Below are 57,671 nucleotides of genomic sequence, written 5' to 3'. Positions count from 1 at the left end.
TAGATATTTAAAATTCGTGGGTTCGAATCCCACTATCCGAAAGGATATGGCGGAGTGGTCAAACGCACTGGATTTCGGTTCCAGTAATTATGGTAAGCCTTACGGCATGTCGGTTCGAGTCCGACCTCTCGACTTGAGTAAAAGTCATCAGGAAGCTCATCACCTTGTAAAACTGATGAACCAAAAGTGTTGAATGTTTAATGAGTTTTTAAATAAACACTTATAAACGTACTTTGAAATAATAACCATTACATAAACAGTGTATTGAACTTTAGTATGTCAGTTATAGTATTAATTAGTATAACCCATGTAGTAAACAACAATACAAAAGCTATGAAATCTTATTATTTCCGTAGGCTTATAAGCATTAACATTCAATACTTTTTACAAAAACAAACAAATTTCTCCATGGTGAGAAAACAACGTATAAATAATTAAAAACAAAAAGATTATGAAAAGAATAACAATTAATCAAGGAAAAGTAGGATTAGTATTTAAAAAAGGAGATTACATAAAAGTAATCAAAGCGGGTACACATTGGTTAGGATTTAATCAAACAGTAACAGTATATGATTTAACAAAAGATTTTTATACATCATTAGCTTTAGAAGTATTGTTACAAGACACAACTTTAGCAGAAATGTTAGAAGTTGTTGAAGTACAAGACAACGAGTTAGTTTTTATGTACGAAAACAACAACTTTCAAAGAGTTTTAAATGCGGGAAGACACGTTTTCTGGAAAGGATTTATTACTAGAACCTTTCAAAAAATAGATATAAGCAAGATTGAGATTACTGAAAAAGTAGATACATCTTTATTCAATAATTATGAAGTGAGCAAATATGTTAGAACTTTTGAAGTTGCTGCCTACGAAAAAGCTGTATTGTTAGTGAATGATACCTATCAAAAAACATTGGTAGGAGGGACGTATAGGTTTTGGAAAAATGAAACAACTATTAAAATAGCGAAAGTAGATACCAGACAATTGCAATTAGAAGTTGCAGGTCAGGAATTGTTAACCAAAGACAAAGCAAATGTTAGAGTTAACTTTTATACACAATATAAAGTAACTGATATTGAAAAAGCATTGTTAGCTAATAAAGATTATGAAAAACAATTGTATGTAAATATGCAATTAGCATTGAGAAAATATGTAGGACACTACACATTAGATGAATTATTAGCCAATAAAGAAGATGTTTCTACAGCAGTTTTTGAAGAAACAAAGGAGAGTGCTGAAAAATTAGGTGTAATAATTCAAGGTTGCGGAATTAGAGATGTTATTTTACCAGGAGAAATGAAAGAAATCATGAATCAGGTATTGGTAGCACAAAAGAAAGCCCAAGCAAATATTATTACCAGAAGAGAAGAAACAGCATCTACAAGAAGCTTATTAAATACTGCTAAATTAATGGAAGACAACGAAATGTTGTTTAAATTAAAAGAAATGGAGTATGTGGAGAAAATAGCCGATAAAATTGGAGAAATTACAGTTACTGGAAACGGAAATGTAATTAAACAGTTGAGGGAAATATTTGTAAATAAATAAGTCATTAGTTTCTAATGGCTTATTTATTATAAAGAATTTATTAGTTTTTGTGAGAGTCAATCATCCTTTCTGAGCAAAATATTTAAAACCACTTTGCTTTAATGGTCTTATATTTAGTTCTTCCGATGGGAATACGTGTTCCGTTTTTCAACTCAGCTATATATTTACTTCCAGATTCTACAATAATACCTTTTATTTCAGATACCTTAACTAAGTATGATTTATGAACACGTTCAAAGGAAGATGATAGCAGTTGTTCTAGCTTTTCGAGTGATTTATCATGTAGCTTTTTTTTACCATTTTTTAAAAAGAGTTCTGTATAAACACCAGCTCCTTTAATATAAAGTACATCTTCAGCTGATATAAGCTGCACTTTGTTTCGTTTTTTTACCGCTAAAAACTTTATCGTATTTGTTGTTGCTTTTTCTTTTGTATTAATCCGGTTTAAAGCTTGTTCTAACCGATCTCTATTAAAGGGTTTGGGTACAAAATCTAAAACTCCATATTCAAAAGCAGTAATTGCCTGATCTTTATAGGCAGAAATAATAATTGTATGAAATGATTCAGAAACTACAGTAGTAAGCAGATCAAAGCCACTGTCACCGTTAAGGTTTAAATCTAGAAGAACAAGATCCAACGGATTATTTTCAATAAATCGTAATGAATCATGAAGTGTGTTAGTACATTTTAACGAGTGTAAAGTATCACCAAAAATATCACGAGTCATTCGTTCGATTCTTTTGGCAATTCGTGATTCATCTTCAACAATTAAAATGTTCATTTTCTTAAGAATATATTTTTATAGTATTTTTCCAACCATGATTTACAGGTTCTGAAGTAAATTCCCATTGTTCTTGATAACTCTCAGTAAGTCGGGCTTTAATATATTTAATCCCAGTACCTTCTTTTTTAGTATTCATTTCTCGTTTCACAGGAGTAGCAAAGGTTAAAAATGTATAGCATTTATAATCACTTTTCGATTCAAAAATGAGTTTAAACTGAATACTGTTATTTTCTAGAGGCAAGCTATGTGTAATACCATTCTCCAATAATGTATGAAAAACCCCAGGCGGTATTTTTTGCTCAATATCAATACCTTCCTCTTGCCAAGTATAGTTTATCTCCTTTCGATATTCCATAATCTCAAGATGTGAACGACAAAGTGCTATTTCTTGGTTGATAGGAATTAATTTCTTGTTTTCTATCTGATTAAAAATATCAAATTCATTAGCTAAAGCTTCTATAAATAAAACACCTTTTTTAGGACTTTCTTCTATCCAATCTATCAATGAGGTCAGTGTATTCATTAGAAAATGAGGCTGAATATTTTTTTTCAACAATTCAAGTCGTAAACGTGTAGATTGCACCAAAGAGTTTTCATAAGCCAATCGTTGTTCTTTGATTCTGAGAGAAAGTAAATAAAACATCCCTAGAAGAATAAGGCTGAAACCTGCAAAAAGACTTTTATTAAAAGGAGCAATAAAAGCTATGGGAAGTGATAATAGAAAGGTTAACATTACGAGACGCGCACCTTTCATCTTTTTATAAACTCCAAACATTACTATTCCAAATGAAAAGAACCACATACTAAAAATCATGTTATTGGCTGTCAATTCGTAGACATACCTCGATAGGAAAAAGAATAATAGAATAAGAGTATAAATGGTCAGCAGTAATTTTCGTCTTGGGAAAGGAAACTGCATAGAAAAGTAGAGTGGAATTAAAAAAGAAATACTAAGCATAAGAAAGCTTATAATCCGTAAACGTGTAACATGCATACTGTAATGGATAGGCACATAAGCTTTCATAAACTCTGCTAATATCAAAGTAAAAAAGAGGAAGCAACTAATACTAAAAATTAGTGTTGCATATTCCTTTTTATCGCCCAAAAAAAGAAATAGAAAATATATTGATGCGATAAGAAATGCTCCTGCAAAAATGTGCATATAAGAAGTTTCAACGAGTCGATTAGTTAATAGGTCATCATAATAATCAATATTCATTTCCCATATGCCAGCATGATTCCTAAAATAATGAAGGCTTACGCGAATAGCTAATAGATGCTCTCCCTGTTGTGTTAGATGTGTAGGGATGCTATGAGTAGTCCACAAATTTCCTTCAGGCCCTAAAACTGCTTCTTGTCCTGGATTCCCATTTTTACCAATCAAAACTCCATCCCAAAAAACTTCATACTCTCCATATACATGCAATTGAATACCATATGGATGTAATAATTCAGGAGCTTTTAAAATATCGATAGGAGTTCTAAGCCAGAAAACTCGATCATCTTCTATTAAAGGATTTCCTGTCTTCCAATCTTCATCATTCCAATTTTTTGTAGCCCATTCTTGTTGATCTCCTACTTTAAATACTGTTTTATGTTTTTTGAAAGCAGGCTTTTGAGCGCAAGAGTTCGCTAAAAACAACAAGCATATTAAAAGTAAATTATACCAAGGTCTAAAGTTCATTTATATTGAATTACAGACGCAAGATAATCATTATAAGATGTCTTCTTAGAGCTGTTTATTAAACTATAGAGCAGTTCATATAATTTAGATACCATAAGTGAGAAAAAAAAGTATTCTTTGTATGAAACAAAGCCATTTTGATAGTTATAAAAAACATTTGAAGTTAAATATACTTAACGAACAACGTATGAAAACTAAAAATTTAAAATTAGTAAAAGCCTTAACTTTTTTGACTTTATTACTAGGAAGTATTGTTTATTGTCAAGAAAGTAAAACTTCATTATATACAATTGCTTACGGAGCAAAAGGAATTTGCTTAAGCAATGCTGAGGGAACCTCAAAAATTAGACTTACTAACGGTAATCATGGTTATCCAGCTTGGTCTCCAGATGGAAAACACATAGCTTGGTATGCATACCATGATGGAAAAAAAACGTGGTCAATTCATACCATAAATAGTGACGGTACAGATAGTAAGAGATTAACTCATGTAAAAAATAAATGGGATAATATGCCAACATGGTCACCAGATGGAACAAAAATTGTTTTTGCCAGAGAATATAAAGATTCGGCTAAAGTTTGGCACCCAGAAATATGGATTATGAATTCGGATGGTAGCGAACAAACTCAAATAAAATCACTAAGTGGTGGAGGTCCTTGTTTTATGCCTGATGGCAGACTCCTTTTTCACTCGGAATTTAAAGATAAAGAAAGTGAGATAAGTATCACTGATATTGAAGGTAAAAACATTATTCATTTAACAGATGATGAAGCAGAAGACTGGGATCCAAAGATTTCACCAGATGGCAAAAAAATAGCTTATTCATCTAAAAGAGATGGAAACCATGAAATTTATGTGATGAATATAGATGGTTCTAATCAAAAACGATTGACAAATAACAATGTTGATGATAATGGTCCAACTTGGTCCCCTGATGGTTCCCAATTAGTTTTTCATTCAAATAGGGGAGAGCATGCTGCTCTTTACATTATAAATATCGATGGTTCTTCAGAGAGAAAAATTATAAACAAAGGCTCGCAACCAGCCTGGTTTACTACATCTACACAAGAAAATATTTCTAATTTTCCTCCTATTAAAGATCGCTATTTTGGAGAAAAGTCACCTGGGTTAATTCCTAAATTGTTTGCTCCAAACCTTCTTTCTCCTGATGGACTTTTTGAAGGAGGTGGTTTCTCACCAGATATGAAGGAGTATTATTTTACTAGAAAAAATGGAAAGTATAAAAAACGCACATTTTTTGTTATTCGATATGAAAATAATAAATGGGGGAATGAATCTGAAACGAATATAAAATGGCCGGGGTTCTCTAAGGATGGTACTATAATGTACGTTGGAAAGGAATATAGAAAACGAACCGATGCGGGTTGGTCGGAATTCAAAAGCCAAGGAGAATTCTTGAAGAATCAGGCACATGGTCTCTCAAGATCATCTAAAGGAACCTGTTATTTTGGTTTTTATGCAAAGGAAGACAAGGGAAATGGATCTATCCGTTTTTCAAGGATTATAGACGGTAAACATGAAAAGCCAGTAAAAATGAGCACTGAGATTAATACTGGAAAAGATATTGCTCATCCACATATAGCTCCCGATGAATCCTATCTGATTTGGGATGTAGTGAGAGAAGACGGCTTTGGACAAGCCGATATCTACATTAGTTTTCGAGATAAAGATGGCCACTGGTTACCTGCAAAGAATATGGGGGCACAAATAAACACAGAACATCAAGAAAGTTCCCCAAGTGTGACACCCGATGGGAAATACTTCTTCTTTACAAGGGGTGATTGGGAGATTAAAGAAGACGGAAGTACTAATTATGTGGGAAAAAAGTATTGGATTGATGCGAAGGTCATTGAAAATCTTAGACCTAAAAAAAACTGAATAAGAAATGTGTTACAACGAAATAGAAGGAATAGTTTGTAAGCTATTTTAAACAATAAGAAATGAAAATGAAGAAATTGTTAATACTAATAGGTGTTATATCGCTAAACATGGTGTTTGCTCAAGAAAAACTTGATATAACTTCCAATTCTCAAACTATCGAGGGGCAATATCTTGGTCAAATACCACCAGGCTCAGTTCCAGAAGTTTTCGCTTCTGGAATTATTTCAATTGACAGCCTTATAGAAGGTTCAATTACTTTTAATAGGGAAATGAACGAATTGTTCTTCCAACGTAGACAACGAGAGGGAAGTCACAATATTTATACAATGAAATTAATCAAAGGTAAATGGTCAACACCCAAACAAGCATTTTTCTCCACTAACAATAAATATTTAGACTTGCATCCTCGATTTAGTTCGAATGGAGATCGACTCTATTTTGGAAGTACAAGACCGTTGAATGATTCAATTAAATCATCAGGATTTCATCAATGGTATATAGAAAAAAATGAAGAGGGTTGGGGACAGCCTAAGCTTTTATTAGAAAAACTCTTTAAAGACGAGTGGATTATGTGCGTAAACTCTACAGAAAGCGGCAATTTGTATTTCAACTCTAAAGAGAAAGAAGAAAAACTAGAGGATGAGGGAATTTATTATTCGGTGAATCAGGGAGGTGAGTATTCAAAATTAAAAAAAATGAGTAACAAAATAAATGCTCCAGGTAAATGGATAGCTCATCCTTACATAGCACCAGATGAAAGTTATATTATCTATGATGCTGAAAGAACATCTAAATATGAAAATGGTGATCTATATATTAGTTTCAATCAAAATGGTATTTGGACAAAGTCTTATAGTTTAGGTTCAAAAATAAATACGGAAAAGAGTGAAACTGGAGCAACTGTTTCTCCTGATGGAAAATATTTGTTTTTTTCTAGAGGAGAAATAAAAACGAGAGAAGATGGTAGTACTTATTGGTTATTAGATAGCTATTGGGTAGACTTTATTCAGCTTAAAAAAGAAATTATGGAAGAAAATATACTTAATAACTAAGTATTAGTCTAATTAATTACAATCAAAAGTTAAAACAATGAACAAGTTATATTTTATTAAGGTGTTGGTATTTATACTGTTTTTTTATGCTTGTAATAATACAAAAAAGCAAACTTCAAAAGATAGTAATTCACCAACTATAGAAAGTTCTTACCTAGGTCAAAAACTACCAGGTTTAACACCTAGACCTTTTGCTTCTGGTATTGTTACGACAGATGGATGGGAAGTTAGCGGAGCCTTCACTCCAGACCTAAAAGAATTTTATTTTATTAGAGAAGGAGAGGAGGGGCAAGAGCAAGAATTTGTTGTGATTCAATATAAAAATAAACAATGGAAAGATTCTGTTATATCACCTAGGGTTGGTACACCATTTATTTCACCAGATGGTAGAACTATGCATTTGGGCAGACGTTATAAAGAACGCACTAAAGATGGTAAATGGTCTACCGTAAAAAGCCTTGGTTTACCTTTTAAAGACTTACCAATTATGCGTTTGACAGCTTCTTCTAAAGGAACTTATTTTTTTGATGAGTTCAAAGAAGGTTTTACAGGAGATATTCGATATTCACGATTTGTGGATGGAAAGTATGAAGAACCAAAGTTACTTAACAGTAATATTAATAACGGAAAAAGTTTTCATCCATTCATTGCACCAGATGAATCGTATCTAATATTTGATGGTAAAAGAGAAGGAGGCTATGGCGATTCTGACATTTACATTAGCTTTAAACAGGAAGATGGTTCATGGGGCGACCCTATAAATATGGGGAATAAGATTAATACAGAAGCTTGGGAAGCCCTTGCTTGTGTAACACCGGATGGTAAATATCTTTTTTTTAATAGAAATATGGGGTCAAAAGACTATGAAAATGTAGATATATTTTGGGTTAGCGCACAAGTTATTGAGAATCTTAAACCGAAAATTGACTTAGCTTCATATGAGATAGTTTATTCATCAAAAGATTTAGATAACAGAGACATTTTTTTAACTAATATTGAAAGTAAATCAAAAATCAAAATAACAAATCATCTTGGAGCAGATGGATACCCAGCCGTGTCACCAGATGGAAAACGCATTGCTTTTTATGCTAAATATGACAGGAATAAAACATGGTCCATTCATACAATGAATATTAATGGTTCGAATAGACAGCGGTTAACTCATACAGAAAATAAATGGGACAATTCACCTACTTGGTCTCCTGATGGAAGTAAGATTGCATTTTCAAGAGAGTATAAAGACATGGAAGGTAATTGGCAAACAGAAATTTGGATTATGAATTCAGACGGTAGCCAATTAAATCAAATAGAGTCATTAAGAGGGGGAGGTCCTCATTTTACACCAGATGGTAAACTCCTTTTTCATTCAGAATTTGATAATAAAAAAAGTGAGATAAGTATAGTAGGTATCGATGGGAGGAATATTATACAGTTGACATCAAATGAAACTGAAGACTGGCATCCAGAGACCTCGCCAGATGGAAGTAAAGTTGTTTTTATGTCTAATAGAGATGGAAATTATGAAATCTATGTGATGAACATAGATGGTTCCAATCAAAAACGATTGACATTTAATAACGTGGATGATTGGAACCCTTCTTGGTCACCTGATGGCTTGAAAATAATTTTTTCATCAAGCAACAAGGATAATTTTTTTGATATTTATATGATGAATAAAGATGGTTCTTCAATAAGGAAAATTATAGACAATGGGGCACAAGCTTCATGGGTGAAAGTTCATCATTAAAACAACTGCAAATTTCACCCGTTAAAAATGTAATAACTTCACTAATGACCTTGACGAATGAGTTAATTATAATTTCCAGTTTTCTTCTATTATTTGATGTGTGACAGCAGCTGCTACTTCACTACCTTCAGCAACCGAAGAAGCAACACCGCTCCAACCTGTTCTGGCATCACCAATAATATAAAATCCTTTAATTTCTGTTTCTTTATTGTCATCTACTTTATAAAACTCCATTCCAAAATGACCAATTTCTGTTGAAATATTCATTTTTTTAGCAAAGTCGGTACTCTCAGTAGATTTCGTATCTGGTAAAAAACCACCTTCTCTTTCAATAATTGTTTCATCAATAAGTTGAACACCTGTAAGTAGACCTTCAGTTGAAATCAGCTTTTTAATTTTTTTATCAACTATCTGTATTCCTTTTTTAGTTAGGCTAGATATTAGTTCTTTGTCCTCAACTTTTTCACCATTTGTAAAAATGATAACATTTTTTGACCAATGCGATATTGTTTTTGAAAACATTGGAGCCATTACAGCATCTCCAAATACGGCCAATTTTTTATCGGCCATTTCAAAACCATCGCAAAAAGGGCAGGGGTAAACAGATTTTCCATAGACTTCTGTTAAACCTTCAATGCCAATATGAGCAATGTTATCTTTATGTCCTGTTGCAATAACAACTCTTTTGGCTGAATATGTATTATGCTCTGTTTCAACCGAAAAATTATTGTTTTCACCTTTTACAGATACCGCTTTTTCCTTTATGTAATCTACAGATGTATATTTTGTTAATTGTTGTTTAGCTATTCTAAATATTTTAGAAGGATGTTTGCCATCTTGAGTTAAAAATCCGTGTGAATGTGTTGTTATACTATTTCTAGGGCTTTCGGTATTTAAAATCAGTGTTTTTATTCTACTTCTTCCTAAAACTAAAGCAGCGCTCATTCCTGCAGGACCACCGCCAATAATTATGACTTCATAATTCATACTTTGTATTTTTTTAATGTATTTTTATTTTTTTATAATGATTTATAATAGCATTGAAATAAGACTCCCAAGCCATTTCTACAATTTCCTGAGTTCTTGATTCATTTTCAAGAATTAAATTTATAGCGGCATCAATTGTAGAAAAATAAAGGCTCTCTATCCAATCCATTGTAAGTTGTGAATTAAATAAACCATTAGTTTGTAACTTTTTTAACAAGTCTCTAAAAATCTGCATCATTTCTCTAAAGTCAGAATACTCGTTTTCCATTCCTTTATAGCTTTCTCTATAGCCATATAAAAAACGAAATTGATATCCACTTTTAATATCATTTAAAAACGTTGTATAAAGTTGAGTTTTTGGATCAGTAGACGATTTTATTGATTCCTTAGTCTTTTGTAGGCAAAAACTACTTGCGTAGTCAATTATTTCTTCAATAAGTTCTGATTTTCCGTTAAAATGCCTATGTAACGTTCTTCTACTTAAATTGATGGACTCTGCAATTTCTTCCATTGAAGCATTAGGATCTCTACTAAATGCCTTAATTGCAGCAGTTATAATTTTAATCTTAGTATCATTCATTGTGTCTCAGTTATGAGACAAAGATATAAATTGTCACATAAACGAGACATGTTTATTTTATCTTTTCAACATTTTTAATTTCTATTTTACATAATATTAGATGTTACGATTAAAAGAATACTCTAATGGAATTAAGAATAAAGCAAGTGTGCAGGAATTTTTAAAAGAGGAATTAAGGATGGGAAAAATTTGTACTGTATTGAGCGTTTAGACGCTACAATTATACATCAATGACTTTCTTCTTTATAAATCTTAATCCGTGAGAATCGTGTATTTAAAATTTTAATGACCTAAGTTCCAATTATTCTTATGAAAACAAATACTTCTAGGATATTTTACATAATACTACAATTATAGCTTACGAATATTAATTAAATTCAGGTCGTAAAACTGCTGTTACATAGATGTAGACATAGCGCCTTTAGGTCTATATCATCAACATTTATGTAAAATAGAACAGAAAAAGTTCTTATTCACCGTTTTATTCATATAATACATTTGTACTATAATTAATATTATGTTAAATAGTATGTTTTCAATTTCAAAAAACAAAATAAAATTTACTTGTCACTCATGCCTTACCACTACTAAGTTTTGTTATTTAAAAATGGTAGAATTCCACTTATTCGAGAAATTATATATAAAGTTACTGGAGGTGAAATTAGTAAAATTCAGGACTATAAAGTAGCAGGTCAAGATTTAGAATATCAAAAAGATGTTGCTAAACACCAAGAAATATGGAGTCTGGTTAAAAAGATTGTTCCAGCCGAACAACTTAAAAAAATGAGTGAGTTTTTAATCTATAATGGTGAAGTTTCAGGTAGTGCTGGTTTTGTTATCGAGATTAAAAGGGATTTATCTGATTGGAAAATGGGAATTGCAATTAACTATGCCTATGAAGGAGGTTTTAATGCTGGTGGTGAATTAGCCTACACTATTATCCATGAATTTGGACATGTATTAACCTTAAACGATACTCAATTAGATGCCGAAGTAACTCAAGAAAACTGCAAAAACTACTTCCCTGGCGAAGGATGTGCCTTTGAAAAGTCGTATATCAATGAGTTACACTCTAAGTACTGGAATGACATTTGGAGTGAGTTTCAATTTACAAAAAAGGAAAAATTAACAAGAGATTTTCCTAATACAGTCCTTAAGTTTAAAGGAAAAAGGCTCGCTATTCAGAAAAATGACAAAGTGAAAAAATTAATGTTTTTACTTGAAAGAATAAAAATTTAAATTTTTTTAACAAAAAAAGTAGGGTTATTTTAATTATAGCTGTTTTATAAACTGTAAGATGTATATAGTATACGACGCTGTTATAGAATAAAAGGCCCCTTCACTTTTTACAATTTTTTTGTTTCACTACAATTTTATTCTTGACAGCGTCTTTTTATTAGACTTATAAAAGTTATGATATTGTTTGTTTAAGGCTGTTAAAAAAACAGCCTTTTTTTTAACTTTTACTCCCACTTCAAAACAAAATAAAGGCAGTATTTTTGCCTAATGCAAAAAAATAATCAATCAAAGTTAGAATTCATTGCTTTAATGGCTTCCTTAATGTCATTAGTAGCCTTGTCAATAGATGCATTACTCCCAGCTTTAGAACAAATAGGTATTAGTATTCGTGTTCAACAAGGGTCACACGATAGTCAATTATTAATTACCATGATTTTTTTAGGACTAGGTTTTGGTCAATTAATTTCTGGTCCAATTTCAGACAGTTTAGGAAGAAAACCTATTATTTATGGAGGATTTATACTTTTTGTTATAGCCAGTTTTATTTGTGTTAGCGCTAATAGTATAGAAATGATGGTTGTAGGTAGAATTTTACAAGGAATAGGCCTTTCTGCACCTAGAACAATAAGTATAGCCATGGTTCGTGATAGTTTTAGTGGAAATTACATGGCAAAAATCATGTCCTTTATTGTAGTAATTTTCATTTTAGTTCCAGTTGTAGCACCAGCTATAGGTAAATTAATGTTAGATGCTTATGGGTGGAAATCTATATTTTATAGTCAGTTAATTTTTGGTGTTGTAGTAATGTTTTGGTTGTGGAAACGTCAACCAGAAACCCTAAAAGAAGAAAACAGAATTAAATTTGCATTTCGCTTATTTTTAGATGGTTCTAAAGAGTTTATAAAATACAAACAAGCTGTTATTTTTACATTAATATCTGGTTTTATTACAGGATCATTTATGGTGTATTTAAGTGCTTCACAACAAATTTTTCAAGAACAATATTTATTAGTAGACGAATTTCCATACATCTTTGCTGGTTTAGCTATTTCTGTTGGTTTTGCGACCTTTTTAAATGGTTCATTTGTTATGAGATTTGGAATGCATAAGTTGGTATCATTCTTTTTAATTATCTTTTCAATCGTTCCTATTATTTACATAACGTTATTTTATCAAAAAGAAAACCCAAGTATTGTAATACTACTAGTATTCTTTGCTTTACAGTTTTTCTCAATAGGGTTTTTATTTGGTAATCTTCGTGCGTTGGCAATGCAGCCTGTAGGGCATATTGCTGGTATTGGAGCTGCAATTAACGGGTTTGTATCTACTATTATGGCAGTGCCAATTGCTACATTTATAGGTAAGTATGTTGAAACCACTACTCTCCCACTTTTTATAGGTTTTTTTATATGTGGAACACTATCTTTACTCCTTTTAAATTTCACCAAGTTAAAACCAGTTAATGAGTAGTATTATGGAGTTAGATGTTATTTATGAAGATGAATATATATTGTGTGTTTCAAAACCTAACAATGTAGTTGTACATCATGCACATCATTCTAGAAATGTTGCAGATGAAGACTCTTTGTTGCAAATGATTCAGCAGCAATTCAATCAAAAAATGTATCCTATTCATCGACTTGATAGAAAAACATCTGGAATTATATTACTAGCCAAAGAAACTGGATTTGTAGCCAAATTTCAAGATCTGTTTACCAAAAACGAAATACAGAAAACGTATTATGGAGTTGTTAGAGGTCATGCTCCTGAAACTAAAGTTATTGATTCTCCTGTTAAAGGAAGAGATGCTAATGTATACAAAGATGCAGAAACTCATTTATTTACTGTAAAAACTGTGACAGTAGATATTCCTGTTAAACCTTATGATACTTCTAGATATAGTCTGATTAAACTACAACCTAAAACGGGAAGATTACATCAGTTACGAATTCATATGAATAAAATTAGCCATCCTTTAATTGGTGATCCTAAGTATGGGGATAAAAATCATAATACAATGTTTATTGACAACTTTGATTGTGAGAATCTTTTTTTGCATGCTCATTCTTTAGATTTTATTCATCCTTATTCAAATGAAAAACTATCTATAAAAGCAGACTACCCTAAAGATTGGTACATAGTTTTTGAAAAGTTTAATTGGACTTTATAAAACACACATCCCTCTACTCTACTTATTTTCAGTCTGTTATTTTTCAACCTTGACATTAACGATTTCATCAATTTTATTTTTCTTTAAATAAAAAGCAATAATTCAATCATTTTAACGCTTAGTTTATTGATTGTTTAATTAATTAACTTTTTATATGATATAAATCAAAGAAAAATGAAAAATTTAAAACCCTTCATATTAGCAGCTACAGCAGCCGTATTAATGGTAAGTTGTAGTGATAACGACACTAATCCTGTTGATAATCAAAATGCTAAATTATTAGACGCCCATTCTCATGAAGTATGTAGCTACATTGATGGTAACTGGGGTCAAAACGCTTACATTGGTTCAACCATTGTAAATCAATCTGAAACAAATTTCTTAAATAACCAAAATGTTAAAATAGCTGATGTATTTAGCATTAGTACTATTCCTTTATACTTTGCTAAAGGTTCTGGAACAGCAAACGCTATTTCTTACGGTAGTGGTTATATTATTTATGGTGAAGAGCTTTATAACATGGCTTTAAGTCAAGGAGGAAGAATTTCTTGCGCTATGGTTCAAGCTCATGAGGTAGGACACCAATTACAATACCAAAACAACTTACCTTCAAGAAGTGAAAGTACTGCTAGAGCTACTGAATTAGAGGCTGATGGTTTTGCTGGTTACTACATAAAAAAGCCAAATGGATACAATGCTACTTGGACACAAGCTGCTCCAGCATATAACTTCGCTGCATCTATTGGTGATTATAATACAACTAGCCCTGGACACCACGGAACTCCGGCTCAACGTCGTTCTGCTTTCCGTTTAGGATACTTATTGGGAGATTATAACTTAACTGTAAGCAGTTTTGATTATAACTTCTTTTACTACTATGATAACTATGTATTACCAGGTGCTTTACGTCAAGATTTAAAGAAACCAGACGATATTGATGAAGGATTACATAACTTTATCTTATCTAAAATGGAAGAGTTAAGAAAAATTAACTCGGGAGAGATTTCTAAGGAAGAATTTGAAAATTTAAAATAAACTAACAAAAAACTAATATTTTAAAAAGTTATTAGTTGAGCAATTAAAAAAGGGTAGCAAAATTTTGCTACCCTTTTAACTTTTATAAAAATTATTTTTAAATATCTTTAAAAATAGCGTGCATTAAACGTTTTTTATCATTGATGCTTTCTTCAAGCGCAATCATTGTTTCCGTTCTGTTTACACCATGTACATCATCTATTCTATAGATAATATCTTTTGCATCATTGGTGTTTTTAGCACGTACTTTACAGAAAATATTGTATTTTCCTGCAGTTACATATGCAACAGTTACGTTTGGAATTAAACGTAGGTTATCAAGCACATGTTGTGTCATAGATGTTTTCTCTAAAAAAATTCCAACGTGAGCAATAAAAGAATACCCCATTTTCTCATAATTCAAGGTTAAAGTTGACCCTTGAATAATTCCTTCGTCTTCCATTTTCTTTACACGTACGTGTATAGTACCAGCAGATACTAATAACTTTTTTGCAATGTCTGTAAAAGGTGTACGAGCATTTTCAATTAAAATGTCTAAAATTTGATGATCAATCTCATCTAGTATGAACTTCTTCATTTTTTTGTTTTCTTCAAGTAATATTGCTAAAATATAGTTTTTTTCTAAAAAAAATAAGTTTTATTTAAAGAAAGTAGAATTTTTAACTGTTTTTTATGAATTCTTTATGAGCTGAATACATAGATAAGTTACCTTCTTTCTCTTTTTTTAAAACGAGTGCAAATTTATCATTTTCTATACTTTCTACATACTGATAAGCAACATCTTTTTCATTATTTTTTGATCGATAAATCACATCGTAGAAGTTCTTGATATTGTTAGGAATAGCTAAATATTTTTCAAACTCTTTAAAGTTTTCTGCTAACGAAATATGATATATTCCCTGTAATAGCGCGTAAAAATTGAATTTTCTAACCTCTTCCCTGTCATAATCATTCGGAAAATGTCCAGCTTCAATTAATATTGTATTGTGTCCTAACTTTTGAAAGTTATCTCCTGTAGCTGTTGGATAAAATTCATCTGTATAACGACCAATATGATTAGGTATAATTTCTTGTAACAATTCATTCATGGCTACAATTACATTCATAGTTTCTTTTCTTCCTTCTGTAATTGTTCTTTTTTCTTCTTCTGAAGGTGCTAAAAAGGAAATTGTTGCGGGGTTTTTAGTTCCTTCAACACCAAAAATGGTTCTTTGATCATGTAAATTGAAGCAAAATTGAGGATTTACTTCTTCTAAAACACTACGTAAAAGTTTACTTTCTTTGGCCTCTAACTCAACAGCATCTCTGTTTAAGTCTACATTGTTAGCGTTAACACGTGTGTATGCTTGTGCTCCATCAGGATTTAACATTGGAACAATAGTAATACTACAATTGTCTAAAATAGATTTTGTTATTTCCTGGGTAGAAAAATGTTGAATAAACTTTAAAAAATCAAATACAGCTTTAGTTCCTGTACTTTCATTTCCATGCATTTGACTCCAAATAAGAATTCTTTTTTTACCTTTTCCTAGCTTTAACTGGTAAATGGCTCTCCCCTCTTCTGATTCACCTATAATTTTTGTTTGAATTTTAGAGTTTTGTAAGCCTAAATATAAAGGCTCTATATCTGTTAATGTTATCCATCTTCCAGATATAGAGTCTTCTTTAATTTTTGAATAATTTTCTTCTAAAAAAGAGCTATTTAAATGTGTCATATCATATTATAATGAAAACCAATCTGCTACCAATTGTTTTTCAACAGGTTCTACAGTTTTGTGTACATAATCGTTTTTAGCAGTATCATATTTGTAGTCTTTTGACCATTCTTCTATATTATCTGCTAATGTTTGTAATGATTCACAAATAAACTGTACTTCTTCATTTGTTATTGTTGGGTGTACTGATAAACGTACCCAACCTGGTTTTTCTGTATTACAACCTTCTAATATTTGTCCTTTAATTTCGTTAGATCTTATTTGATCTACATTTAATAGGAAGTGACCATAGGTTCCAGCGCATGAACAGCCTCCTCTTGTTTGAATACCAAAACGATCATTTAATAACTTTACAACTAAGTTGAAGTGATATTTTTCAAAATAAAAAGAAAAAATACTTAAACGATCTTTATGATCAGGGGCTAATATTTTAACTCCTTCTAAGTTTTCTAAACAATTAAAGATAACTGGGTTAATTTCATCTTCACGCTCCTTTATTTTGTCTGTTCCCATTTGGTCTTTTACCTGAATGCATAAAGCTATTTTAATAGTTTGCAAAAAGGCTGGTGTACCACCATCTTCACGCGTTTCTACATCATCAAAATAATCATGTTGCCCCCAAGGATTCGTATAGCTAACTGTACCTCCTCCTGGATTATCAGGAACCATATTCTTATACAGTTTTTTATTAAAAATCAGTACTCCAGAGCTTCCTGGACCCCCCAAGAATTTGTGAGGAGAAAAGAAAATAGCATCTAAATACTCATCTTCATTTTCTGGGTGCATATCAATATCAACATATGGTGCTGAACAAGCAAAATCAACAAAACATAAGCCACCATAACTATGAATTAAAGAAGCAACTTTATGATAATCTGTTTTTATTCCTGTTACATTAGATCCTGCTACTATTGAAGCTATTTTTATTGGTCTATCTAAATATTTTTTTATGGTTTCTTCAAACTTATCTAAGCATACTAAACCTTCATCATTACAAGGAACAACTTCTACATCTGCTATAGTTTCAATCCAAGAAGTTTGGTTTGAGTGATGCTCCATATGACTTACAAAAACGATAGGTCGTTTTTCATCTGGAACTTGTGTATTTTCCTTTAAATTTTCATTTATTTTTAATCCTAAAATACGCTGAAATTTATTAACAACTCCCGTCATACCAGAACCTTCCGTAATTAACACATCATTAGAAGATGCATTTACATGGCGTTTAATAATATTTCGTGCTTCATGATACGCTAAAGTCATAGCTGCCCCTGAAGTTGAAGTTTCTGTATGAGTATTGGCTACAAATGGTCCAAATTTATTTAAAAGTTGTTCTTCTATAGGTCGATATAACCTTCCACTTGCAGTCCAATCTGTATAAATCATTTTCTTTTCACCATAAGGTGTTTGAAAAGTCTGATCTATACCTACAATATTTTTTCTAAACTTATCAAAATACTGTTCTAAATCCATAATTGAAATCTCTAGTTGTTTGTTATGTTGCGTAAAATTAGCAGTATACTACTAGTTAGCCTAAAATAGTTATAATATTAACGTATTTATAACACTTTGTTATTAAAGCCTAAATTTACCTCCTATTAAAATGGTGTTTTCAAAAAAGTAAAAACTTTGCGATGCTGTATCTACAGGACTTTTAGTTGTTCTAACATCTGGCATATAAATATAACCTCCTTTTAAATCTGCTTGTACAAAAAAGTGCTTTAAGAATGTAATATTTAACCCTCCGGCAACAGAGGCTCCATACCCTGATAAATGGAAATCGTCATGACGTTCCATTCCTAATAAGGTTGTATTAGTTCTTGGATACAAAATCCCCATTCCTACTCCTTCTGTTAAGTTGATTTGTAAGTTTTCTAAGTTTAAACCAAACCAGTGACTCACATCATCAAAACGTTTTACTTCTACATTTACATAGTTTAAACCGTCAGTATGCTCAAAACGTAAAAAATCTGCTGCTAAATTGATTGTTTCATTATTATATGTTCCGTCATATTTAGCATTTCCTATATTGATGTTTCCGTTAATTTTAACATCTTGGTCAGCTATCATTACATATTTCATGTGATCTACCCCAATAGAAACGGTGTAGTTTTCTTTAAAGAAATATCCTATTCTATAATTGGTTTGAGGAATGGTAATTCTTCCTGGATTAAAATAATCGTTAAAAGAGAATTTTGTAGGCCTGTCTTGAGCTTTAACGTTTTGTAATGTAAAATCGTAGTTAGCTCCTTTAAAACGAATGTCTGAATTAGAATAACTAGCCCAGTTCCATCCCCAATAAACAAAGAATTTTCCTTTGTTGGTTACTTTTTTCTTTTGAATGATTTCTTCGTTTTTCTCCTGTGCTATTATTGATGCTGAAACTATCAGCATTAATAAACTTACTATTTTTAATTTCAAAGAACTATTGTATTATTTGTTGTATTTCAGTGATAAATCTTTTGGCCAAAGCATCTGCATTTTCTTGACTTGTGCTTTCTGTGTAAATTCTAATGATTGGTTCAGTATTAGATTTGCGTAAATGAATCCATTCTTCAGCAAAATCAATTTTCACGCCATCAATTGTATTTACATCTTCATTTTTATAGTTGTTAGCCATAGTTTCTAAAATCTTGTCAACATCAATTTGTGGTGTTAACTGGATTTTATTTTTACTCATAAAATAACTAGGATATGAATCTCTTAATTCTTTACAAGACATTTTTTTATGTGCTAAATGTGATAAGAATAAAGCAACTCCTACTAATGAATCACGTCCATAGTGAGATTCTGGATAAATAATTCCTCCGTTACCTTCTCCTCCAATTACCGTGTTGGTATCTTTCATCATTTGAACAACGTTCACCTCACCTACTGCACTTGCTGTATAAGTTCCTCCATGCTTTTCAGTAACATCACGTAAGGCTCTTGAAGATGATAGATTAGAGACAGTGTTACCTCCTCCTAATTGACCTAAAACATAATCTGCACAAGCTACTAAAGTGTATTCTTCTCCAAACATAGAACCGTCTTCGGATATTAGCGCTAAACGATCTACATCAGGGTCAACTACAATACCTAAATCCGCATTTTCTTTTACTACTAATTCAGAAATATCGGTTAAGTGTTCTTTTAATGGTTCTGGATTGTGTGGAAAGTGTCCGTTAGGTTCACAATATAATTCAACACATTTTACACCTAACTCTTCAAGTAAAGCTGGAATAGCAATTCCTCCTGTAGAGTTAACACCATCAACTACTACTTTAAAGTTAGCTTTTTTAATGGCTTCTACATCTACTAAACGAAGTTTTAAAACTTCTTTAATATGTTTCTTTATATAATCTTTCTTTTTCTTGTATATGCCTAAATCGTCAACTTCAGCAAACTCAATAGTAGCATCATTTTCAGCAATCTTTAAAATTTCAGCTCCGTCTTCACCATTTAAAAATTCTCCTTTTTCATTTAAAAGTTTAAGTGCATTCCATTGCTTAGGATTATGAGAGGCTGTTAAAATAATACCTCCATCTGCTTTTTCCAATGGAACAGCTACTTCAACAGTTGGTGTAGTTGACAAACCTAAATCGATTACATCAATTCCTAAACCAACCAGTGTATTTGCTACTAAGTTACTTATCATTTTACCCGAAATACGAGCATCTCTACCTACAACAATTGTTATATTTTCTTTCTCTGAATTTTTATTTTTTATGAATGTACCATAAGCCGCTGCGAATTTTACAGCGTCAATTGGAGTTAAATTATCACCTGTATTTCCGCCTATGGTACCTCTAATACCTGATATAGATTTAATAAGTGTCATATTCATTTTTTATTGATGAGCAAATATAAAGCTATTTAAGAAAGTATCCTTTAAAAAGGGAAAGCTTTAACTGTAACATTTGTTACATAAGGAGCAAAAAAAACCGCTAAGCTTTACAGCTTAACGGTTTATAAATTTTAAGAAGTTGTTAGGATTATTTTCCTTCCATTTTCTTCTTTAATTCAGCTAATCCACCGATATCTCCTAAAGTAGTTTTTTCTACTTCTTGAGCCTTAGCAGCAGCAGCTTTAATGTTCTTTTGTTCTTCTTCTCTAAAGATAGAAGTGTGAGAAACAACAATTCTACGGTACTCTTTACTAAACTCAGTTACTTGGAACTTAGTTTCGTCACCTTTAGCTAATTTACCTCCGTCTTCTTTTTCTAAGAAACGAGTTGGAGCGAAAGCTTCAACACCATCAGCAAATACTACAGTTGCACCTTTATCATTTTTCTCTTTAATAGTACCTTCGTGGATAGATCCGATTTTGTACGTAGCTTCATGAGCATCCCAAGGGTTATCTTGAGTTTGCTTATGACCTAAGTTTAATTTACGGTTCTCTACATCTAATTCTAATACTTGTACTTCTAATTGATCACCTACAGTTACGAAATCTGATGGGTGTTTAATTTTCTTAGTCCAAGATAAATCAGAGATGTATACTAATCCGTCGATACCTTCTTCTAACTCTACGAATACACCAAAGTTAGTGTAGTTACGTACAGTACCAGTGTGTTTAGAACCTACTGGGTATTTAGTAGTGATATCTGTCCATGGATCTGGGTGTAATTGCTTCATACCTAAAGACATTTTACGCTCTTCGCGGTCTAATGTTAAGATTTGAGCTTCTACTTCATCACCAACTTTTACGAAATCTTGTGCAGAACGTAAGTGAGTTGACCATGACATTTCAGATACGTGGATTAATCCTTCTACTCCTTCTTCAACCTCTACAAATGCACCATAATCAGCTAAAACAACTACTTTACCTTTTACTTTATCACCAACTTTTAAATCAGCATTTAAAGCTTCCCATGGGTGAGCAGATAATTGTTTTAATCCTAATTGAATTCTTGACTTGTTATCATCAAAGTCTAAGATTACAACGTTTAATTTTTGATCTAATTCAACAACTTCGTTCGGGTGGTTGATACGAGACCAAGATAAATCAGTAATGTGAATTAATCCGTCAACACCTCCTAAGTCAACAAATACACCATAAGAAGTAATGTTTTTAACAACACCTTCTAATACTTGTCCTTTTTCTAATTGACCGATAATTTCACGTTTTTGATCTTCTAAATCAGCTTCAATTAACGCTTTATGAGATACTACTACGTTTTTAAATTCGTGGTTGATTTTCACAACTTTGAATTCCATAGTTTTTTCTACATATTGATCGTAATCACGGATAGGCTTCACATCAATTTGAGAACCTGGTAAGAATGCTTCAATACCAAATACATCAACGATCATACCTCCACGAGTTCTACACTTAACAAAACCGTTAACGATTTCACCAGTTTCGTGTGCGTTGTTAACACGATCCCAAGCTTTGATTACACGTGCTTTTTTGTGAGATAATACTAATTGACCTGAAGAGTCTTCTCTTTTGTCAACTAATACTTCTACTTTGTCTCCAACAGCTAAATTTGGGTTGTAACGGAATTCGTTTAACGAAATTACACCTTCAGACTTAGAGTTAATGTCGATAATAGCATCACGATCAGTAATACGTACTACTTCACCTTCGATAACATCGCGCTCGTTTACGAACCCTACAGTACCTTCTAAGGCTTTTTCAAATTCTTTTAATTTAGACTCATCAACTTCATCAATACCTTCTTCGTATTTATGCCAGTTAAAGGTTGCTAAAAATTCTGCTGGATTTACAGCTTCTGCTGTTTTTTTTGTTTCTTCAGACATGTCTGAAATAAATATTTGTATCTTTTTGTTAACCAGATTTTTAACGATATTAACGCCAAGAGAAATTAAACTTAATAAATGTTATTTTCTACCCTTTTTAAATCTGTACTCGTAAAAAGGCGTGCAAATTTACGAATAATTCTTGAAGTAACCTAAAATATTTTGGTTTTCAGGATGTTATAAAGAGGTTTAATTACAACGATATGTACAGTATACTTCTTCCTAAACCTTCTTAGATACATATTTATTATAGTAATTGTAAAACGAAGCAAACTAATAGGCTAACCATCATTACTCATGCTTCATTATTTAGGTAACTTTTACTTTTTTTTTATTTTCAAATTTCTTTTTAATCTTTTTCCTTCTCCACTCATCTCCAAAAAATTCAAAATTATTAAGAGAATAGATAACAATTATTACAAACCACCCCAGCAAAACCCATAAAGTAATTCCCCAGAAAAAAGCATCATTAAATGCAAGTATTATTGGTATAAAAATACTGAATAAAGCTATGGCTAAAAGTTTATAAAAACCTTGTAACTTTAGAATATAAGCTTCTTCTTTTCTAATCTGATCTAATGCTTCTTTCTTGTTTGAACTTTCAATATTTGTTTCAAAAACAGCTGCTAAAGATTTTAACGATTCTAACCCCGCATTTTCTCCACTTTCTATTCTTTGAATAGTTCGGATACTTAACCCACTCATTTCCGCCAATTGTTCTTGAGACCAATGACGAGCTATTCTCATTTTTTTAATATCTCTTAAATTCATTGTGTTTGAATTCATTACTAATGATTTTTTTAGACAAAAGTAAGGTTCAAAAATATATTAGTGTTGACAGTAACCTGAGAGGAATATGACAAGAACATGACAGTAAAAAGACACACTATATGTTTTTTTTAAAAGAACTGATTTTAAACATCATACAGAAAACCACTACAACTGACAGCTGCACTTTTGTTCTTTTTACTAAATAAATTAATAGTCATCCTCTTCCTCATCTACATCGGGTTTTAATAAAAATTTTAGTACAACTTTCTCATCCAACTTCATAAAATCGTTGTAAAGTATGTCAATTACTTCACTTTTTGTTTTTTTAGCTTTTAATAAATCATAAGCTTTAGTAGGTGAATCTTTTATAACATCTTTTACAAGCTCCTTCCCCATTTCTATAGTTTCAGATTTAGAAAAGCCATTATCTACAAAAGGTTTCACATTTGCTACAACACTAATTGCTGCTCCCTTACAAATATTTTCTTTTGTTACTTCAGCTTGTGCTTGCGAAAAAAGTTGAAAAGAAATGAATAGGCATACAATGAAGGTTAGGTTTTTCATTTTCATGTTTTTTTAATAATTAATACAGGGCTAAAATAAACTATTTCAACTTATTAAAAATAATTTTATTAAGTCTTAGCCATAAATTAATGATATATACTGAAAACCTTTCATCTAAAAGCTACTCTACTTCCTTTATTTCCACTTTAAATAAATTATTAAAAGTCTCAAAAATACTTTCAGCTTCTTTTTTACGTACGGAAATGGTGTATTCGCAGTCTAATTCTAATTTTTGATTGATGATATCTAAGTTTCGTTCTTTTATAATACGTTGCACTTTATTCATCATATCGTATCCAAACTTTAACTTGTATTGAATATCTATGGTTTTCTCAACAATTTCAGAAGCTTCTAAAGCTAATTGTGCGGAAGTTCGATAGGCGTTAATCAATCCTCCTACTCCAAGTTTAGTCCCACCAAAATAACGTACCGAAACAATTAAAACATTGGTTACATCAAAAGATTGTATTTGTCCATAAATTGGCTGACCAGCTGAGTTACTTGGTTCACCATCATCATTGGCACGAAAACGGATTTTCTCAGTTCCTAATTGCCACGCATAACAATGATGACGCGCTGTATGATGTTGTTTACGAAGTTCTTCTAAGCGCTCTTTGATATCTTCTTCAGTAAAAACAGGAAAAGCGTACCCAAAAAACTTACTATTTCGGTCTTTGAATAAGGTTTCTTCAGAAGGTTTTGTAATCGTTTTGTAAGTGTCTTTTATTTCTTCATTCATTACGCCGAAACTACTAATAAAATACTAATTATGGCAAGCCCAATACCAATCCAATTCTTTTTGATCAATTTTTCTTTAAAAAATGTAAGAGCAAATACCGTGGTTAGAATCACTATAGATACATTATTTATGGTAAAAACTGTAGAACTTTCAAGTCCTTTTGTTTGTAAAGCTTTTAACAGAAATTCCATGGAATAATAATTAGGAACTCCTAAAGCAATACCTCCAAGTACTGTTTTCCATTCAAAGCCCCCTTTTTTACTTAGTAATTGAGCGACCAGGAAGAAAAAACCAAAAAACAAAGCGCATCCAAAAATCGTTGATAAAAACATTGGTACGGCTTCTTTAGGAACATACGTAGTTTCCGTATATTTTAATAATGTATCTATACTTCCAGAACCTAAAAAAAGTAACAATGGAAACAACAAATTCTTAAACTTAACAGGAGAAGTATCGCTTTTTGCTGAAGATAAATATACTGCTATTAATGCTAAAATTATTCCTACAACTTTAACTAAGCCTATATTCTCATTATATAAAAAGATTCCTATTACTACAGGGATTACTACCGACATTTTCCCTGCTACTGAAGCTACTGAGAGTCCGTTTTTTTGAGCAGTAATTCCCATTACATTAAATACAGCTATAAATAAAAAACCTAAAACAAAAGCCCCTAAAAACCAAGGTTGACCTGGTATTTCAGTCACCGGTATAGAAACCTCGGTATGAACGAAACCGAAAGATAACGCTACAGCATAGTTTAAAACAATTGCTTGCAATGTATTTACCTTACAAACATCAAAAAGTTTAAAAATAACAAACAGTAAACTTGAAATAAGAATGCTAAAAATTAAGTAAATCACACTGTAAACTCTTTTCGTTTTAGTAAATCAACTACATCTTCTGTTTTGGGACAATTATTCCATACCTGAATACCTAATTGTTCTGCTGTATCAGTATTCTCTTTGGTATCATCTATAAAAAAGGTTTCAGAAGCTTGTAACCCGTTTTCTTGAAGTACAAACTCAAAAATGTTTGTATTTGGTTTTCTAAAATTGACTTCATGCGATAAATAAAACTGTTCAAAACAATCTTTAAACTCATTATATAACTCTTCTCCCCAATCATTTTGAATCCAAGAAATATGTAAATCGTTGGTGTTACTTAGTAAAAATAACCTGTACTGATTTCTAGCCGCTAATTCTTTTATAAAACTCAATCGATGCTTGGGGAAATCTAATAAAATAGCATTCCAAGAACGAACCAAATCTTCTTTTGAAATATTAAATTTATCATGAAAAAATGACACAAACTCATCAGTAGAAATCAATCCCATTTCATATTGATAATATTGTTGCATCATATCTTCTGAAATTTCTGTAACTCCTAATTTTGCAAGTTCTTTATATGTTGCTTCTTTGTCTAAATTGATGAATACATCACCAAAATCAAAAATGATGTTTTTAATCATTCCTATATATTCTTAAAATATCGTTATCTATTTTTTCTTCGGAAGAAAGTTTAGCATTGAAAACAGGACGCTCTACTCCTTCTTTTATACTTATGTCACCAGTAAAAATCCTAGCTTCATCCCACAAATTTTCATTAATAAATGTTTGTAGTGTTTGTGCTCCACCTTCAATAATTATCGATTGTATTTGGTGTTTATGTAGTACCTCACAGATTTGTTCTGCTACTCGAGAAGAAAAATCGATTTTTTCGTAAATGAGTACATGAGATTTCTCACCATCGTTCGAAATAACATCTGTCTCCTTCTTTACTTCTGTAACAACTATTGTTTGAATATTTCCATCAAAGACAGTTGCTTCTGTAGGTATTCTTAAGTTTTTATCAATAACAATTCTTATCGGGTTATTTCCAGACCAACTTCTAACAGTTAATGACGGATTATCAGCAATTACAGTATTTGTTCCTACAAGAATAGCATGCTCTTCACTTCTCCATTTATGTACTAATTGTTGAGAGTATTGATTAGAAACCCATACAGGTTTTTGTTCTTCTTTTGTTAATGGAGCTATAAAACCATCTTTAGTTTCAGCCCACTTTAAAATAATATAGGGTCTCTTTTTGTTTTGAACAGTAAAAAAGCGCTTATGATGCTCTTTACAAGCCTCTTCACAAACACCTACAATCACATTTCTACCAGCTTTTTTAAGTCGTTCTATACCTTTCCCTGCCACCAAGCTGTTAGTATCTAGACAGCCTATTACGATATTAGGTATTTCTTTCTCTATAATTAAATCGGCACAGGGTGGGGTTTTTCCATGATGCGAACATGGTTCTAACGTAACATATATAGTTGCTTCTTTTAATAAATCTTGGTTCTGAACTGAGTTAATAGCATTCACCTCTGCATGTGGCCCACCATAAGGTGATGTAAAACCTTCACCTATTATTTTATTTTCATACACAATTACTGCTCCAACAGAAGGATTAGGCCTTGTAGTTCCTATTCCCTTTTTTGCTAACTCTAAACAACGTTGTATATATTTTTCGTGATTCACAGCGTTAAAATTTAATTTTAATATCTTCTACTTTATCAATTGGGTATACATGTGAAAATCCTAAAACTTTATATTTTAAATCTCCTTTAAAATGCACTTTCAATCGCTGATTTATTAACGAGTTTAATATTCCACCTAAAATTCCGTTTTTATTATTTTCAAATACTCTTTTTGAAGGAATTACAACTTTTAAAGGAATATAAAATTCTTTCCGAGCTGGAACTTTAAATTCTTCAGAAGAAACTTGTGCTACTTCTACTTGATCAATTAATACTCTTATTTTATCAGTAGCTATTTTACCACCTATATCGTTTGGGTTTTCAAAATAAGCATTAGCACCAACTCTTATAGTATCAGTAGAAGCTGATAAGAGTTTTATATCATCAACTTTTAAAAAAATTGGTTTTTGTTTTACCGAGCAACTAATTATTAGTAATAAAAAAGGTAAAAAATAAATGAATTTCTTCATGAAAACTCGTGTTTTTTTGGGTACTTTGCTCTTGCAAAAGTACTATATTCCTATGACTCCATCTGATTTTATTATTAGAGAAATAAAACCACAAGATAATGCCGAAATGGCTAAGGTTATTCGTGAAGTATTAATTGAACTTGATGCTCCTAAAGTAGGCACTGCTTATGAAGATAAAGCAACGGATGAAATGTATGAAACTTACCAAAAAGAAAGAGCAGGATATTTTGTTGTAGAACATAATGGTGTTGTTGTAGGAGGAGCTGGTTTTGCTCAATTAGATAATTTTGAAGGAAATATTTGCGAGCTACAAAAAATGTACTTTTTACCTGTGGCCAGAGGAAAAGGTATCGGTAGTAAATTAATAAACTTTTGTTTAAACAAAGCCAAAGAACAAGGTTTTAAACAGTGTTATTTAGAAACCTTACCATATATGAAAGCCGCTACAACCTTGTATAGGAAAAATGGCTTTATTGATTTAAAAGAACCTTTAGGCAACACAGGGCATTACTCTTGTAATGTATGGATGCTAAAAGATTTGTAAAAAATATAATAATGCAACTAAAACAATACAAATCGTATTTTTCTGAGCAATTAAAATCCGTTTATCCTCAAACAGAAATTGATACTTTTTTCTTTTTTTTAATTGAAGAGTATTTAGAGCTCAAGCGTATAGATCTCACGTTACGACCTGATTTTGAAATTTCTTCTGAAAAGAAAACATTATTAGATGAAGCCCTAGTTCGATTAAAAAAAGAAGAACCTATCCAATATATATTAGCCAAAACAGAGTTTTATGGACTTCCTTTTAAAGTAAATCAAAACACGCTAATTCCTCGCCCTGAAACAGAAGAGCTTGTTGAGTGGATTATTAATGAGGCAGGTAAAAACCAAGAATCTTTATCTATTTTGGATATCGGAACAGGTACAGGCTGTATTCCTATAAGTTTGAAAAAGCATTTACCTAAAGCAACTATAAATGCTATTGATGTTTCTGAAGAAGCATTAAAAATAGCCGAACAAAATGCTGTCTTAAATAAAGTTGAAATATCCTTTATACATCAAGACATTTTAAAAACTGAAAAATTAAGTGCTAAGTTTGATATTATTATTTCTAATCCACCTTATGTACGTGAATTAGAGAAAGTAGAAATAAAGAATAATGTATTAAAAAATGAACCACATTTAGCTTTGTTTGTTGAAGATAACAATCCATTAATTTTCTATAAAAAAATAGCCGATTTAGCTAAGAATAGCTTAACTAAAACCGGACTACTTTTTTTTGAGATTAACCAGTATCTTGGTATAGAAACTGTTGAAATGTTAAAAAACAAAGGATTTACACATATTGAACTTCGAAAAGATTTATTTGGTAACGACCGAATGATTAAAGCTTCTTTGTAACCTCTGTTTTCTCTAGTTATTCTATACCAAAGAACCTTTTAAAAAATGAACCTTTTTTCTTTCCTTCTTCAGTTCCAGGAGCTGTAGCACCAATATTATCTGTTATTAACTTTTCAATATAAACATCGTAATTAGTATTTTTAGAATCTAAAAAGCCTTTTAAAAACTTTTCCGAAGCTTCTATCCCATTTAAGTCTTCTATTTCGCGTAGTCTTTTATATAGGGGTATAATTTCTTGTACAGCATTTTTAGGAGCTGGTTTTCGTAAAGCTTTATAATTTATAACTTCACCTTTGTCATTTTCTTTAACAACAAAATCTGTCATTACCCAGTAGTACCTACCAGTTTTAGCCATATTTTTAACAAAAGCTATAATATTCTCTTTATTTTGAATACGCTCCCACATTACCTTAAAAATTACTCTGGGCATATCTGGATGTCTAACTATGTTATGTCCAGATCCTACTAATTCATATTCTTCATAACCGGATGACTCTACAAAATCCTCGTTACAATACTCTATAACACCTCTTGTATCTGTTATACTAAGAAGAACTGAGTTTTCATCGAGGTTTATTTCTCTATCTACCGGGGTTGGGGATACTAACTTTGGTTTTCTTTTTTGATTTTCATTAGAGTGGTTCTCCCACTTTTTCTCTAAGTTGTTTGTCATATATTTAATTTGATTTGTATTTGTAAGGCATCAATCGTTATTCTTCCTTAATTTTAATACTATACAGATCGGGGGATCAGAAAAAATTATATGACTATGAAAAAGTAATCCAGCAATTTTACAGGTTAACCTTAACACAGCTTGACACAAACATAGAAATCTTCTTTTTTTGAAAATATGATAAATATCATGCTTTAAAAGATGTTATTACCTTATTAGGTTAACTGTTTTTTATTAAAAAGTTAAGAAATATCTTTTTGTACTTAAGCCTTGTTTTTTATCCAAAAAAACTAATATAATGTCTAAATATCCAGTTAAATTGAGAGTACATCTTCGATTTTTAATTAAATTATCTTCAAAACACAAGCCTTAAAACAGAAATTAATTCATTTATTTAACAAATAACATATGTTTTATTAATAAAAATAATATTCAAAGTTTTTTTTCAATAATAAAAAAGTTTATATTAGCTGTAAAAGTTATTTAAAATTGGATTTACAAAAATTACTATTAGAAACTAAAACAAGAGCAATTTATTTAATTGACGAAGAAGGTAAAATTATTGACTTTTACCCTCACGATAACGACTTGGTCGAAATAAAAGACAAAATTGCTGCATTCGATGCTGTTATCTTTAATATGTCCAGTAGTTTTTTTAACCTTTTCTTTAAGACAGAATTAAATGAAATGATTTTAAAATCTGACAAAGAAGCACTTCTTCTTTTTAAGTATAAAGAGTATGTACTTTGCTTTTTAGCCGACAAAAACACTAACATCGGTCTTTTAAACTTAATGTTTAAAAAAGAGACTAATACTATTAACATTTAATTATTACTTAACCTAAAAACCCCCCGGAATTTATGGAAAAAATCCTAAACGACTTAGTTCAAAATGTAAAAGAAAATATACCTGGGTATATTGCAATTAGTGTAGCTGAAATAGCTTCAGGTGAATCTTTAGCTTCTGATTCTGCCGACTCAAATTTTGACCCTGCTTTAGCTTGCGCTTATAATGTAGAAATTATAAATGCCAAGCGAAAAGCTATAGACATCTTAGGTCTAAAAGAAAACATTAATGATATTCATTTTAAACTTGATAATCATATTCATGTTGTAGATATGTCTCCAAGTGGAGAGTACTTTATTTATCTTGCTGTTGATTCTAATAGAGCTAACTTAGCTCTCACAAGAACAATGCTAAAAAAATATAAAACTGAATTAAATGAAGTCTTATAAAGCTATTGATATCAAAAAAATAAGTATCGATAGTGAGTTTCAAAAATATATAAGCTTTTTTCAAAATGAATATAAAACTAAAGTTTTATTAAGTGAATCAGCTATCGATTATAACGGAGCTCCTGACATAAACAATGTTAATGACTTAAAAAATGCTGTTTATGATTTCTTTTTTGAACCTAGATTCGAGAATGTTCTAGATTTAATTAAATTCAAAAAACAAAAACCACAAGACGATTAACCGAGAAAAGACTAGATATATCAATCTAGTCTTTTTTTGTTGGTTAAAAATCCCCATGATATAGCTTTACGAATCAACTTTTAATCAGCCATTTTTTACGTACGTAAAATTGTTAAAATATTCATAAAGCAGCACTTGTGAAAAAAAATACAAAAATAAGGTAGTATTTTTGTGACCCTTTCTAAAAAAGTAGTGTCTTACTAGAAGGAGGGAAAACAAAATAATATTATTTAAAGTTTTTAAACTTAATGGGGGAAGTAAGCTTACGAGCATTAATAGAAGAATCTGAAGCTGACAAAGGACTTGTTTTTAATTCTGAAGGACAAGTAATTGATTCTTACAATATCACCAAAGAAAACAACATTGCAGCAATGGCAAACGTCATTGTAACAATGGCTCATGAATTTTTTCAAGATGCCTTAGAATCCGAAAAGCTTGATCAGTTAGTTCTAACTTCAAATGAAGAAGTAGTAGTTATTAACAAGTTTGATAATAATCATATAGTTTGTTTATTAGCTGATGACGTTTCAAAAGCGGCTATGATTAAATTAACCCTTAAAAAAGTTACCCTTCAATAAATACAGAGTCTTTTTTATTAATTATTATAACTATTTTACAATGAAAGAAATCATCAATGATTTTATCGAAAACTTAAAAAGTAATGTTCCTGGGTTTATTGCTGTTTCAATAACAGATGTTGGATCTGGAGAAGCTTACGATTCTTTTACAGTGAATCCTGATTTTGACCCTAATTTAGCTTCTGCTTACAACTTAGGAGTCGTAAAAGCTAAATTAAAAGCGATTGACGCATTAGGTTTAAATGAAGAGATTCAAGATATTACTATTACTTTATCTAGTCAAGTACACATTATTAATATTGCACCTAGCGGTACTTATTTTGTTTACTTAGCTGTAGACTCAAAAGAAGCTAATTTAGGTATTACTAAAGCTTTATTAAACAAATACAAAGTAGACTTAAATAACGCTTTATAAAAAATATAACTGTGAAAAATACAAATCATTTATCTATAGATAAGCCTCTAAAAAAACACCTCAATCAAACACTAAAAGAGTTTCGTAAATATAGATTTTCTGAAGGTGAGTTGAAATCAGAAGAAAAGAAGAGTAAAGATTTTTTCGGGTTCTTATTTAAAGAATACGACAGTATGAATGATTTAGTAAAAGATATGTTTTAAAAGTGCTTAATAGGCACTTTTTTTATGCCTTTAAATGTTTGTTTTAATCTTTCAATTAATAGTTTAATCTCGTTATCATTATAACTAGCAAAACCAATTCGTATAGCGTTGTGCTTTTTATTTGCTAAATCATATCGCTGCCACTCTCCTATTTCGAGTTGATGCTTTCTTGCATCTTTTGCAACTTCATTCCAAGAATATTGTTTGTTTAACTGAACCCAAATAGCCATTCCTCCTTTAGGTACTTCAAACTGAAAATAACCACCTAATTCTTTCTTTAACAACCTACAGAATAAGTCTCGGCGCTGTAAGTATATCTTCATTAATTTACGTATGTGCCTATCTAAATCTCCAGATTTAATAAACTCAGCAAAAGTTAGCTCTAGAAGGGCGTCTCCTTGCCTATCAATATACCCTCTTAACTTAGCTGCTTCATTTACAAAATCTTCAGAGGCTACTAAGTATCCAATTCTAAAAACTGGAGCTACAGTTTTACAAACAGAACCTATGTAAATAACATTTCCTGAAGTATCGTGACTTGCCAAAGGTAAAATTGGAGCATGATTATAATTAAAATCATAATCATAGTCATCTTCAATAATAGCAAAATTGTATTTTTGAGCTAGATTTAATAAATGAATTCTCCTTTCAGCAGATAAAGTAACAGTAGTAGGATGATGATGATGAGAAGTAACATAAACAGCCTTTATAGGTTGTTGTTTACATATTCTCTCTATTTGTTCAACTACAATACCGTTTTCATCTACAGAAATTCTTTTTATTTGCGCCTTTTGATGTTGAAAAGTTATATCTGCGGAAGAATAATTAGTTTCTCCAACAATTATAACATCATTTTCCTTTAAGAGTAATTGTGTAGATAACCACATTCCCATTTGACTACCACGAGTAATTAAAATATTATCCTTGATTATTTTTAAGCCGCGAGAACTATTTAAATACATAGCCAACACCTCTCTTAATTTTATATTCCCATGTGTTGAATTATAATCTAAAAAAGCATAAATACTCTTTTTGGAAGCTATTTTCCTATATATTCGAGCAATTTCTTCTGTTGGAGTAAGTCTTGTGTCTGATGTACCATCATTTATATATAAAACTTCTTCTCTTTTCTCCGCTTTCTTTTCTAATAAGTGATTGTTTTGGTAAAAACTGAACCCTGAATTTTCATTTTTAGTTGTTTTAATAGTGTCTGCTAATGCTACTTTTTGAACAAGAGGTAAACTATTATTTACAAAAGTCCCCTTTTTAGGAATACTTTCAACCCAGCCCTGTAATAATAATTCCTCATAGCAAGCAACAACTGTTTTTCTATGTACTTGTAATAAATCAGCTAAAGTTCTTGAGCCCACTAACTTTGTTCCTGGTGATAGTTTTCCCTCACGGATTAATAATATAAATTGATTTGCTAACTGCAAGTACAAAGGCTCTTTAAGGCTTTTACTGAGTTTTAACGAAGTTTTGTAAGGAAACATCTGGACTACTATTTATTTAAAAACTGGATTAATATAATAGACCATAAATATACTACATTTGAAAAGTAAATAATATAAATAATGAAAAAACAAGAACTGCAACCAACTGAATTTAACGATTTTTATGCAAGGTATTTAGCTAAAGTACCAGATAACACAAGTTTAAAAGAAGGCTTTGAAAGCGACAAAGAAACTATTGTAAAATTTTTCTCTTCAATTTCTAAAGATAAACTTGAATACCGTTATCAACCAGAAAAATGGAGTATAAAAGAAGTGTTACAACACATAATTGATACAGAACGTGTTTTTATGTATCGTATACTACGAATTTCAAGAAAAGATATGACTCCAATTGAAGGTTTTGATCAAGATATCTATATTAAACCTTCAGGTGCTAATAATAAAACAATAGAAGCTATATTAGAAGAATTTAAAACAACCCGCTCATATTCAATCAACTTATTAAACAGTATTTCGAACGAGAACCTATGCAACATTGGAGTAGCAAACAACTCTCCAGCTTCAGCAAGGGCTTGTGCTTTTATTTTATTAGGTCATAGTGTTTGGCATATGGATATTATTAAAGAACGTTACTTATAACCTTAACAAGAAAAATCTAAATAAGACGACTTAAAAATGTTAGAAATTAGACCTAATTGCGAACACTGCGGTAAAGATTTACCAAATACTTCTACTGAAGCTATGATATGTAGTTTTGAATGCACTTATTGTAAAGAATGTGCTTTGGTAGTTTTTGAAAATGTATGCCCCACATGCTCCGGGAATTTTGTCCCCAGACCAATTAGACCTCAAAAGTTTATTGAAAAACACCCAGCATCTTTGAAAAAAGTTTATAGTCCAAAGGATATAGACAAAGCAAGAGAAAAACGCTTGAAATTTAAAGATGTTTTACCCGAAAACAGATAACGTATGAAAGAATATCAAAAATCAAAAATCAATAGAGTAAAAAGAGGTCAAAATAGAGCCGTTTATGATGTTGAAAAAATCAATACTATTTTAGATGCAGGTTTTATTGGTTTTGTAAGTTACGTGTATGAAGGAAAAGCAATTTCCTTACCTATGGCTTACGGAAGAAAAGAAGATAAAATTTATCTACATAGTTCACAGGCAAACAGAATGTTATTATCGCTTTTAGAAGCTGGGAAAATGAGCATGACAGTAATGTATTTAGATGCTCTAGTTCTCGCTCGCTCAGGATTGCACCATTCAGTAAACTACAGATCAGCTACATTATTTGGTTCTGTAAAAAAAATAGAAAATACTAAAGAAAAAGAAGATGCTTTATATTCTTTTATGGAGCATATGATGAAAGGTCGTTGGGATGGAATTAGACCTATGAAACCTGAAGAACTAGACAGAACATTAGTAGTAGAAATGACTATTGAAACTGCTTCTGCAAAAGTAAGAGATGTTGGAGTAAATGATGAACCTGAAGATTATAATTTACCGATTTGGGCAGGCTTAATACCTTTAAAGCAGATAGCGCTCCCTCCTATTTCTGACGAAAATTTAAAAGAAGATATACAAATACCAAATCACATAATAGAGTATTATAACATGCATAAATAAGCATTTTATAACTTTAAAAATAACGTTACATTGCATATATGAAAAAATACGATGTTATTATTCTTACAGATAAAAGGTATATAAAACCTCAAAAACTTGATAACTATATTCAAAATGTATTAAACGAAGACAACTATGTAAAAATAGCTCTTGAAAATCAAGGGCTAAAAGTAGCTCGTCTTTCTTGGGATGATACAGAATTTGACTGGTCTACAACAAAATATATTTTATTTAGATCTACTTGGGATTATTTTGATCGATTTACTGAATTTTCTAAATGGTTAAATGTTGTAAGTAAACAAACAACATTGTTAAATTCAGAAAAAATTATTCGTTGGAATATAGACAAACACTACCTAAAAGACCTACAACAAAACGGAATACATATTTGTAAATCCTATTTCATTGAAAAAGGAACTAAATCTACGTTAAAAGAACTTTCACAAAAGTATAATTTAAAAGATTTTGTTTTAAAACCTTGTATTTCTGGTGCTGCGAGACATACCTATAAGGTCAATCTTGAAAAGATAAACGAATATGAAGAGGTTTTCTCTTCATTAATTACAGAAGAGGCTATGATTATTCAACCTTTTCAGTATAACATAATTGAAAAAGGAGAAATCTCGTTAATGGTTATGAATGGTAAGTTTACACATGCTGTTTTAAAAATAGCCAAACCAGGAGACTTTAGAGTACAAGACGATTTTGGAGGTTCAGTGCACAATTACACACCTACCGATGAAGAAATTTTGTTTGCTGAAAACGCCGTAAAAGCCTGCATAGAAACTCCTATTTATGCACGAGTAGATGTTTTTACTGATAATAATGGTAAATTAGCTATCGCAGAACTAGAATTAATAGAACCAGAACTTTGGTTTAGAAATCACCCTGCCGCAGCAGAAGAGTTAGCTAAAGGAATAAAACAATTAATAAATAAAAATGAAGAAGTTATTTAAAATACTAGGAGGATTTTTACTTATTGGAGCTATAGTATTAGCCGTTTTTTATTTTAAAAACAACGAAAGTCTTCCTACAGGTAAACAAGGTCCAAAAGCGGATGCTTTAGCAACAAAAATGCTTAAAGCGTTAAATTATGAAGCTTATAAAACTACTCGTTTTATAGAGTGGAGTTTTAGAGGAAAGCATTTTTATAAGTGGGATAAACAAGAAAATATAGTAGAAGTATCTTGGGACTCTAATAAAGTAAACTTATATACAAAAAGCCCAGAAAAAAGTATTGTTTTAGTTGATGGAAAAGAAGTTGAGAACAAAGAAATACTTCAAAAAGCCATAGACTATTTTAATAATGATAGCTTTTGGCTAGTAGCCCCATATAAAGTTTTTGAAAACGGTATTGAACGTAGAATTGTAGAATATGAAGGTAAAGAAGCTTTATTAGTTACTTATACTACAGGAGGATCAACCCCTGGAGACTCTTATTTATGGATTTTAGATGAAAAAGGTAGACCTACTAGCTATAAAATGTGGGTTTCTATAATTCCTACTGGCGGAATGGAAGCTACTTGGAATGATTGGATTACAACAGAATCTGGTGCAGTATTACCAACAAAGCACGAAATGTCAGTCGGTACACTAAATATGGGAAATGTAAAAGCTTACAATTAGTTTCACTTCCTACATAAACTATAAAAAAGAGCAGCAAAATTGCTGCTCTTTTAATTTTCTTATGCAAGAAATAATTTATTTTCCGAAATAGAAAGTAGCACCAATATTAATCCCAAAAGAAGAATAAGGAACTTTTTGAGATAGTTGTTTCTCTCCAGCAGGATTAGCTCCTAAAGGTAATTCATCAACATACTCAACATTCTTGTTAAATACAGGTGCTAAATTAGAATAAGAAGGGTGATTTTCAAAAATAGCTCTTACTTGATCAATAGATCTAGCTTGTCCGTTTACATTTGCAGAAAAATCAACAATTTCAGAAGAATCTCTTGTTACACTAACCCCCATATACTCTAATTCTGCAAAAAGAGACACTTTATCACTTAAATCATACTTATACCCTACAGCTCCAATAAAACCTAAAGGAAGTCTTCCTTTATAGTCTTGTGTGTAGTCAACATTTAGCATCTCTGTTTGAGATAATGCTATATTTATTTTACCGTCAGACTCAGTTCTACCACCTACTTTAATTAAGGCTCCAAAACGTCCATAAATATTGTTAGTAAACTTATATACTAAAGAAGCTGAAGCTCCGTATGCTTTTCCTCTAGCCTCAATATTGATATACTGTGCTTGAGCAGGTAAATCCACTAAAACAGAAGTTTGATCTGCTCCATTTAAATAACCCAAACCTACTTCAACACCAAAATTGTCATTAAAAAAATATCCTCCTCTTAATTGAGTATGCATACCTTCTCCATAACTACCATAAGTGTTTTCTACTCCTGCAGTTGTTGTTTCAGTTCCAAAACGTACTCCTGCACTAGAAATTGAATAACCTCCTGCTGCAGAAACATAAAATTGAGCACTTGCGCTCGCCGTTGCTAAAATCATAGCAAGCATTAAAAAACTTTTTTTCATAATAAATTATTTGTTAACTTTAAATTGATAATAAGTAAACAAACGTAGTAAAAATCTAGGATTAACAAGACTTTATTACTGTTAAATTATTAGTATTATTGCGGTTAAAAGCTCAATTAAAATTACTTCTTTTTTGAATAAAAACATTTTACATCCTGAGGTTCAGAGTTATATTAATAATAACTTAAAAGTAAGCATAGAACAATTTATTTTTAAAGGAAGCCCCTTTAAAGATGTTTCTGTACAAGAATTAGCCAATCAAGTTATAGCAAAACAAAAATCAGAGAAGAAATTACCTACTTGGTTTCAAACAAAAAACATTTATTATCCACCTAAACTAAGTATTGAACAAACTTCTTCTGAAATAACAGCTGAATACAAATCAAAATTAGTTAATGGGGATTCAATAATTGATATAACAGGAGGATTTGGTGTTGACTGTTATGCTTTTTCTAAACGATTTAAAAAGGTTGTGCATTGTGAGATAAATGAAGAGCTTTCAGAGATGGTTTCATACAATTATCAGCAATTAGAAGTTTCAAATATTAGAACAGTTGCCACAGACGGATTAGAGTACTTAAAAAATACTTCTGAAAAATTTGATTGTATATATATCGACCCTTCTCGAAGAAATGATATGAAAGGAAAAGTTTTCTTACTAAGTGATTGCTTACCTAATGTACCTGAACATTTAGATTTTTTGTTTGAAAAGTCGAACACAATTCTTGTTAAGAACTCTCCTATTTTAGATATTTCATCAACCATAAATGAGTTAAAATTTGTAAAAGAAATTCATGTGGTTGCAGTAAATAGCGAGGTAAAAGAACTACTTTTTCTATTAACAAAAAAACATAAACAGTTAATTAAAGTAAAAACAGTTAATGTATTGAAAAACAGTGTTCAAGAATTTAATTTTAATCTAGAGAATGGTTTTAAATCTGAATACTCAACACCACTTAAATACCTTTACGAGCCTAACTCAGCTATTTTAAAGTCTGGTGGATTTAATCAGATAGCAAACCAACAAAAAGTAAACAAACTACATCAACATTCTCACCTGTATACCTCAGAGAAATTAGTAAAAGATTTTCCTGGAAGAATCTTTGAAATCAACAATGTATTTACCTATAACAAAAAAAAGGTCAAAAAACAGATTACAGACACTAAAGCAAATATTACTACACGTAATTTTCCAAAAACAGTAGCGCAGCTTAGAAAAGAAACAAAATTAAAAGATGGAGGAAATACTTATCTGTTTTTCACTACAAACATAAACGACGAATTAATAGTTATTGACTGCAGAAAAATTGATTAGTCTTTATACTATTACTTATAATTTATCGTTTACCTAATTGATAGAAGCCCCTATCGAAAAGTATGTTTTATTGTTTAGGGGTAATAAAACATACTAAAAGCCTTGATAAAAGTCAAGGCTTTTCTTTTTTTACATACATTTGTTTTTATCATGAAACAAACACAAAGCTACCAATCAATTAAACTTTCTGATAAATCGATAGAGAAGTTTGATGATACCCTTGTTATAGAAGCTCCATTACAAATAAACATCAATAAAGAACCATATACAGTAGTTATGAGAACTCCTGGCAATGATATAGAGCTGGTAAGAGGTTTATTATACGCTGAAGATATTTATAAAAAGCAAGGTGATGTAAAAGTAGAAATAATTAAAAATGAAAAAGACTTTTCTACAGTATTAAACGTAAATATTCCTGAAGAAAAGTTAGGAAAAGGTTATTTAAATAAACGTACTCTTTTATCTGTTTCTTCTTGTGGAATCTGCGGAAAAAAAGAATTAAAAGATATAAAAACAGAAGGTAACACTCTAAAAAACAGTAGTAAAACAAATATTAAAGAATTAATAGAGGTGACAAATCGTATTCACTTAAAAATGAATAGTAAACAGCTTTTATTTAAAACTACAGGAGGTAGTCATGCTTGTGCTGTTTTTAACAAAAATGAAGAGTTACTAACTATTAAAGAAGATATTGGTCGTCATAATGCTGTAGACAAATGTATTGGTGATTTAATCAATCAAAATATATTAAAAAATGCCAATTATATGTTAGTTAGCGGAAGAGTTTCTTACGAAATAGTTTCTAAAGCTTTCTTAGCCAAAATACCAATTATAATTGCAGTTTCAGCATGTTCTTCTTTAGCTGTAGACTTTGCCAAAGAATTTGGAATTTTCCTTATCGGTTTTAGCAGAGGTAACAAAATGACCATTTATTCTACTCCACATGATTTACAGAAATAATTAACTAAAAGCCCTATTGTTTTCTTAAAAACTTACGTATTAAAAAAGATTTGTATTTTAGTGCTTTCAATAACTATTAATTAATCCACAAACTTATGCCTTTTATAGAAGAAGAGAAGTTTAAGTTAATGCAAGAAGACTTAGACAATGCTAAATTAAAAAGAGAAGAAGCAGAAAGCGAATTAAGTAGCACACAAGAAGAATTAGCTACACTAAAAAAGAGCTCAAAAACCCTGCCTATTTTCTTAGGGCTTCTATTAGGCCTTGCTTTAGGAGCTGCATATTATTTTTATGCAAATGGTGGTAGTAGTGCTATTAATAATATAGATGTAGAAGCTGTAAAAAAGAAAGAAGCTTTTAGAGTGTTAGATAGTATAAACAGAGCTCAAGCAAGAGCTGCTAGAAATTCCGATGATTCTGATAACGATATTTCATCTAGTTCTAATTCTGATATAAATACAGAAACAATGGCTGATGAAGTAGCACAAAACACAAATGGGCAAACAATTTATTCAGTACAAATTGGAGTACTTTCAGAAAACAAATATCCATTATTATCTTCAGAAGTTATTCCTTCAACAGTTACAACTGATGATGGTTACTTTAAATACTCTTTAGGTTTATACACTACTTTAGGGGAAGCTAAAGACTTACAAAAAGAATTAATAAAAATTGGATTTAGTGATGCATTTGTAGCTTCATATATAAACGGAAAACGTCAGAAAATACATAATTAAATAAAATTTAATGCTTAACATTATTTTTAAGAGAGCACTCATAGTAAGTTTACTTATGAGTGTTCATTTTTTTTACGGACAAATAAGTAGTGTGCCTGAAAGAAAAACACAGTTTGGATTTGGTCAAATTGATTTCCTATCGATTAAAATGCCTGAAGGAGAACAAAATATGGACTACACAGGACTCCACTACAATCTAAAATTAAATGATTGGAGTTACGCAGGAGTTGGTTTATATGGAGCTGTAGGAGGTATTAGAGGAGGTTTTTTTACTTTAGGGGTTAACGCAGGAATTCAACAAAAAATAACTGATAAACTTTTTATCGATGCAGGAATTCACTTTGGTGGCGGTGGTGGTGCATCAGCTCCTGATGGCGGTGGCGCTTTTATACTCCCCCACCTTAATTTAGGATATGATTTCAAACATTTTTCTGCCACTGCAGGATATAGTTATGTTGATTTTTTTGACGGGGGCACTATTAATAGTAGCCAATTCAATGTAGCTGTACAAATTCCTTTATCTTTTGAGACCGCAGGATTTAAAGATAGAGAAAGTACTTTTTCTATTGAAGAACTAAAAAATACCTCTTGGAATACCTTAAGTAACAGAATTTCACTATTAGTTCATTTAAATAATGCTAAAGTAACCAAAGGTTCTTATGAAGGAAATACAATACGTTTAGCAGGTTTTGAATTAAATTCTTATCTTACAGATGATTTTTTCTTTTTCGTTAAAGCAGATGGTGCTTATCACGGAATTAAGGCAGGTTACATGGATGTTTTCCTTGGTGGAGGTTATCATTTGTCGATGAATAAGAATCGTACAAATATTTTAGCTAAATTTGGAGTAGGCGCTGGTGGCGGTGGCGGAGTAGATACTAAAGGAGGGTTTTTAATCTATCCAGACCTCTCTTTAGAGCAAAAATTATTTGATAATGTGTATGCATCAATCAATAAAGGATACTTGATGAGTCCAGATTCTCACTTTGTGTCTTCAACTTTTGGTCTAGGATTAAAGTATTACATGGATAGAGATGGTATTTTACCAGATGAAAAAGAATTTTCAGAAGGAAAGTTCAAAGGGTTTGACGCAGTTATTAAACAAGATTTATACTTAGATGCTGCAAGAGATGGTGGTTTTGATCAAGATATGCATCAAATATCACTGCAATTAAATTTTTTCTTAAATAAATATTTATATGCGGCAGGTCAAACTTCTTTTGCTAACTTTGGTAATGCAGGAGCTTATGCAGAAGGAATTGTTGGTTTAGGAGTTCAAACAAATGAATTCTTTAACGGAAAAACCTCTCTTTTTGCACAAGTTTTAGGAGGTGCAGCTGGTGGTGGTGGTATTAGTACAGGACAAGGATTAATTGTTAAACCTAGTGTTGGAGTTAATCAAAAACTTACTAATAACTTAAATTTAAGATTAGGAGCGGGTTATGTAAAAGCTAGAGGAGGAAATTTAAGTAGTACTCAAATAAATTTGGGTATTTCGTATCGTTTTTCCTTCTTAAGTGTTAAAAAGTTTTAAAAATTTAACTTTTCGTTAAAGTTTGATGAATTATCTTCGCTTTCTGAAACAAAAAAATTAATATCCTTGCTTTTTTTCAAGTTAAAAAAGCAAGTTACAATCTATATACAAACATGAATAAAAAGAGTATAGCATCTCCATTTAAAAAATTTTTAAAAACTGAAAGTGCTAGTGGTATTTTATTGTTGGTAGCTACTTTATTAGCCCTCATTTGGGCAAACTCTCCTTTTAGAGACAGTTACAGTGCTTTATGGGACTATAAAATAGGTTTTAAGTCTGAACACCTTGAATTATACAAACCTTTAATACTTTGGATTAACGATGGGTTAATGGCTGTATTTTTCTTTTTAATTGGGTTAGAAATTAAAAGAGAATTCTTAATAGGTGAATTAAACTCTACTAAAAAGCTAGCGTTTCCTCTTTTTGGAGCACTAGGTGGAATGTTATTTCCTGTTTTATTTTTTATTCTTTTAAATGAAGATCCGGAAACAGCACATGGTTGGGGGGTTCCAATGGCTACTGATATTGCCTTTTCTTTAGCTGTTTTAAACACTTTAGGTAAAAGAATACCACTAAGTTTAAAAGTCTTTTTAACTGCTTTTGCTATTGTTGATGATATAGGAGCTGTTTTAGTAATCGCTTTATTTTATAGTACTAGTATTGATATTACATTGATATCTATCGCTATAGGTTTATTAGCTTTTCTTTATTTTATTGCTCATAAAGGTTTTTATTCTCACTACGTAACTTTTATGTTTGGTGCGGTTATTTGGGTTTTATTTTTAAAAGCAGGAATACACCCAACGGTTGCAGGTATATTAATGGCTTTTGCTGTACCGATTAGACAAAAAGCACATACCCCTGAATTTTTAGCTAATTTGTCTCAGATAATGGATAATATTAAAAATGCGAAGGTTTCACCTAAACCAATATTGTCAAAAGAGCAAATTGATGAAATAGATAACTTAGATCACTGGATAGAAGACTACCAGTCACCTCTTCAGCTTTTAGAACATAAACTACACGATATAGTAGCATACGCAATTATTCCTATTTTTGCTTTAGCTAATGCAGGAGTTTTAATAATAGATAGTAATGCGCATTTAGACTCTTCCTTAATAATACACATAGCTTTATGTTTAGTTCTAGGGAATAGTATTGGAATCACCACAGTTATTACCACAGTTAAAAAGCTTAAAATAATTGAAGTTCCAAAAGAAATAAATGGTCAGCACATTGTTGGTGTATCATTTTTAGCAGGAATCGGGTTCACTATGGCAATATTCATTGCTAGTTTAGCTTTTGCTAAGAGCCCTGAATTCTTAGGATCTGCTAAAATTGGTGTACTTTTAGGCTCTCTTATTTCTGCAATAATAGGATATATAATACTTAGGCTTAATAAAAGCGACAACGAAGAAGAAGAGTTAAGTACTACTAGCTAGTACTTAATTCTAACTTATATTACTCCAAATTCCACTTGTCTTTCTAAGCTTTTCATAAGCTTTCAGCAAGCTGGAATTTTTTGTTTCTGATAAATTAGGATCTTCTTGAAGTAAGTTTATAGCAGCTTTACGCGCTATATGTAATATAGGGCTGTCCTTAACAACATCTGCTATTTTAAGGTTTAAAACACCACTTTGTTGTGTTCCCATAATATTTCCAGGACCACGAAGTTTTAAATCTACTTCAGCAATTTTAAATCCATCTGTAGTTTCTACCATCGTTTGTAAACGAGTTTTTCCGTCAGAAGACAATTTATAACTCGATAATAAAATACAATAACTCTGTTCTGCGCCACGTCCTACTCTACCTCGTAATTGATGCAACTGACTTAACCCAAAACGCTCTGCACTCTCTATAACCATTACAGAGGCATTAGGCACATTTACTCCCACTTCAATAACTGTAGTAGCTACCATAATTTGAGTATCTCCTTTGGCAAATCGCTCCATTTCATAATCTTTATCAGCAGGTTTCATTTGTCCATGAACAATACTTATTTGATATTTAGGAGAAGGAAACTCACGAGAAATACTCTCATAACCATCCATTAAATCCTTATAATCCATTGCTTCAGACTCTTGAATTAATGGATATACCACATATGCTTGTCTTCCTTTAGCTATTTCATCTTTCAAAAACTTAAAAACCCCTAAACGATTACTATCATAACGATGTACAGTTTTTATTTCTTTACGTCCAGGAGGCAGTTCATCAATTACAGAAATATCTAAATCACCATAAACGGACATTGCTAATGTTCTTGGTATAGGCGTTGCAGTCATTACTAAAATATGTGGAGGAATAACAGCCCCTCCAACCTCCCCTGAAGGGAGGCTTTTTAAAGTTTCTTTTATGTTTTCTAGAACATTATCAATGTTGCCAATAACTTCTTCGTTGGTAAATCTAATTACCTTATATCCAAAATCAGTTAAAATTTCTGTGCGCAAATTGTCTGCTTCTTCTTGTTCAGGAGTTTCATGATATTTCCCATCTACTTCAACGATGAGTTTTTTCTCTAAACAAACAAAATCAACTATAAATTCATCAATAATATGTTGTCTTCTAAACTTATAGCTTAATTGTTTTGTTTTTAAACTTTCCCATAAAACTCGCTCAGCAGGTGTTGTCTGTTTTTTACGTTGTTCTTGTAGTTCTTTTAAAAGTTTATATGTTGAAGGTCGAGCTGTCATATATTTTTTACGAACTTCTTCTCCCTTCCCTTTGGGAAGGGCTGGTGTTGGGCTTCCTTTTTCCCATAACTTTCTTCTCTGTGCAACTCCAAAACGATGTTGCTCATCAATAATAGCAATACCTAGATTTTTAAATTGTACTTTATCTTCTAAAATAGCATGTGTTCCTATCAGGATATGTAGCGAACCATCTTCTAAACTTTCATGAATTTCTCTACGCTTTTTTGTTTTGGTAGACCCTGTTAATAATTCAACTTTAATATCGGTTTTCTCTAATAACTCTATTATCCCATTATAATGCTGTGTTGCAAGAATTTCGGTAGGAGCCATAATTGTAGCTTGATAACCATTATCAATGGCTAATAACATAGTTAATAATGCTACAATCGTTTTTCCAGAACCTACATCCCCCTGCAATAATCGATTCATGTGTGCTCCAGAGCCAACATCTTTACGAATCTCTTTCAATACTCGTTTTTGGGCCCCTGTTAAGTCGAAGGGCAAGTGATTGTTATAAAAATTGGTAAACTCCTCTCCTACCTGTTCAAAAATGAATCCTTTTAGTTTTGATTTTCGGATGAGTTTTTTCTGTAATAATTGTAATTGAATAAAAAATAACTCTTCAAACTTTAATCGATATTGAGCCTTTGCTAGTAATTCTTGATTCTTAGGAAAGTGAATATTCAAAAGTGATTCTTTTTTGCCTAAAAATTGATGTTCTTCAATAAAATAAGCAGGAAAAGTTTCTTCAATATCATTATAAGCTTGCTGAAACAAGTTTTGAATCATTGTACGCATGACCTTGTTACTTATTCCTTTAGTGCTTAATTTTTCAGTAGAAGGATATACTGGTTGCATAGCCATTTGTAGCTTGCTTTTGTATTCTTTTACTGTTTCCATTTCTGGATGTGGCATATTAGGAGTACCATTATACCAATTTAGTTTTCCATAAATAACATATGGAACATTTACTTTTAAACTATCTTTAATCCATTTAGCCCCTTTAAACCAAACTAATTCCATGGTACCCGTAGAATCTGAGAAAGTAGCTACTAACCTACTACCTCTTTTTTGTTTTACCGTTTTTACACCTGTAATCTTTCCTACTATTTGTACTTCAGCGGAGTTTTGTTGCAACTGATTAATCGTATAAAACTGTGTTTTATCGATATATCTAAACGGAAAAAGATGCAATAAATCGTTACAAGTTTTAATACCTAACTCGGTAAATAACAACTCTGCTCTGGCAACACTAATTCCTTTTATATAAGTTACGGGGTTATTTAAATTCATTGAGAACGAAAATACAAAAAGCCATTAAAATCAACTATCTTTGCACTCTTAAATTCATCAAATGAGATTACATAGAAACTTAGTTTTCGCGGTTATTGATAGCTTACGCGATATTTTTAATGAAGATGTATATGCAGATAAAGCTGTTGAAAAAGCTTTAAAGAGAGATAAACGTTGGGGAGCACGTGATAGAAAATTTGTTGCTGAAACTATTTATGATGTGGTTCGTTGGAAACGATTATATGCAGAAATAGCAAATGTAAAAGCACCTTATTCTCGTCCTGATTTATGGCGATTATTTGCTGTTTGGTGTGTGTTAAAAGGAATTCAATTACCAGATTGGAACCAGATAGAACCTACTCCTACAAGAAGAATTAAAGGTAGGTTTGATGAGTTATTAAAGACAAGAAAATTTAGAGAATCTATTCCTGATTGGATTGATGAAGTTGGAGTTCAAGAGTTAGGAGAAGAAGTTTGGACGAAAGAAATAGCTGCTTTAAATAAGCAGGCAGAGGTTATTTTACGTACAAACACCTTAAATACAACCAAAGCTCACTTACAAAAACAATTAGCTTCTGAAGGAATTGATACAGAGTTTATCAAAGGATATGATGATGCTTTAAAATTAGTAGAAAGAGCGAATGTTTTTAAAACAGAAGCCTTTAAAAAAGGTTTTTTTGAAGTTCAAGATGCATCTTCACAATTAGTAGCTGCTTACTTAGATGTTGAACCAGGTATGAAAGTGGTAGATACATGTGCTGGTGCTGGTGGTAAAACGTTACACTTAGCTTCTTTAATGAAAAACAAAGGGCAAATCATAGCAATGGATATTTACGAAAGTAAATTGAAAAAACTAAAAGTTCGTGCTCGTAGAAACGGAGTTCATAATATTGATACTCGTGTAATTGATTCTACAAAAGTTATTAAGAAGTTACAAGGAAAAGCTGATAGAGTATTAATTGATGCTCCATGCTCTGGTTTAGGAGTAATTAGAAGAAATCCTGATAGTAAATGGAAATTACAACCTGAGTTTTTAGATAAAATTCGTGGTACTCAGCAAGAAGTATTACAACAATATTCTAAAATGGTAAAGCCAGGAGGAAAAATGGTATACGCTACTTGTTCGGTACTACCATCTGAAAATCAACAACAAGTTGAATTCTTTTTAGCTTCTGATGCAGGAAAAGATTTTAAATTTGTAAAAGACGAAAAAGTATTGTCACATAAATCTGGTTTCGATGGATTTTATATGGCTCTTTTAGAAAGAAAATAATATTTTTAAAAATAAAGTATATTAAAAAAGGCTCGGGATAATATCTCGAGCCTTTCCTTTCAATCAACTATTAAAAACTAACTAATCACTAAACATTACTGTTAAGTAATTATATGCTTATATGACGATTATTTTCTATTGTCGTTACAATTACCATATGTCTTTAACATTATTTTAAGAAGGCAAATTCACCATTTTCATTTACCCTCTATCCTACTCGTTGATTTACAGTGGGTTTTGTATTTTGAATTATTTATAACTACATTTATCAGTAACTAACTAAAAAACTATTTTTATGACAGATTCAAACAAACCCACTACACTTTTTTGGATTATTGGTGTTGCAGCCTTAGTTTGGAATGGACTAGGTGTTATGTCTTACATTGGTCAAGCTTATATGACAGATGAAGTTAAAGCTGCTTTGCCTGAAGCAGAAAGAGCTTTATATGAAAATGTTCCTACTTGGGTTACTGCTGCTTTTGCTATTGCTGTTTTTGGCGGATTAATAGGTAGTGCTTTTTTATTAATGAGAAAAAAGTTAGCAAGACCTATGTTTTTAATTTCGCTAATAGCTATTATTGTTCAAATGTCGTATAACTTATTTATGAGTAGAGCAGCTGAAGTATATGGACCAGGAAGTGTTATAATGCCTATAATGGTAATTGTTATAGGTGTGTTTTTATTAATGTATTCTAAAAAAACAATAGCTAAAGGTTGGTTGTCATAACCGCTTAGAAATATATAATTTTAATGCTGTCTTTTCAAGACAGCAATTTTTTATTCAAATAGAACAAAAATAAATTCGGCAACACAAGCAGGTTTTTCTTGCCCTTTTATTTCTATTGTGCAATCAAAGGTTAGCTTTTTACCATTCTGAAAATCTTCTATTAGTTTAACAGAACTAATTAAGCGTAATTCACTATTTACAGGTACAGGATTTGGAAAACGAACTTTATTCAATCCGTAGTTTAACCCCATAGTTACACTTTTTACTTCAAATTGTTTAGAAATTAGTTCCGACAACATAGAAACAGACATAAATCCGTGTGCTATTGTTGTTTTTGTTGGAGAATATTTAGCTGCTTTTTCTTCATCAATGTGAATCCACTGTTTATCTAATGTGGCATTCGCAAAGTCATTAATCATTTGTTGAGTTACGGTATACCACTCTCCTACTGGTAATTGTTTTCCTTCTATATTGGAAAGTTCGTTTAAATTTTCAAAAACTATTTTTTTCATATCCTTTATTTACCAAAAACATCCTTTTTAATACGAGGAAGCTCTAATTTATACTGTACAGCAATTGTTCTTACAAGAATAATTATTCCTGCAGAAATAACAAAAAGTACATCTTCATTAATGTTTAAAGGATATAAAAGTAAGTATACAATTCCTCCTGCTAAACAGGCTGACGCATATATCTCTCTATGGAAAATTAACGGAATTTCATTTGTTAGCACATCTCTAATTACTCCTCCCATTACCGCAGAAGACATCCCCATTACTAAGGCTACAAACGGATGTAGGTTAAAATTTATCCCTTTTTGAACACCTAATAAAGTAAATACACTTATACCAATAGTATCGAACAGAAACATTGTTCTTCTTAACGGTGCTATTTTACTTCGAAATAAAAAAGTTGCCGCAACAGCTATTAATATTGTCCAGATATAGTTAATATCTCCAATCCAGTTTATAGGGTGTGCGTTAATAAGCACATCTCTAGTCATTCCGCCTCCTACGGCAGTAACAAAAGCTATGATAATGACTCCAAAAACATCAAACTTTTTTCTAATAGCAACTAATGCACCACTAATGGCAAAAGCAAAAGTTCCGGCGATGTCTATGGCGTAAATTACATCCATTTATATTGATATTTCAGAAAATTGTATTTGTAATGTTCTTTCTACTTCTGCTAAACGACTTCTTTCATTTTGAAGAATCAATGCTAAAGAAATTCCTCTTTTCCCCGCTCTTGCCGTTCTACCACTTCGGTGTGTGTAGTATTCTAGTTGTTCTGGTAATTGATGATGGATAACAAAAGCTAAGTTTTGAACATCTATTCCCCTTGCTGAAACATCTGTAGACACCAATACTTGAAGATTTCCGTTTTTAAAAGCACGCATTACCTTATCACGCTCTTTTTGCTGCATATCTCCTTCTAAAGCCTCTACAGAAAAGCCTTCCTCTTTTAATTCTTTTGTTAGCTTTTGAGCTCCTGCTTTAGTTCTTGAGAAAATGATGCCTCTTTCAGCATGTCTTTTTTCTAAAAACTTTACAATAATATCTGTTTTTTCAGGAATCGTAGTTGTTACGAATTGATGTGTTATATTGGCATTCACCAATACATTTTTGTTTACTTCAACTTGTTTTGCTGAAGCATTCATGTATTTTTTTATAATACTTCGTATTTCATCTGGCATTGTTGCTGAAAACAACCATGTTTTACGAGTACCTGAAGTATATTTTAAAATACGATTCAATTCTAATTTAAACCCCATACTAAGCATCTCATCTGCCTCATCAAGCACCAAGGTTTTAATGTTTTTTAAATCTACATCTCCTCTTTCTATTAAATCAATCAAACGTCCCGGAGTTGCTACAATAACATGTGTAGTTCTCTTTAAATTGTTGATTTGACGTTCAATCTTTTCTCCACCGTAAACAGCTTCTACAAAAATTCTATCATCAACATATTTTGTAAATTTAAATAATTGTTTCTTTATCTGTTGTACCAGTTCTCTTGTAGGCGATAAAATTAATGCTTGTACATTATCTTTTGAAGCATCTATTTTATGCAAAATAGGTAGACCATAAGCAGCTGTTTTACCTGTTCCAGTTTGTGCTAATCCGATAAAATCTGAATTATTTTCAAGTAAATAAGGTATGGTTTCTTTTTGTACTTCAGTAGGAGTTGTTATTCCTAACTCTTTCAATCCCTTAACATATTCTTTTCGTACTCCTAATCCGGTAAATGTTGTCATTCTATAAATTTATAAGTGCAAAGATATTGTTTCTTTTACGGTAACAATAAGTTTGTTACTTCTTTCGTAATTCTTTTAGGCTTTTTTGTGTTAGCATCTAACAAACAAAAAGTAGTTTGAGATTTTACTAATAAAGTTTCTCCTCTATACATTTCAAAGTGACGTACCGATCTTATCCCTTCTGTTTTCCCAACCCATGTTCTAAGTGTAACTTCATCTCCTAATACGGCTTGATTTTTATAATCAACTTCATGACGAATAACAAACCAAACATAGTCGATGTTTTTAACATTTTTAGAAAGTTCTTTCCAATGAGCATCAGAAATATTTTGCATCCATTGTACATACACTACATTATTTACATGGTTATATTCATCTATCTCTTCTGGAGTTACGATATGTTTTTGTTCAAATAAATTCATAAAGCAAACTTACAGGATTGATGTTAATTATTACTTAAATCTAACGCTGTTTTTATTTTTGATGGATAATTCACACTAATTTAGTCAGCATGAATAAAATCGCCAACGACTTAGGTACTAAAAGTATTAGTCAACTTATTTTAAAACAAGCTATTCCTGCTTCTATTGGAATTCTAGTAATGTCGATTAATATGATTGTTGATACCATTTTTGTTGGTAGATGGATTGGTGTACTCGCTATCGCAGCAATTACTGTTGTATTACCCATAGCTTTTTTAATATCTTCAATAGGTATGGGAGTTGGAATTGGAGGTAGCTCTATAATTTCTAGAGCACTAGGAGCTAACAAAGATGATAAAGCATTTGAGGTTTTTGGAAATCAAATTTCATTAACTATTGCATTGTCTATTTTATTTGTATTGTTAGGAACGTTTTTCAGTACTCCTATTTTAAGACTTTTTGGGGCCAATGGAGATATTATAACACCCGCTACTGAGTATTTCGATGTAATTGTTTGGGGAGTTCCGTTTTTGGCTTTTGCTATGATGGGTAATCCTGTTGTTAGAGCAGTTGGGAAACCTAATTATGCTATGCTTACCATGTTATTTCCTGCAATTGCTAATATTTTTTTAGATGTCATTTTCATTAAGTTTATGAACTTGGGAATGTATGGAGCTGGGTTAGCAACCTCTATTTCATATGCTGTAAGTGGATTATTCATTTTATGGTTTTTTATTTCAAAAAGAACTGAATTAAAAATTATTCCAAAGTATTTTAAATTGAATTTTTCTATTGTAAAAGAGATTGTTTCTTTAGGTGGTGTAACAGTAGTAAGGCAAGGAACCATAAGTATTTTAACTATTGTCCTAAACTATTCTCTTTTTAAATATGGAGGTGAAATTTCAATTGCTATTTATGGTATTATAAACAGAGTTATGTTATTTGCTTTATTTCCTGTTTTAGGGGTTACACAAGGTTTTTTACCTATTGCGGGGTATAACTATGGAGCTAATAATACAGAAAGAGTAAAAGAAACTATAAAAACATCTATACTTTTTGGTACGGGAATAGCTGTTTTAATTTTTATTCTGATAATGTTATTTCCTAATGAATTAGTTGGTGTCTTTACAGAAGACGAAAAGTTATTAAACCTTACTCCTAATGCATTAATTATAGCTTTTTTAGCAACTCCTGTAATTACTACTCAATTAATTGGATCTGCATACTTTCAAGCGGCAGGCAAAGCTTTACCTGCGTTATTATTAACACTATTAAAGCAAGGAATATTTTTAATACCTTTAGTGTATATACTACCTAAATTTTATGGTGTAAATGGTGTTTGGATGTCTTTTCCTATAGCGGATGTTTTATCTACTGTACTTACCTATGTTTATTTGAAAAGAGAGGTTAGATTACACCTAAATTAATCTAAAATACTTTCTCCATTTAAGTTTGTGGTTAGCACATCACTCATGTAATTAAAAAACGGACGTAAAGCTTTAAAAGCATCATCTACTTTTGTTAAAAAGTCTGGAGCTAACACTTCTTTATCAGAAAAACGTTGAATAGCTATATAACCTTTTTTACGAATCAAATCGATATCTGGATGCTGTTTATCAAATCCTTTAGGAGCAGTTTTAAGCTCATCCCCTTCTAGTTTACCTCCAAAATGTTGTACGTAGTTATTTTCTTTTAAAATTTCTCTAATTTCAGAAGCATCTACTTCAAATTCTTTACGAATACGTAAAAGATCTTCTTTATTTGGTTCCCAGAATCCACCAGCTACAAAACTATCTCCTGGAGAAACATGCAAATAATACCCTCCTCTCAATTCTGGCTTTTTTCTATGAAAAGAACCTCCAAAATGTGTTTTATAAGGTGTTTTATCTTTTGAAAAACGTACATCTCTGTAAATCCTAAACAACTTAAATTTATCAATCTCATCATGCTTGTTTAAGTTTTCTTCAATCGTTTTATAAACAGCTTTTGCATTATTTTGAGCTTCTATAAATCGAGATTTGTGTTCTGTAAACCATTCACGATTGTTATTTTCTTTTAAGTCCTTTAAAAATTGAAATGTTTGTTTTTCTAGTTGCATTATAAGCGATTTTGAACTTCTAAGGTACAAAAAAACTCCACTAAAAATTAGTGGAGTTTATGCTTTATTCTTTGAAAAAGTTACACGTTAAATCTAAAGTGCATAATATCACCATCTTTAACTACATACTCTTTTCCTTCTACTCTCATTTTACCAGCTTCTTTTACTTTAGCTTCACTACCAAACGCAACATAATCATCATAACCAATTGTTTCAGCACGAATAAATCCTTTTTCAAAGTCTGTGTGAATAACTCCTGCTGCTTGTGGTGCAGTTGCTCCTACAGGAATTGTCCAAGCTCTTACTTCTTTTACACCTGCAGTAAAATAAGTTTGTAAGTTCAATAATTTATAAGCCGAACGAACTAAACGAGAAACACCCGCTTCTTCTAATCCTATGTCTGCTAAGAACATTTGACGCTCTTCATAATCATCTAACTCTGTAATATCTGCTTCTGTTCCTACAGCTAATACAATAACTTCAGCATTTTCGTGTGCTACAGCTTCTTTCACTTTATCAACATAGGCGTTTCCTGAAACTGCTGAACCTTCATCAACATTACACACGTATAAAACAGGTTTTGCAGTAATAAACTGTAATGGTTTTACGAACTCCTCTTCTTTTTCTGTAAACTCAATAGAACGAACAGATTTCCCTTCTAATAAAGTAGCTTCAACTTTCAATAAAATCTCTAATTCTACTTGAGCCTCCTTATTACCCGTTTTAGCAGTTCTTTTTACTCGCTCTAAGCGTTTTTGAACAGTTTCTAAATCTTTTAATTGAAGTTCAATATCAATAGTTTCCTTATCTCTTATAGGATCAACAGAACCATCAACGTGTACTATATTGTCATTATCAAAACAACGTAATACATGTAAAATAGCATCTGTTTCGCGAATATTAGCCAAGAATTGGTTACCTAAACCTTCTCCTTTACTAGCTCCTTTTACTAAACCAGCAATATCTACAATTTCTACAGTTGCAGGTAAAACTCTTTCAGGATTCACTAGTTCTTCTAGCTTTTCTAAACGAGTATCAGGTACATTTACTACTCCTAAATTAGGCTCAATGGTACAAAACGGAAAGTTTGCACTTTGCGCTTTTGCATTAGATAAACAGTTAAATAAGGTTGATTTCCCTACATTTGGTAATCCTACAATTCCAGCTTTCATTCTATTGTTTTATTGAAATTTTGCGAGTGCAAATATAGTGCTTTGCTTTCTAAATTTTCTATTTATTTATGATTCATTTAAGTTTGTTTTTAGTTAGCAATTTTATGTTTTTAACATTTTTTTAAGATTTAGATTGATTTTTTACTATTTTTAAGAAATTAACTAAAAAATATATTTAAATGAAAAAACAGACCCTTCTTATTACTTACCTGTTTTTTTGGGGACTTCATATGTTGAGTGCTCAAACATTAATTAAAGGTACAGTAAAAGATACAAGCAACGAGCCTTTACCTGGAGCTAACGTTTTAGAAAAAGGAACCTCTAACGGTACGTCTACAGATTTTAATGGTGAATTTTCCTTTAACGCTAATGCTAATGGAACCTTAATAATTAGTTTTTCAGGATTTGAAACACAAGAAATTCCTATTAATGGAAAAACTAACTTTAATATTATTTTAAAAGAAGGATTAGAGTTAGACGAAGTTGTCATTGTAGGGTCAAGAAATCCTAAAAGGACAGCTATAGATACTCCCGTACCTGTTGATATAATTGATGTGGGAGATTTAGCTACTAAAAATGGTAAAGTAGAAGTAAATGATATACTTCAATACGCAGCACCTTCGTTTAACGCGACTAAACAGTCTGGTTCAGATGGAGCAGACCATATCGTACCTGCTTCTTTAAGAGGTTTAGGACCTGATCAAACATTGGTATTAATTAATGGAAAAAGACGTCATCAATCATCATTGGTTAACATTTTTGGGACACGTGGGCGTGGAAATTCTGGAACGGATTTAAACGCAATTCCTTCTGCTGCTATCAAAAGAATTGAAGTTTTAAGAGATGGAGCTTCAGCTCAATATGGTTCTGATGCTATTGCTGGAGTTATTAATATTGTTTTAAAAGATAATACTGATGGTGTTTCAGGAAGTGTTGGCTATGGTGCTTACAGTACAGCTATAGGAAGCGGATGGGCAGAAGCTACAGGAGAAACTTTATACAATGTGGAAGGAAAGAACAGATTGGATGGAGAAGACAAAAGTTTTGATGGAGGAACATTTAAATTAGACTTAAATTACGGGGCAAAACTGAATGATAAAGGAGGTTTTGTAAACTTTACTACCGAACTATTATCTAAGGAAAGAACGTTGAGACCAGGATTTTCTTGGCGTAAAGGATATGGTAGTGCCGCTATTGACGGGTTTAACTTTATGGTGAATGCAAGTTTACCTATAAACGACAATACTGAAGTATATGCTTTTGGAGGCAGAAACTTTAGAGATACTGATGCGTATGCTTTTTCTAGAGATAGTTTTGATGAAGGTGATAATAGAAGTGTTCCTAGCATACATCCAAATGGTTTTACACCAAGAATTACCTCTAATATTACTGATATTTCTGTTTCTGCAGGAATTAAACATAAATTAGAAAATGGTTGGGAAATTGATTTTAATAATACTTACGGAGAAAATAAATTCCATTATTTTATAAAAGACTCAAACAACGCTTCTTTAAAAGATGCTTCACCTACCGATTTTAATGCAGGAGGTCATAGTTTATCACAAAATACTACTGGATTAGATTTTAGTAAGTACTTAGAAGATTTAATGAGTGGAGTTAACCTTGCTTTCGGTTTAGAATATAGAACAGAAAACTTTATCATTTTTGCTGGAGAAGAAGCTTCTTATGGATTGTATGATGATAACGGAGTGTTAATGACAAATCCTACTGTTCAACCAGTAGCTGTTGACAGTAATGGAGATGAACTACCTGGAGGATCTCAAGGTTTCCCAGGCTATGGACCAGATAATGAAGTTGACCGTTCAAGAAGTAATGTAGGTATCTATTTTGATTCTGAATTTAACTTTACAGAAAAATTCTTAGTAGGAGCAGCCGTTCGTTTTGAAGATTACAGCGATTTTGGTAGTACATTCAATTTTAAATTGGCTTCAAGGTTTAAAGCAAGTAATAATTTAACCTTGAGGGGTTCTATTTCTTCTGGTTTTAGAGCACCATCTTTAGCTCAATTATATTATAATTTAAAATTTACCAATATTGTTAATGGTGAATCTTTACCATCATTATTATCTGCAAATAACAGCACCGTAACTAGAGCTTTCGGAATAGAACAGTTAAAAGAAGAAACAGCATTCAATGCTAGTTTAGGATTTACTTATAAAATAGGTGGATTTACCGCTACCATTGATGCATACTCTATAACTGTTGATGATCGTATTATTTTAACAGATAATTTTGATGCTTCTGGATTGAATTTAGGTGTAGATGCAGCACAATTCTTTGCAAATGGTGTTGATACAAAAACTCAAGGATTAGATATTGTTTTAAACTATAAAAAATCTTTTGAAGACCATAGAATTGATGTAGGTTTAGTAGGAAACTTTAACGATACTAAAATTGAAAAAATTAAGAACGGAAATTTAAACAGATTTACTTTCTTTAGCCCTTTTTCTGAAGCTTATTTAAAAGCTGCAGCTCCAGATCACAAATTCGGTTTAAATCTTGGATATGGATATAAAAAACTAGATGTTGCTTTAAACTTTACAAAATTCAGTGAAGTTCAATTACAAGATTTTCAATGGGTAGACTCACCAGCAACTACACAAGCAGAAGCAGATGCTTTATATGCTGTTGCTACAGATGTTTATGATAGTAAAATAACAACTGATTTAAGTTTAAGCTATGCTTTCACTGATAAAATTACGTTTACAATTGGAGGAAATAATATTTTTAACGTGTACCCTACTCCACAATTTGATGGATGGACTGATCAGGGAGGATTAGCTGATTCTGTACAAATGGGATCAGACGGTGCTTATTTCTTTACTAGATTAGGATTTAAACTTTAATACACTTTTTATAAAAGCAAAAATCCTGAGAATACTCTCAGGATTTTTTTTTATCTCTTAACTCTAGAAATCTAGAGCTTATTAATCATTATGCATAAAACGTTGTTTCGCTAATAGCTCTTCTTCTGTTTCTACATTATCTTCATCAGGAACACAACAATCAACAGGACAAACAGCAGCACACTGAGGTTCTTCATGAAAACCTTTACATTCTGTACATTTATCTACAACGATATAATAAATTTCATCCGAAATTGGCTCTTGATCTTCATCTGCATTAGCAGATTTACCGTTTGGTAAAACAATATTTCCTGTTAAATCAGTTCCATCAGCATATTTCCAGTCATCTGCACCTTCGTAAATTGCTGTATTTGGACATTCAGGTTCGCAAGCCCCACAGTTTATACATTCATCAGTTATTATAATTGCCATAATTAATCTCTTTCAGTTTTGTAACTTTGCATTCGCAAAAATAGTTCCAATTTAATTTAGAACCAAATAAATGGATAGTATAAAAAGTAGAATTAACGCTTTTCATAAACTAGGAGAATTTTTAAGCCAGTTTTCTCAAGAGAAAATAGAGAAAAAAGAAGGTATAGAACATAACGAATTGTTTTTTGATGGATTTAAGCATCAACTAAAAATAGCAGGAGAAAATAACACTTGGTTTACTAAAGAAAACCTATTATT

General features: G+C 31.3%; 59 protein-coding genes and 1 tRNA gene (1 of these 60 cut by a window edge). 32 read left to right on the top strand and 28 right to left on the bottom strand.

The genetic code is table 11. The features are described from left to right. Window positions 1-36: 36 nt before the first annotated feature. Window positions 37-133, top strand: a tRNA-Arg gene (locus VCM48_RS02275). A gap of 318 nt (window positions 134-451) precedes the next feature. Continuing rightward, window positions 452-1,549 carry a slipin family protein gene (locus VCM48_RS02270; RefSeq protein ID WP_482271463.1) on the top strand — a complete coding sequence of 366 codons (1,098 nt, stop codon included), beginning with the start codon at window positions 452-454 and terminating at the stop codon, window positions 1,547-1,549. Window positions 1,550-1,631: 82 nt separating this feature from the next. On the opposite strand, the gene VCM48_RS02265 is transcribed toward VCM48_RS02270, so the two are convergent. After that, window positions 1,632-2,330: a LytR/AlgR family response regulator transcription factor gene (locus tag VCM48_RS02265; protein WP_482271462.1), complete on the bottom strand. Its 699-nt coding sequence runs from the start codon at window positions 2,328-2,330 to the stop codon at window positions 1,632-1,634. Between the two features lie 4 nt (window positions 2,331-2,334). After that, window positions 2,335-4,017 carry a histidine kinase gene (locus VCM48_RS02260; protein ID WP_482271461.1) on the bottom strand — a complete coding sequence of 561 codons (1,683 nt, stop codon included), beginning with the start codon at window positions 4,015-4,017 and terminating at the stop codon, window positions 2,335-2,337. 121 nt (window positions 4,018-4,138) lie between these two features. On the opposite strand from VCM48_RS02260, the gene VCM48_RS02255 reads away from it, so the two are divergent. From VCM48_RS02255 to VCM48_RS02245, 3 genes are all read left to right on the top strand, one after another. Beyond that, entirely contained in the window at window positions 4,139-5,917 is a 1,779-nt protein-coding gene (locus tag VCM48_RS02255; RefSeq protein ID WP_482271460.1) for a DUF5050 domain-containing protein, read from the top strand. Between the two features lie 62 nt (window positions 5,918-5,979). Continuing rightward, window positions 5,980-6,972, top strand: coding sequence for a TolB family protein (locus VCM48_RS02250; protein ID WP_482271459.1), 993 nt, complete (start codon window positions 5,980-5,982; stop codon window positions 6,970-6,972). A 37-nt stretch (window positions 6,973-7,009) separates the two neighbouring features. Next, complete coding sequence (locus VCM48_RS02245) at window positions 7,010-8,719, top strand: TolB family protein (RefSeq protein ID WP_482271458.1); 1,710 nt, start codon at window positions 7,010-7,012, stop codon at window positions 8,717-8,719. A gap of 66 nt (window positions 8,720-8,785) precedes the next feature. On the opposite strand, the gene VCM48_RS02240 is transcribed toward VCM48_RS02245, so the two are convergent. Both VCM48_RS02240 and VCM48_RS02235 read right to left on the bottom strand, forming a co-directional pair. Further along, on the bottom strand, window positions 8,786-9,706 hold the full coding sequence (locus VCM48_RS02240) for an NAD(P)/FAD-dependent oxidoreductase (RefSeq protein ID WP_482271457.1): 921 nt from the start codon (window positions 9,704-9,706) through the stop codon (window positions 8,786-8,788). Between the two features lie 13 nt (window positions 9,707-9,719). Beyond that, entirely contained in the window at window positions 9,720-10,286 is a 567-nt protein-coding gene (locus VCM48_RS02235; RefSeq protein ID WP_482271456.1) for a TetR/AcrR family transcriptional regulator, read from the bottom strand. 594 nt (window positions 10,287-10,880) lie between these two features. Between VCM48_RS02235 and VCM48_RS02230 the strand changes: the two genes are divergently transcribed. From VCM48_RS02230 to VCM48_RS02215, 4 genes are all read left to right on the top strand, one after another. Then, complete coding sequence (locus tag VCM48_RS02230; protein ID WP_482271455.1) at window positions 10,881-11,525, top strand: hypothetical protein; 645 nt, start codon at window positions 10,881-10,883, stop codon at window positions 11,523-11,525. 267 nt (window positions 11,526-11,792) lie between these two features. Then, on the top strand, window positions 11,793-12,995 hold the full coding sequence (locus VCM48_RS02225; RefSeq protein WP_440121565.1) for a multidrug effflux MFS transporter: 1,203 nt from the start codon (window positions 11,793-11,795) through the stop codon (window positions 12,993-12,995). Continuing rightward, a complete protein-coding gene (locus VCM48_RS02220; RefSeq protein ID WP_440121564.1) occupies window positions 12,988-13,695 on the top strand; it encodes a pseudouridine synthase in 708 nt (235 codons plus the stop codon). The genes VCM48_RS02225 and VCM48_RS02220 overlap by 8 nt, the downstream gene beginning before the upstream one ends. A 174-nt stretch (window positions 13,696-13,869) precedes the next feature. Further along, window positions 13,870-14,730 carry a neutral zinc metallopeptidase gene (locus VCM48_RS02215; RefSeq protein ID WP_274639884.1) on the top strand — a complete coding sequence of 287 codons (861 nt, stop codon included), beginning with the start codon at window positions 13,870-13,872 and terminating at the stop codon, window positions 14,728-14,730. Between the two features lie 97 nt (window positions 14,731-14,827). On the opposite strand, the gene VCM48_RS02210 is transcribed toward VCM48_RS02215, so the two are convergent. From VCM48_RS02210 to VCM48_RS02150, 13 genes are all read right to left on the bottom strand, one after another. Then, window positions 14,828-15,307 carry an Lrp/AsnC family transcriptional regulator gene (locus tag VCM48_RS02210; protein ID WP_099214393.1) on the bottom strand — a complete coding sequence of 160 codons (480 nt, stop codon included), beginning with the start codon at window positions 15,305-15,307 and terminating at the stop codon, window positions 14,828-14,830. Window positions 15,308-15,389: 82 nt separating this feature from the next. After that, entirely contained in the window at window positions 15,390-16,445 is a 1,056-nt protein-coding gene (locus VCM48_RS02205) for a M14 family zinc carboxypeptidase (protein WP_482271454.1), read from the bottom strand. A 6-nt stretch (window positions 16,446-16,451) separates the two neighbouring features. Next, window positions 16,452-17,918, bottom strand: coding sequence for an aminotransferase class V-fold PLP-dependent enzyme (locus VCM48_RS02200; RefSeq protein WP_482271453.1), 1,467 nt, complete (start codon window positions 17,916-17,918; stop codon window positions 16,452-16,454). A gap of 102 nt (window positions 17,919-18,020) precedes the next feature. After that, window positions 18,021-18,839, bottom strand: coding sequence for a hypothetical protein (locus tag VCM48_RS02195; RefSeq protein WP_482271452.1), 819 nt, complete (start codon window positions 18,837-18,839; stop codon window positions 18,021-18,023). Between the two features lie 31 nt (window positions 18,840-18,870). Further along, the gene (gene glmM / locus VCM48_RS02190; RefSeq protein WP_274639880.1) at window positions 18,871-20,265 is read right to left on the bottom strand and encodes a phosphoglucosamine mutase; all 1,395 of its coding nucleotides are present in this window, start codon (window positions 20,263-20,265) and stop codon (window positions 18,871-18,873) included. 154 nt (window positions 20,266-20,419) lie between these two features. Next, window positions 20,420-22,189, bottom strand: a complete 1,770-nt coding sequence (gene rpsA, locus VCM48_RS02185; protein WP_482271451.1) for a 30S ribosomal protein S1 — start codon at window positions 22,187-22,189, stop codon at window positions 20,420-20,422. A gap of 309 nt (window positions 22,190-22,498) precedes the next feature. Next, window positions 22,499-22,975, bottom strand: coding sequence for a helix-turn-helix domain-containing protein (locus tag VCM48_RS02180; RefSeq protein WP_482271450.1), 477 nt, complete (start codon window positions 22,973-22,975; stop codon window positions 22,499-22,501). 192 nt (window positions 22,976-23,167) lie between these two features. After that, window positions 23,168-23,524, bottom strand: a complete 357-nt coding sequence (locus VCM48_RS02175) for a hypothetical protein (protein WP_482271449.1) — start codon at window positions 23,522-23,524, stop codon at window positions 23,168-23,170. A gap of 121 nt (window positions 23,525-23,645) precedes the next feature. Next, window positions 23,646-24,263 carry an IMPACT family protein gene (locus VCM48_RS02170; RefSeq protein ID WP_482271448.1) on the bottom strand — a complete coding sequence of 206 codons (618 nt, stop codon included), beginning with the start codon at window positions 24,261-24,263 and terminating at the stop codon, window positions 23,646-23,648. Beyond that, window positions 24,263-25,126, bottom strand: coding sequence for an EamA/RhaT family transporter (locus VCM48_RS02165; RefSeq protein WP_482271447.1), 864 nt, complete (start codon window positions 25,124-25,126; stop codon window positions 24,263-24,265). The genes VCM48_RS02170 and VCM48_RS02165 overlap by 1 nt, the downstream gene beginning before the upstream one ends. Beyond that, on the bottom strand, window positions 25,123-25,734 hold the full coding sequence (locus VCM48_RS02160) for an HAD-IA family hydrolase (protein ID WP_274639874.1): 612 nt from the start codon (window positions 25,732-25,734) through the stop codon (window positions 25,123-25,125). The genes VCM48_RS02165 and VCM48_RS02160 overlap by 4 nt, the downstream gene beginning before the upstream one ends. Further along, window positions 25,727-26,788 carry a bifunctional diaminohydroxyphosphoribosylaminopyrimidine deaminase/5-amino-6-(5-phosphoribosylamino)uracil reductase RibD gene (gene ribD / locus VCM48_RS02155; RefSeq protein ID WP_482271446.1) on the bottom strand — a complete coding sequence of 354 codons (1,062 nt, stop codon included), beginning with the start codon at window positions 26,786-26,788 and terminating at the stop codon, window positions 25,727-25,729. Before ribD ends, VCM48_RS02160 begins: the two co-directional genes overlap by 8 nt. Before the next feature lie 4 nt (window positions 26,789-26,792). After that, window positions 26,793-27,257, bottom strand: a complete 465-nt coding sequence (locus tag VCM48_RS02150; RefSeq protein ID WP_274639872.1) for an LEA type 2 family protein — start codon at window positions 27,255-27,257, stop codon at window positions 26,793-26,795. A 52-nt stretch (window positions 27,258-27,309) separates the two neighbouring features. On the opposite strand from VCM48_RS02150, the gene VCM48_RS02145 reads away from it, so the two are divergent. Beyond that, window positions 27,310-27,801, top strand: a complete 492-nt coding sequence (locus tag VCM48_RS02145) for a GNAT family N-acetyltransferase (RefSeq protein WP_482271445.1) — start codon at window positions 27,310-27,312, stop codon at window positions 27,799-27,801. An 11-nt stretch (window positions 27,802-27,812) separates the two neighbouring features. Continuing rightward, entirely contained in the window at window positions 27,813-28,661 is an 849-nt protein-coding gene (prmC, locus tag VCM48_RS02140; protein WP_482271444.1) for a peptide chain release factor N(5)-glutamine methyltransferase, read from the top strand. A 16-nt stretch (window positions 28,662-28,677) separates the two neighbouring features. On the opposite strand, the gene VCM48_RS02135 is transcribed toward prmC, so the two are convergent. Then, complete coding sequence (locus tag VCM48_RS02135; protein ID WP_482271443.1) at window positions 28,678-29,334, bottom strand: PAS domain-containing protein; 657 nt, start codon at window positions 29,332-29,334, stop codon at window positions 28,678-28,680. A gap of 489 nt (window positions 29,335-29,823) precedes the next feature. Here VCM48_RS02135 and VCM48_RS02130 point away from each other — a divergent pair, with 489 nt between their 5' ends. The 6 genes from VCM48_RS02130 to VCM48_RS02105 all read left to right on the top strand — a co-directional run bounded on the left by VCM48_RS02130 (window position 29,824) and on the right by VCM48_RS02105 (window position 32,006). After that, a complete protein-coding gene (locus VCM48_RS02130; protein ID WP_099214406.1) occupies window positions 29,824-30,162 on the top strand; it encodes a roadblock/LC7 domain-containing protein in 339 nt (112 codons plus the stop codon). Between the two features lie 32 nt (window positions 30,163-30,194). Further along, on the top strand, window positions 30,195-30,569 hold the full coding sequence (locus tag VCM48_RS02125; RefSeq protein WP_274639869.1) for a hypothetical protein: 375 nt from the start codon (window positions 30,195-30,197) through the stop codon (window positions 30,567-30,569). Continuing rightward, window positions 30,556-30,810 (top strand): hypothetical protein, encoded by a 255-nt coding sequence (locus tag VCM48_RS02120; RefSeq protein ID WP_274639868.1) that lies wholly within the window; start codon window positions 30,556-30,558, stop codon window positions 30,808-30,810. Before VCM48_RS02125 ends, VCM48_RS02120 begins: the two co-directional genes overlap by 14 nt. A 248-nt stretch (window positions 30,811-31,058) precedes the next feature. Next, window positions 31,059-31,388 carry a hypothetical protein gene (locus tag VCM48_RS02115; RefSeq protein WP_274639867.1) on the top strand — a complete coding sequence of 110 codons (330 nt, stop codon included), beginning with the start codon at window positions 31,059-31,061 and terminating at the stop codon, window positions 31,386-31,388. A 40-nt stretch (window positions 31,389-31,428) separates the two neighbouring features. Continuing rightward, entirely contained in the window at window positions 31,429-31,803 is a 375-nt protein-coding gene (locus VCM48_RS02110) for a hypothetical protein (RefSeq protein ID WP_274639866.1), read from the top strand. A gap of 11 nt (window positions 31,804-31,814) precedes the next feature. After that, window positions 31,815-32,006: a hypothetical protein gene (locus VCM48_RS02105; RefSeq protein WP_099214411.1), complete on the top strand. Its 192-nt coding sequence runs from the start codon at window positions 31,815-31,817 to the stop codon at window positions 32,004-32,006. On the opposite strand, the gene pdxR is transcribed toward VCM48_RS02105, so the two are convergent. Next, a complete protein-coding gene (gene pdxR / locus VCM48_RS02100; protein ID WP_482271442.1) occupies window positions 32,003-33,499 on the bottom strand; it encodes a MocR-like pyridoxine biosynthesis transcription factor PdxR in 1,497 nt (498 codons plus the stop codon). The genes VCM48_RS02105 and pdxR overlap by 4 nt on opposite strands. Before the next feature lie 81 nt (window positions 33,500-33,580). On the opposite strand from pdxR, the gene VCM48_RS02095 reads away from it, so the two are divergent. From VCM48_RS02095 to VCM48_RS02075, 5 genes are read left to right on the top strand one after another with little or no spacing between them, the layout of a single operon-like run. Continuing rightward, window positions 33,581-34,099 (top strand): DinB family protein, encoded by a 519-nt coding sequence (locus VCM48_RS02095; RefSeq protein ID WP_482271441.1) that lies wholly within the window; start codon window positions 33,581-33,583, stop codon window positions 34,097-34,099. 36 nt (window positions 34,100-34,135) lie between these two features. Next, on the top strand, window positions 34,136-34,426 hold the full coding sequence (locus VCM48_RS02090; RefSeq protein ID WP_482271440.1) for a DUF1272 domain-containing protein: 291 nt from the start codon (window positions 34,136-34,138) through the stop codon (window positions 34,424-34,426). Between the two features lie 3 nt (window positions 34,427-34,429). Further along, complete coding sequence (locus VCM48_RS02085; RefSeq protein WP_482271439.1) at window positions 34,430-35,089, top strand: pyridoxamine 5'-phosphate oxidase family protein; 660 nt, start codon at window positions 34,430-34,432, stop codon at window positions 35,087-35,089. A 38-nt stretch (window positions 35,090-35,127) separates the two neighbouring features. After that, complete coding sequence (locus tag VCM48_RS02080) at window positions 35,128-36,045, top strand: ATP-grasp domain-containing protein (RefSeq protein ID WP_482271438.1); 918 nt, start codon at window positions 35,128-35,130, stop codon at window positions 36,043-36,045. After that, window positions 36,029-36,715, top strand: a complete 687-nt coding sequence (locus VCM48_RS02075) for a hypothetical protein (RefSeq protein WP_440121538.1) — start codon at window positions 36,029-36,031, stop codon at window positions 36,713-36,715. The genes VCM48_RS02080 and VCM48_RS02075 overlap by 17 nt, the downstream gene beginning before the upstream one ends. Before the next feature lie 75 nt (window positions 36,716-36,790). On the opposite strand, the gene VCM48_RS02070 is transcribed toward VCM48_RS02075, so the two are convergent. Then, entirely contained in the window at window positions 36,791-37,633 is an 843-nt protein-coding gene (locus VCM48_RS02070; RefSeq protein WP_482271437.1) for an outer membrane beta-barrel protein, read from the bottom strand. A gap of 133 nt (window positions 37,634-37,766) precedes the next feature. On the opposite strand from VCM48_RS02070, the gene VCM48_RS02065 reads away from it, so the two are divergent. The 5 genes from VCM48_RS02065 (at window position 37,767) to nhaA (ending at window position 43,621) form a co-directional block, all read left to right on the top strand. Next, window positions 37,767-38,948: a class I SAM-dependent methyltransferase gene (locus VCM48_RS02065; protein ID WP_482271436.1), complete on the top strand. Its 1,182-nt coding sequence runs from the start codon at window positions 37,767-37,769 to the stop codon at window positions 38,946-38,948. Between the two features lie 150 nt (window positions 38,949-39,098). Beyond that, complete coding sequence (gene fdhD, locus VCM48_RS02060) at window positions 39,099-39,908, top strand: formate dehydrogenase accessory sulfurtransferase FdhD (RefSeq protein ID WP_482271435.1); 810 nt, start codon at window positions 39,099-39,101, stop codon at window positions 39,906-39,908. A gap of 95 nt (window positions 39,909-40,003) precedes the next feature. Beyond that, the gene (locus tag VCM48_RS02055; protein ID WP_482271434.1) at window positions 40,004-40,645 is read left to right on the top strand and encodes a hypothetical protein; all 642 of its coding nucleotides are present in this window, start codon (window positions 40,004-40,006) and stop codon (window positions 40,643-40,645) included. A 55-nt stretch (window positions 40,646-40,700) separates the two neighbouring features. Further along, the gene (locus VCM48_RS02050; RefSeq protein WP_482271433.1) at window positions 40,701-42,179 is read left to right on the top strand and encodes a hypothetical protein; all 1,479 of its coding nucleotides are present in this window, start codon (window positions 40,701-40,703) and stop codon (window positions 42,177-42,179) included. Window positions 42,180-42,292: 113 nt separating this feature from the next. Then, window positions 42,293-43,621, top strand: a complete 1,329-nt coding sequence (gene nhaA, locus VCM48_RS02045) for a Na+/H+ antiporter NhaA (RefSeq protein WP_482271432.1) — start codon at window positions 42,293-42,295, stop codon at window positions 43,619-43,621. Between the two features lie 9 nt (window positions 43,622-43,630). Here the strand turns inward: nhaA and VCM48_RS02040 are convergent, their stop codons facing one another. Further along, a complete protein-coding gene (locus tag VCM48_RS02040) occupies window positions 43,631-46,165 on the bottom strand; it encodes a DUF559 domain-containing protein (RefSeq protein ID WP_482271431.1) in 2,535 nt (844 codons plus the stop codon). A gap of 61 nt (window positions 46,166-46,226) precedes the next feature. Here VCM48_RS02040 and VCM48_RS02035 point away from each other — a divergent pair, with 61 nt between their 5' ends. Next, complete coding sequence (locus VCM48_RS02035; protein WP_482271430.1) at window positions 46,227-47,438, top strand: RsmB/NOP family class I SAM-dependent RNA methyltransferase; 1,212 nt, start codon at window positions 46,227-46,229, stop codon at window positions 47,436-47,438. A 295-nt stretch (window positions 47,439-47,733) separates the two neighbouring features. Next, complete coding sequence (locus tag VCM48_RS02030; protein ID WP_482271429.1) at window positions 47,734-48,165, top strand: hypothetical protein; 432 nt, start codon at window positions 47,734-47,736, stop codon at window positions 48,163-48,165. Window positions 48,166-48,215: 50 nt separating this feature from the next. On the opposite strand, the gene VCM48_RS02025 is transcribed toward VCM48_RS02030, so the two are convergent. From VCM48_RS02025 to VCM48_RS02010, 4 genes are read right to left on the bottom strand one after another with little or no spacing between them, the layout of a single operon-like run. Then, on the bottom strand, window positions 48,216-48,677 hold the full coding sequence (locus VCM48_RS02025) for a MaoC family dehydratase (protein ID WP_440121529.1): 462 nt from the start codon (window positions 48,675-48,677) through the stop codon (window positions 48,216-48,218). A gap of 5 nt (window positions 48,678-48,682) precedes the next feature. Further along, window positions 48,683-49,303: a trimeric intracellular cation channel family protein gene (locus VCM48_RS02020; protein WP_047788850.1), complete on the bottom strand. Its 621-nt coding sequence runs from the start codon at window positions 49,301-49,303 to the stop codon at window positions 48,683-48,685. After that, window positions 49,304-50,422, bottom strand: coding sequence for a DEAD/DEAH box helicase (locus tag VCM48_RS02015; protein ID WP_482271428.1), 1,119 nt, complete (start codon window positions 50,420-50,422; stop codon window positions 49,304-49,306). 35 nt (window positions 50,423-50,457) lie between these two features. After that, window positions 50,458-50,844, bottom strand: coding sequence for an acyl-CoA thioesterase (locus VCM48_RS02010; RefSeq protein ID WP_121146808.1), 387 nt, complete (start codon window positions 50,842-50,844; stop codon window positions 50,458-50,460). Window positions 50,845-50,933: 89 nt separating this feature from the next. On the opposite strand from VCM48_RS02010, the gene VCM48_RS02005 reads away from it, so the two are divergent. Beyond that, complete coding sequence (locus tag VCM48_RS02005; RefSeq protein ID WP_482271427.1) at window positions 50,934-52,271, top strand: MATE family efflux transporter; 1,338 nt, start codon at window positions 50,934-50,936, stop codon at window positions 52,269-52,271. Here the strand turns inward: VCM48_RS02005 and VCM48_RS02000 are convergent. After that, complete coding sequence (locus tag VCM48_RS02000) at window positions 52,268-52,942, bottom strand: DUF2461 domain-containing protein (protein WP_482271426.1); 675 nt, start codon at window positions 52,940-52,942, stop codon at window positions 52,268-52,270. The two genes, VCM48_RS02005 and VCM48_RS02000, sit on opposite strands and share 4 nt — an antisense overlap. 80 nt (window positions 52,943-53,022) lie before the next feature. Further along, window positions 53,023-54,114, bottom strand: coding sequence for a redox-regulated ATPase YchF (gene ychF, locus VCM48_RS01995; RefSeq protein ID WP_440121525.1), 1,092 nt, complete (start codon window positions 54,112-54,114; stop codon window positions 53,023-53,025). Between the two features lie 179 nt (window positions 54,115-54,293). On the opposite strand from ychF, the gene VCM48_RS01990 reads away from it, so the two are divergent. Further along, window positions 54,294-56,981, top strand: a complete 2,688-nt coding sequence (locus VCM48_RS01990) for a TonB-dependent receptor (RefSeq protein ID WP_482271425.1) — start codon at window positions 54,294-54,296, stop codon at window positions 56,979-56,981. Window positions 56,982-57,062: 81 nt separating this feature from the next. Here the strand turns inward: VCM48_RS01990 and VCM48_RS01985 are convergent, their stop codons facing one another. After that, window positions 57,063-57,413, bottom strand: a complete 351-nt coding sequence (locus tag VCM48_RS01985) for a 4Fe-4S dicluster domain-containing protein (protein WP_047788857.1) — start codon at window positions 57,411-57,413, stop codon at window positions 57,063-57,065. Between the two features lie 70 nt (window positions 57,414-57,483). On the opposite strand from VCM48_RS01985, the gene VCM48_RS01980 reads away from it, so the two are divergent. Further along, window positions 57,484-57,671, top strand: partial view of an acyl-CoA reductase gene (locus VCM48_RS01980; RefSeq protein ID WP_482271424.1) — the 5' end (the start) only. The gene runs 874 nt beyond the window's last position; 188 of the gene's 1,062 nt are visible here — the first part of the coding sequence; the start codon lies at window positions 57,484-57,486; its stop codon lies beyond the right edge, outside the window.

It is taken from the genome of Tenacibaculum sp. DPLXC6 (genome assembly GCF_056815515.1).
Note: the sequence above shows the minus strand (reverse complement) of the source record. Positions and strands in the feature narration are given on the sequence as shown.

What these genes read in the sequence shown, in the direction of transcription:
- VCM48_RS02090 (WP_482271440.1), top strand. Translation starts at nt 34,136, where the DNA reads ATGTTAGAAATTAGACCTAATTGCGAACACTGCGGTAAAGATTTACCA.
- VCM48_RS02015 (WP_482271428.1), bottom strand. Translation starts at nt 50,422, where the DNA reads ATGACAACATTTACCGGATTAGGAGTACGAAAAGAATATGTTAAGGGA.
- VCM48_RS01990 (WP_482271425.1), top strand. Translation starts at nt 54,294, where the DNA reads ATGAAAAAACAGACCCTTCTTATTACTTACCTGTTTTTTTGGGGACTT.
- pdxR (WP_482271442.1), bottom strand. Translation starts at nt 33,499, where the DNA reads ATGTTTCCTTACAAAACTTCGTTAAAACTCAGTAAAAGCCTTAAAGAG.
- VCM48_RS02135 (WP_482271443.1), bottom strand. Translation starts at nt 29,334, where the DNA reads ATGACAAACAACTTAGAGAAAAAGTGGGAGAACCACTCTAATGAAAAT.
- VCM48_RS02075 (WP_440121538.1), top strand. Translation starts at nt 36,029, where the DNA reads ATGAAGAAGTTATTTAAAATACTAGGAGGATTTTTACTTATTGGAGCT.
- VCM48_RS02270 (WP_482271463.1), top strand. Translation starts at nt 452, where the DNA reads ATGAAAAGAATAACAATTAATCAAGGAAAAGTAGGATTAGTATTTAAA.
- VCM48_RS02040 (WP_482271431.1), bottom strand. Translation starts at nt 46,165, where the DNA reads ATGAATTTAAATAACCCCGTAACTTATATAAAAGGAATTAGTGTTGCC.
- VCM48_RS02180 (WP_482271450.1), bottom strand. Translation starts at nt 22,975, where the DNA reads ATGAATTCAAACACAATGAATTTAAGAGATATTAAAAAAATGAGAATA.
- VCM48_RS02055 (WP_482271434.1), top strand. Translation starts at nt 40,004, where the DNA reads ATGCCTTTTATAGAAGAAGAGAAGTTTAAGTTAATGCAAGAAGACTTA.
- VCM48_RS02250 (WP_482271459.1), top strand. Translation starts at nt 5,980, where the DNA reads ATGAAAATGAAGAAATTGTTAATACTAATAGGTGTTATATCGCTAAAC.
- VCM48_RS02240 (WP_482271457.1), bottom strand. Translation starts at nt 9,706, where the DNA reads ATGAATTATGAAGTCATAATTATTGGCGGTGGTCCTGCAGGAATGAGC.
- VCM48_RS02005 (WP_482271427.1), top strand. Translation starts at nt 50,934, where the DNA reads ATGAATAAAATCGCCAACGACTTAGGTACTAAAAGTATTAGTCAACTT.
- VCM48_RS02125 (WP_274639869.1), top strand. Translation starts at nt 30,195, where the DNA reads ATGGAAAAAATCCTAAACGACTTAGTTCAAAATGTAAAAGAAAATATA.
- VCM48_RS02175 (WP_482271449.1), bottom strand. Translation starts at nt 23,524, where the DNA reads ATGAAAAACCTAACCTTCATTGTATGCCTATTCATTTCTTTTCAACTT.
- VCM48_RS02070 (WP_482271437.1), bottom strand. Translation starts at nt 37,633, where the DNA reads ATGAAAAAAAGTTTTTTAATGCTTGCTATGATTTTAGCAACGGCGAGC.
- VCM48_RS02095 (WP_482271441.1), top strand. Translation starts at nt 33,581, where the DNA reads ATGAAAAAACAAGAACTGCAACCAACTGAATTTAACGATTTTTATGCA.
- VCM48_RS02020 (WP_047788850.1), bottom strand. Translation starts at nt 49,303, where the DNA reads ATGGATGTAATTTACGCCATAGACATCGCCGGAACTTTTGCTTTTGCC.
- VCM48_RS02255 (WP_482271460.1), top strand. Translation starts at nt 4,139, where the DNA reads ATGAAACAAAGCCATTTTGATAGTTATAAAAAACATTTGAAGTTAAAT.
- VCM48_RS02265 (WP_482271462.1), bottom strand. Translation starts at nt 2,330, where the DNA reads ATGAACATTTTAATTGTTGAAGATGAATCACGAATTGCCAAAAGAATC.
- VCM48_RS02035 (WP_482271430.1), top strand. Translation starts at nt 46,227, where the DNA reads ATGAGATTACATAGAAACTTAGTTTTCGCGGTTATTGATAGCTTACGC.
- VCM48_RS02115 (WP_274639867.1), top strand. Translation starts at nt 31,059, where the DNA reads ATGGGGGAAGTAAGCTTACGAGCATTAATAGAAGAATCTGAAGCTGAC.
- VCM48_RS01985 (WP_047788857.1), bottom strand. Translation starts at nt 57,413, where the DNA reads ATGGCAATTATAATAACTGATGAATGTATAAACTGTGGGGCTTGCGAA.
- VCM48_RS02220 (WP_440121564.1), top strand. Translation starts at nt 12,988, where the DNA reads ATGAGTAGTATTATGGAGTTAGATGTTATTTATGAAGATGAATATATA.
- VCM48_RS02000 (WP_482271426.1), bottom strand. Translation starts at nt 52,942, where the DNA reads ATGCAACTAGAAAAACAAACATTTCAATTTTTAAAGGACTTAAAAGAA.
- VCM48_RS02235 (WP_482271456.1), bottom strand. Translation starts at nt 10,286, where the DNA reads ATGAATGATACTAAGATTAAAATTATAACTGCTGCAATTAAGGCATTT.
- VCM48_RS02225 (WP_440121565.1), top strand. Translation starts at nt 11,793, where the DNA reads ATGCAAAAAAATAATCAATCAAAGTTAGAATTCATTGCTTTAATGGCT.
- VCM48_RS02025 (WP_440121529.1), bottom strand. Translation starts at nt 48,677, where the DNA reads ATGAAAAAAATAGTTTTTGAAAATTTAAACGAACTTTCCAATATAGAA.
- VCM48_RS02160 (WP_274639874.1), bottom strand. Translation starts at nt 25,734, where the DNA reads ATGATTAAAAACATCATTTTTGATTTTGGTGATGTATTCATCAATTTA.
- rpsA (WP_482271451.1), bottom strand. Translation starts at nt 22,189, where the DNA reads ATGTCTGAAGAAACAAAAAAAACAGCAGAAGCTGTAAATCCAGCAGAA.
- fdhD (WP_482271435.1), top strand. Translation starts at nt 39,099, where the DNA reads ATGAAACAAACACAAAGCTACCAATCAATTAAACTTTCTGATAAATCG.
- prmC (WP_482271444.1), top strand. Translation starts at nt 27,813, where the DNA reads ATGCAACTAAAACAATACAAATCGTATTTTTCTGAGCAATTAAAATCC.
- ychF (WP_440121525.1), bottom strand. Translation starts at nt 54,114, where the DNA reads ATGAAAGCTGGAATTGTAGGATTACCAAATGTAGGGAAATCAACCTTA.
- VCM48_RS02050 (WP_482271433.1), top strand. Translation starts at nt 40,701, where the DNA reads ATGAGTGTTCATTTTTTTTACGGACAAATAAGTAGTGTGCCTGAAAGA.
- VCM48_RS02215 (WP_274639884.1), top strand. Translation starts at nt 13,870, where the DNA reads ATGAAAAATTTAAAACCCTTCATATTAGCAGCTACAGCAGCCGTATTA.
- VCM48_RS02085 (WP_482271439.1), top strand. Translation starts at nt 34,430, where the DNA reads ATGAAAGAATATCAAAAATCAAAAATCAATAGAGTAAAAAGAGGTCAA.
- VCM48_RS02080 (WP_482271438.1), top strand. Translation starts at nt 35,128, where the DNA reads ATGAAAAAATACGATGTTATTATTCTTACAGATAAAAGGTATATAAAA.
- VCM48_RS02195 (WP_482271452.1), bottom strand. Translation starts at nt 18,839, where the DNA reads ATGCTGATAGTTTCAGCATCAATAATAGCACAGGAGAAAAACGAAGAA.
- VCM48_RS02010 (WP_121146808.1), bottom strand. Translation starts at nt 50,844, where the DNA reads ATGAATTTATTTGAACAAAAACATATCGTAACTCCAGAAGAGATAGAT.
- VCM48_RS02210 (WP_099214393.1), bottom strand. Translation starts at nt 15,307, where the DNA reads ATGAAGAAGTTCATACTAGATGAGATTGATCATCAAATTTTAGACATT.
- VCM48_RS02200 (WP_482271453.1), bottom strand. Translation starts at nt 17,918, where the DNA reads ATGGATTTAGAACAGTATTTTGATAAGTTTAGAAAAAATATTGTAGGT.
- glmM (WP_274639880.1), bottom strand. Translation starts at nt 20,265, where the DNA reads ATGACACTTATTAAATCTATATCAGGTATTAGAGGTACCATAGGCGGA.
- VCM48_RS02145 (WP_482271445.1), top strand. Translation starts at nt 27,310, where the DNA reads ATGACTCCATCTGATTTTATTATTAGAGAAATAAAACCACAAGATAAT.
- VCM48_RS02120 (WP_274639868.1), top strand. Translation starts at nt 30,556, where the DNA reads ATGAAGTCTTATAAAGCTATTGATATCAAAAAAATAAGTATCGATAGT.
- VCM48_RS02245 (WP_482271458.1), top strand. Translation starts at nt 7,010, where the DNA reads ATGAACAAGTTATATTTTATTAAGGTGTTGGTATTTATACTGTTTTTT.
- VCM48_RS02150 (WP_274639872.1), bottom strand. Translation starts at nt 27,257, where the DNA reads ATGAAGAAATTCATTTATTTTTTACCTTTTTTATTACTAATAATTAGT.
- VCM48_RS02205 (WP_482271454.1), bottom strand. Translation starts at nt 16,445, where the DNA reads ATGACACATTTAAATAGCTCTTTTTTAGAAGAAAATTATTCAAAAATT.
- nhaA (WP_482271432.1), top strand. Translation starts at nt 42,293, where the DNA reads ATGAATAAAAAGAGTATAGCATCTCCATTTAAAAAATTTTTAAAAACT.
- VCM48_RS02170 (WP_482271448.1), bottom strand. Translation starts at nt 24,263, where the DNA reads ATGAATGAAGAAATAAAAGACACTTACAAAACGATTACAAAACCTTCT.
- VCM48_RS02030 (WP_482271429.1), top strand. Translation starts at nt 47,734, where the DNA reads ATGACAGATTCAAACAAACCCACTACACTTTTTTGGATTATTGGTGTT.
- VCM48_RS02110 (WP_274639866.1), top strand. Translation starts at nt 31,429, where the DNA reads ATGAAAGAAATCATCAATGATTTTATCGAAAACTTAAAAAGTAATGTT.
- VCM48_RS02260 (WP_482271461.1), bottom strand. Translation starts at nt 4,017, where the DNA reads ATGAACTTTAGACCTTGGTATAATTTACTTTTAATATGCTTGTTGTTT.